Below are 55,459 nucleotides of genomic sequence, written 5' to 3'. Positions count from 1 at the left end.
CTGGGCGACGTCGGCGGTGCCGCACACGTCGCGGGCGGCGATGGACAGCAGACAGCGCCGGTATGCGACGCGCAGGGACACCGGGTCGGTGGCATCGGCGAGGCCGCGCTCGAACTCCTCCACCTCGGGGTGCAGGTCCCTCGGCTCGTACATGACCAGCGCCTGCCAGTCACCGGCGTGCTTGGCGAGGTGGTCGGCGAGCGCGGAGGAGGCGCCGAGCACGCCGAGCAGCCGGTCGCGCAGGGGCTTGGCCGCTATCACCGTGTCCAGCAGTTCCTGCTGGGCGGAGGGGCCGGGCTGCGCTTCGAGCAGCCGGACGAGGCCGTGCAGGGCGAGATCGGGGTCGGCGGTGGCGCCCAGGGCCTCCAGCAGCACCGGGTCGTTCTTGATCGGCGCGAGTTCGGGCGTCTCCAGCAGCCGGTCGGCGGCCGACGGGTCGGTGAATCCGTGCCGCAGCAGCCGCGTGAAGGTACTGCTCCTGCGCCCCGGCGCCGTCATGCTCGGTCTCCCGTCCGATCGGGGTCGTACGCGCCCGATCAAGGTCGTACGCGGTCGAGCCTAACCGCAGTGTCCGACAGCGGCGCCGATGAGTTCCGAAGGCCCGCACGGTCAGCCTTGTGAAGCGACATGTCAGGAGGACGTCCGATGACCGCCAAGCAACCACAGACCCTGCTGGACGCGCGCTACAGCGACGAGACGGCGACGGCGATCCCGTGGACGGAGGCCGAGAAGCTGCTGACCGAGGCCGAACTGTTCTGGATCTCGACGGTACGGCCGGACGGGCGGCCGCACGTCACCCCGCTGCCGACGGTCTGGTCGGACGGCGCGCTGCACTTCTGCACCGGCCCCGAGGAGCGCAAGGCGAGGAACCTGGCCGGCAACCCGAACGTCGTCCTGACGACCGGCACGAACATCTGGAACCAGGGCTACGACCTGGTGGTCGAGGGCGAGGCGGCGCGGATCACGGACGACGCCCGGCTACGCGAACTGGCCGCCGGGTGGGAGGCGAAGTACGGCAGTTTCTGGCACTTCGAGGTGGCCGACGGCTGCTTCCGGCACGGCGCGGGAGCCGCCTATGTCTTTTCGGTGGCGCCGCGCACGGTTTTCGGCTTCGGTAAGGGAGAGCCGTTCAGCCAGACCCGCTGGCGATTCACCATGGAGGACTAGCGATGGACTTCACCCTCGAAGTGATCCCGCTGCCCGTGAGCGACATCGACCGGGCCCGCGACTTCTACCGGGACAAGGTCGGTTTCCACGTCGACATCGACCAGGAGGTCATGCCGGGCATGCGCATCGTCCAGCTGACGCCCCCGGGCTCCGGCTGCTCGATCGCCCTGGGCGACAGCATCTGGGACATGACCAAGGGCGAAACCGTACCCAAGCCCGGCTCCTATCAGGGCCTGCAACTCTGCGTGGCAGACATCAAGGCGGCGAGGGCGGAACTGCTGGAACGAGGCCTGGAGGTCTCGGAACCGGTCCAGTACGCCCCCGACGACGGCGCCACGTTCATGTACTTCAAGGACCCGGACGGCAACGGTTGGTCGATCCAGGAGTACAGGCGCAGGGTGACAGAACCCCTCCACGAGCTCCTGTCGAAACAGGCGGCAAGCTAGCCGACCTGAAGGGGCGCGGGGAACTGCGCGACCAGCCCCCACCGGGCTGCACCCGCGTACACACCCCGCGCCCCACGGCGACTAGGCGCGCTAAAGAACCGGCAGATTCTTCCGCAACTCGAACGCGGTCACCTCGGACCGGTACTCGTGCCACTCATGCCGCTTGTTCCGCAGGAAGAAGTCGAACACGTGCTCGCCGAGCGTCTCGGCGACCAGGTCGCTGCGCTCCATCAGCGTCAGCGCCTCGCCCAGGTTCTGCGGCAGCGGCTCGATGCCCATCGCGCGGCGCTCGGCGTCCGACAGTGCCCACACATCGTCCTCGGCCCCCGGAGGGAGCTCGTAGCCCTCCTCGATGCCCTTGAGGCCGGCGGCCAGCAGCATCGCGTACGCGAGGTACGGGTTCGCGCCCGAGTCCAGTGAGCGGACCTCGACCCGTGCGGAGCCCGTCTTGCCGGGCTTGTACATCGGGACGCGGACCAGGGCCGAGCGGTTGTTGTGGCCCCAGCAGATGTACGAGGGGGCCTCGCCGCCGGCGCCCGCGGTGCGCTCGGAGCCGCCCCAGATGCGCTTGTAGGAGTTGACCCACTGGTTGGTCACCGCGGCGATCTCCGCGGCGTGCTTCAGCAGGCCCGCGATGAAGGAGCGGCCGACCTTGGAGAGCTGGTACTCCGAGCCCGACTCGTAGAAGGCGTTCCTGTCGCCCTCGAACAACGACAGGTGCGTGTGCATGCCGCTGCCCGGGTGCTCGGAGAACGGCTTCGGCATGAAGGTCGCCTGGACCCCCTGCTCCAGCGCCACCTGCTTCATGACCAGGCGGAACGTCATGATGTTGTCCGCCGTGGACAGCGCGTCGGCGTAGCGCAGGTCGATCTCCTGCTGGCCCGGCGCGCCCTCGTGGTGGGAGAACTCGACCGAGATGCCCATCGACTCCAGCATGGTGATCGCCTGGCGGCGGAAGTCCATGCCGATGTTCTGCGGGGTGTGGTCGAAGTAGCCGGAGTTGTCGGCGGGGGTCGGCACGGAGCCGTCGACGGGCTTGTCCTTCAGCAGGAAGAACTCGATCTCGGGGTGGGTGTAGAAGGTGAAGCCGAGGTCGGAGGCGCGGGCCAGGGCGCGCTTGAGGACATAGCGCGGGTCCGCGAAGGACGGGGAGCCGTCCGGCATGAGGATGTCGCAGAACATCCGGGCCGTGCCGGGGGCCTCGGCGCGCCACGGCAGGATCTGGAACGTCGACGGGTCCGGCTTGGCGATCATGTCGGACTCGTATACGCGGGCGAAGCCCTCGATGGCCGAGCCGTCGAAGCCGATGCCCTCGTCGAAGGCCTGCTCCAGCTCGGCGGGGGCCACGGCCACGGACTTGAGGAAGCCCAGAACGTCCGTGAACCACAGCCGTACGAACCGGATGTCGCGCTCCTCCAACGTCCGGAGCACGAACTCCTGCTGCTTGTCCATCTTCCGCTTCCCCATCCTTGCTGGTCAGGCCGCCTGTCTCCGGTACCGCGAGAGGCGGTCGGGCACCCGAGCATCACACCACAGCCGCATTTCATGCGCGTTGCCGACCTTGATCGCCGGGGCGACCCGGGCCTGAACGCCTCGCATACGGCCGGTGTACTGCTCCTGTGCCCATCTTGCCTGCTCGGACCGACATCCGTAATGGCCGGATCGTCTCTCTCGCAGGGTAGTGGTCATCCGTTCGAGCCGGAAACTCCTGGCCATTCCTGTGACCGCCCTACGAGTGGCCCCGTCTCCCCCATTACGATCAGCGGACCCGACCGTCCCACGCTTCCCAGAAGGGCACACCGCATGGGCTCCGCCAAGAACAAGAGCAGCGCCGCGCGCAAAGCGCGAATAGAGGAGATGCGGCGCGCCGAGCAGGCCCGTGAGCGGCGCAACCGCATCCTCACGATCGGGGCGAGTGTGGTGGTCGTCGTCGGCCTCGTCGTCGGTGGTGTCGTCCTCATCCAGTCGCAGGCCGACAAGAAGGACGAGGCGCAGTCCGACAAGACTCCGGGGAAGTTCGTCACCGGCAAGGACGGCGTGAAGACCTGGAACAAGAAGCTGTCGAGCACCCACGTCACGGAGAGCGTGTCGTACCCGATGGAGCCCCCGGTCGGCGGCAACCACCACAAGGCCTGGATGAACTGCAACGGCGACGTCTACACCAAGGAACTCGCGAACGAGAACGCCGTGCACTCGCTGGAGCACGGCGCGGTGTGGGTGACGTACAACAGCAAGGCCTCCAAGGCCGATGTCGCGGCGCTGGCGACGAAGGTCAAGCAGACCCCGTTCACGCTGATGAGCCCGGACGACGAGCAGCAGGACCCGATCATGCTCAGCGCGTGGGGGCACCAGCGCACGGTGACGAGCGCGAGTGACCCGAACGTCGGCAAGTTCTTCGAGAAGTACGTCCAGGGCGAGCAGACGCCCGAGCCGGGCGCGCCGTGCACGGGTGGTCTGTCGGAGTGAGGCAGCACGTCGGTTGGGTTGCGGGGACCGCGGCGGCCGTGCTCGTCGCGGCCGGCGCGATCACCTACGCCGTCGCCGAGGACGGGGGCACGGGCGACACCCCTGTCGCCGACTCGGCGGACGCCGGGTTCGCGCGGGACATGGCCGTGCACCATCAGCAGGCCGTGGAGATGTCGTACATCGTGCGCGACCGCACGAAGGACGAGGACGTGCGGCGCCTCGCGTACGACATCGCCCAGACGCAGGCCAACCAGCGCGGCATGCTGCTGGGCTGGCTGGATCTGTGGCAGCTGCCGAAGGTGTCGTCCAAGGCCCCGATGACCTGGATGGGCATGGGTGACATGCCCGCCGGCGAGGACGGCGCGCTGATGCCGGGCATGGCGACCAACACGGAGATGAAGAAGCTTGAGGGCCTCAGCGGCAAGCAGGCGGAGATCTTCTTTCTGCAGTTGATGACGGCCCATCACAAGGGCGGCATCCACATGGCCGAGGGCTGCCTCGACAAGTGCGCGGTCGGCGTGGAGAAGCGGCTCGCGCAGACCATGGTGAACGGGCAGGAAACGGAGATCGACCTGATGGCGGACATGCTGAAGGAGCGGGGCGCGAAGGCGCGGTCGTAGCCCCCCGGACCCCACGGCCCGCGGTCGTGGCTCTCCGCCCCGCCCTAACCTCAAATGGCCTTGTCATTAGGTTAATTGGGCGCTTCTTGGCCGTCGCATTCCCCTGGCATGAACGGTTCATCGCGAGAGTGGCCACCGTCGAGTGATCCACTCGCGCACACGAACCGCACAGGGGGTTCCATGAGATCTCACCGCGCCACGCTGCGCGCCGGAGTGAGCCTGGCGGCGACACTGCCTCTGCTCACCGGCGCGCTGGCGTTCGGCATACCCGCGCACGCCGCGGACAACCCGGGCCGGGACGGGCTCGCCGGCACCAAGCCCGCGTGGGCCACGGCCAAGGCGGACCGGGGGGCGGCCTCGGACGGTGCCCAGGTCGCCGTACGCGTCTACCTCGCGGGCCGGGACGCGACCGGCCTCGCCGCCTACGCGAAGGCCGTGTCCGACCCGGGCTCGGCGTCGTACGGCAAGTACCTGAGCGCCAAGCAGACGCAGGCCCGCTTCGGCGCGACCAAGGCCCAAGTGGCCGCCGTCAAGAGCTGGTTGACGTCGGCGGGCCTGAAGGTCACGGACGTGACGAAGCACTATGTCGCCGTCACCGGCGATGTGGCCGCCGCGGAGAAGGCGTTCGGCACCCAGCTGCACAACTACACCAAGGGCGCGAAGACCTACCGCGCGCCCACGACGACCGCCTCGGTGCCGGCCGCCGTCAAGGACGCCGTGCTGACCGTCACGGGCCTGGACGACGCCCCGCACCTGGCGAGCCACCAGGACCAACTCCCGCCGCCGGAGACGGTGTTCCGCAACGCCGGGCCGTTCTCGACGTACCACGGCTCGAACGTGGCGAGCACGCTGCCGGACGCGTACGGCACGAAGATCCCGTACGCCGTCAAGGGCTACACCGGCAAGCAGCTGCGCGCCGCGTACGGCGCCGGCAAGCGCACCGGCAAGGGGGTGCGCATCGCCATCACCGACGCGTACGCCTCCCCGACGATCGCCTTCGACGCGGCCATGTACGCGAAGAGGAACGGCGACGCGGCCTACACCAGCGGCCAGTTGCGCCAGGTCCTGCCCAAGAACTACACCCACACCAAGGACTGCTCGGCGGCCGGCTGGTACGGCGAGGAGACCCTGGACGTCGAGGCCGTGCACGCGGTCGCGCCGGGCGCGCAGATCACTTACGTGGGCGCCGCCTCCTGCACCGACGAGGACCTGCTCGACTCCCTCGGCAAGATCGTCGACAACCATCTGGCCGACCTCGTCTCCAACTCCTGGGGCGAGACCGAGGCCGCCCAGACGCCGGACCTCGCGGCCGCCTACGACCAGGTCTTCCAGTTCGGCGCGGTCGAGGGCATCGGCTTCTACTACTCCTCCGGCGACGACGGCGACGAGGTCGCGAGCAGCGGCACCAAGCAGGTGGACATCCCGGCGAGTTCGGCCTGGGTGACGGCGGTCGGTGGTACGTCGCTGGCGGTCGGCAAGGGCGACACGTACCTGTGGGAGACCGGCTGGGGTACGGAGAAGGCGGTGCTGTCGGCCGACGGCAAGAGCTGGACCGGCTTCCCCGGCGCGTTCACCTCGGGCGCGGGCGGCGGCACCAGCAAGACGGTCGCCGAGCCCTACTGGCAGAAGGGCGTCGTACCGGACGCGCTGGCCAAGGCCAACAGCGCCGACGGCAACCGCGTCGTCCCGGACATCGCGGCGATCGCCGACCCGAACACCGGGTTCCTGGTGGGCCAGACGCAGACCCTGCCGGACGGCACCACGCAGGCCTACGACGAGTACCGCATCGGCGGCACCTCGCTCGCCGCGCCGGTGATCGCGGCCGTCCAGGCGCTGGCCCAGGAGGCGCGGGGCGGGAAGCCGCTCGGCTTCGCCAACCCGGCGATCTACGCGCGGTACGGCTCGAAGGCGTACCACGACGTCACCGACAACCCGACGGGCTCCGGCCTCGCGGTCGCCCGCGTCGACTTCGTCAACGGCTACGACGCGACGGGCGGACTGACCCCGTCCGTACGGACCCTCGGCAAGGACAGCTCGCTGAGCGCGGTGAAGGGCTACGACGACGTGACCGGCGTGGGCACACCTGCGGGCGGTTACGTGGAGTCGTACCGCCGCTGACCGGCACCTTCGAAAAACGGAGCGCCCCGCCGACGGGGGAAGATCGGCGGGGCGCTTTGGTGCCGCAGTGGTTCAGGGTGTGAGCCCGGGAGGGCTCAGTGGACGGAGTGCTCCTCCAGCGGGAACGTTCCGCCGACGACGTCCTCCGCGAACGCCTTCGCCGCGTTGCCCATGACCTCGCGGAGGTTCGCGTACTGCTTGACGAACTTGGGGACGCGGCCGCCGGTCAGGCCCAGCATGTCCGTCCAGACCAGGACCTGCGCGTCGGTGTCGGCACCGGCGCCGATGCCGACGGTCGGGATGTGCAGCGTGCGCGTCACCTCGGCCGCCAGCTCCGCCGGCACCAGCTCCAGGACGACCGCGAACGCGCCCGCGTCCTGGACCGCCTTGGCGTCCCGCAGCAGCTGCGCGGCCGCCTCCTCGCCGCGGCCCTGGACGCGGTAGCCCATGGCGTTGACGGACTGCGGGGTGAGGCCGATGTGGGCCATCACCGGGATGCCGGACTCCACCAGCAGCCGGATCTGGTCGTACGACCGCTCGCCGCCCTCCAGCTTGACGGCGCCGACCCCGGCCTCCTTGACCATCCGGGTCGCCGAGCGCAGCGCCTGCACCGGGCCCTCCTGGTACGAGCCGAACGGCAGGTCGCCGACGATCATGGCGCGGGACGTGCCGCGTACGACGGCCGCCGACAGCATGGTCATCTCGTCGAGCGTGACGGGCACGGTGGTGTCGTACCCGAGGTGACAGTTGCCCGCGGAGTCGCCGACGAGCATGACCGGGATGCCGGCCTGGTCGAAGACGGACGCGGTCATCGCGTCGTAGGCGGTGAGCATGGGCCACTTCTCGCCCCGCTCCTTGGCGAGCGCGATGTCGCGGACGGTGATGCGGCGGGTGCCCTTCCCCCCGTACAGCGCCTTGCTGCCGTCGGAGGTCTTCGCCTGAGGCGTCTGGGCAGCCGAAAGCTGCGTCATGGCAACGGCTCCTTCATGTCATCTCGAGGCGCCCTGACGGCGTCCCCGGATCCCCTCCATGGTGGCACTTCGTGTCAGGGAGAACCAGGCCCCCCTGTGTGAGTTCCGCCCCGCGCCCGCCCCGCCTCCGCGCCGCCCCTGCCGCACGTAAGGTCTCGGTAAGAATTTACGATACGAGACGGTGCCGTATCGAAAAGCCCCTACGCTCGACGGCATGACTTCTCCCGTCCCTGACACCGGCACCCGGATACCGGAAGCCGTGCACCGGCGCCGCTGGGCGATCCTCGGTGTGCTGATGCTCAGCCTGCTGATCGTCGTCCTCGACAACTCGATCCTGAACGTCGCCATCAAGACGATCTCGACCCCGGCGCCGACGGGCCTCGGCGCCACCCAGAGCGAGCTGGAGTGGGCGATCAACTCCTACACGCTCGTCTTCGCAGGTCTGCTGTTCAGCGCCGGCCTCCTCGGCGACCGGCTCGGCCGCAAGAAGGTGCTGCTCGGCGGGCTCGCGGTGTTCGGCATCGGCTCCGCGCTCGCGGCGTTCTCGGGGTCGCCCGGCGAGCTCATCGCCTTCCGCGCGGTGATGGGCCTCGGGGCGGCCTTCGTCATGCCGGCCACGCTCGCCGTCCTGATGAACGTCTTCGAGCGCGACGAGCAGCCCAAGGCCATCGGCATCTGGGCGGGCGGCGTCGGGCTCGCCATCGCGATCGGGCCCATCACCGGCGGCCTCCTCCTCGACCACTTCTGGTGGGGCTCGGTCTTCCTCATCAACGTGCCGATCGTGCTGATCGCGGTCGCGCTGATGGTGTGGCTGGTCCCGGACTCGCGTGACCCGAATCCCGGGCGCATCGATCCGGTCGGGGTCGTGCTGTCCGTGGTCGGCCTGGTCCTGCTGGTCTACGGCATCATCAAGGGCGGCCAGCTCGCCGACTTCACGGATCCGACGGTGCTCGCGACGATCGGGGCCGGGCTCGCCGTCCTCGTCGGATTCGTCGTGTTCGAGAAGCGCAGCGACCATCCGTCCATCGACGTCACGTACTTCAGGAACAAGGTCTTCTCGGCCGCGATCGGCGTCATCGCGCTGGTCTTCTTCGCCCTGATGGGCGTGACCTTCTTCTCGGTCTTCTACACCCAGAGCGTGCGCGGCTACTCGCCCCTTCAGACCGGTCTGCTGATGCTGCCGCTCGCCGCCGCCCAGATGATCTTCGCGCCGCGCGCCCGGCTCCTGGTCGACCGGTTCGGCATCCGGGCCACGACGACGGGCGCCATGCTGCTCATCGCCGCCACCCTGACCGCCTTCGCGACCTTCGAGGCGGACACGCCGATCTGGGTCCTGGAGGTCGTGTTCTTCCTGATGGGCGCCGCGATGGCGCACATCATGACCCCGCTCAGCGTCGTCATCATGCAGGCCCTGCCCCGCGAGAAGGCCGGCTCCGCCTCCGCCCTCAGCAACACCTTCCGGCAGGTCGGCGGCGCCCTCGGCATCGCCGTCCTTGGCTCGGTCATGTCGGCCACCTACCGGGGCGGCATCGAGGACAAACTCACGGTGCTGCCGGAGGGCCTGCGGCACACGGCGGGCGAGTCCATCGAGGCCACGCTCGGCGTCGCCGACCGGCTCGGGCAGCGCGGCGAGGCCCTCGTCGGTCCGGCCCACGACGCCTTCCTGCACTCCATGCACGTCACGGCGTTGTGGGGAGCGGGCGTCGCGGTGCTCGGCGCGGTGGTCGTGGCGGTGTTCCTGCCGGGGCGGCCGACGGCGCCTCAGGAGGGCGAGGCGCCGCGGGAGTTGGCGACGGCGGAGTAGGAGACGCGCCGGGCCGGCGGGACACACGCCGGGCCGCGCCTCGTGCCCGCGGCCGCCGTGCACCAGGGAGAATCAGCACAGCCCACGGAAAGGACCGAGTTCGAGTGAGCCTCGCCGACAGCCACCCCCGGCAGGACGGCCCCGCGAGGGGTCGCCCCCGCAGCGAGGCCGTGGAGCGGTCCATCATGGAGGGCATCCTCAAGCTGCTGGAGGACGGCGTGCCGCTCGCGGAGCTGTCCATCGAGCGGATCGCCCGTACGGCCGGTGTCGGCAAGGCCACCATCTACCGCCGCTGGAGCGGCAAGGAGGAGCTCTTCGTCGACCTCGTGCGCGCCGCCGAACCCCCGGACCCCGAACTGCCCGGCACCTCGGTGCGCGAGGATCTCGTGGCGCTCATGGAGCAGTTGCGCCGGCGCGGCCTGATGACCCGTTCGTCGGTGCTGCTGCACAACGTCATCGCCCAGATGAAGAGCAGCCCGAAGATCTGGGACGCCTATCACGCCACCGTCGTCGAGCCGCGGCGCAGGAAGCAGCACGCGATCCTGCGCCGGGCGCAGCAGAACGGCGAACTGCGCACGGACATCGACGTCGACGTGATGAACGACATGATCTTCGGCCCGATGCTGGTACGTGCCGTCATGCGCCCGGACGCCGACCTTCCGGAAGGGCTCGCGGAGCAGATGGTCGACGCCGTGCTGGAAGGTCTACGGCCCGTCAGTTCGCGGACTGCGTAAGTTCGCGGACTCCGCCAGTCCGCCGACTCCGTCAGTTCGCCGACTCCGTAGATCGCATGTGCGCGTTACGTCACAGAGCGCGCTTTCTCCCGCCGCGACCGGAACTCGGGAAGGCGACTTGTACGTCCTCGCCCCCGTACGGCCGCCATGAGTGCGGCAGAACGGGGCCGATCATCCCCTAGGGTTTCTTGTGGGCGCGTGGGGACGACGGTGTGCACGGCAGGTAGTGAGGCGACGGTATGGCGCAGCAGGCGTACATGACGGAGACGGACAACGGCGGCTCGGGGCCCGAGCGCCGGGAATCCGGGCTACGGCGCCTGTTGAACCGCCTGACAAAGAGCCGTTTCGTGGCGGGCTGGCGCGGCGACCGGCGCATCTGGCGGCGCGGCATCGTGCTGGCCGCCCTCGCGGTGATCCTCGCCCTGGTGATGCTGCTGCACGCGCAGATCCCGAACGCCGTGGGCAACCTCGGCAGCCTCACCGAGACGTTCCTGCCCTGGCTGGGGCTGATCGTCCCGGTGCTGGTCCTGCTGGCCCTGGTGCGGAAGTCCGCGACCGCGCTGATCGCCGTGCTGCTCCCGGCGATCGTGTGGCTGAACCTCTTCGGCGGCCTCCTCGTGGACCGGACCGGCCCCGGCGGCGACCTCACGGTGGCCACGCACAACGTCAACGCCGACAACCCCGATCCGGCCGGCACCGCCCGGGCCGTGGCCGCGTCCGGCGCGGACGTGGTGGCCCTGGAGGAGCTGACGGCGACTGCGGTACCGACGTACCAGAAGGCGCTGACGTCGACGTACAAGTACCACTCGGTGCAGGGCACCGTCGGGCTCTGGAGCAAGTACCCGGTGAGCGGCGTCAAGCCCGTCGACATCAAGCTGGGCTGGACCCGGGCCATGCGGGCCGTGGTGAGCGCGCCGTCCGGGCAGGTCGCGGTGTACGTCGCCCACCTGCCGTCGGTGCGGGTGAAGATGGAGGCCGGGTTCACCGCCCGGCAGCGCGACAAGAGCGCCAACGCGCTGGGCGAGGCCATCGCCGACGAGCCGCTGGAGAGGGTGGTCCTGCTCGGCGACCTGAACGGCACGATGAACGACCGCGCGCTGCGGGCCGTCACCGCCCAGATGCGCTCCACGCAGGGCGCCTCGGGCAGCGGGTTCGGGTTCAGCTGGCCGGCGTCGTTCCCGATGGCGCGGATCGACCAGATCATGGTGAAGGGCGTCGAGCCTGAGAGCTCGTGGACGCTGCCGGAGACGGGCAGCGACCACCTTCCGGTGGCCGCTCGTGTGAAGGTCGACACGTCCTCGTAACCAGAGGGAATACCGGGCCTGAGAGTCTTTGTTCCGAAGCTGAACATAAACTTCGTACGGAACTCCGCTCTCTCCCCGGAAAGGCACGGCTGCTTTCATGCCCCTGGCCCTGCTCGCCCTCGCCGTCGGCGCCTTCGGCATCGGTACCACCGAGTTCGTGATGATGGGCCTCCTGCCCGAAGTCGCAGGCGACCTGCACATATCCATCCCCAGCGCCGGACATCTGGTCTCGGCCTACGCCCTCGGCGTCGTCATCGGCGCCCCGCTGCTGGCGGCCGTGACGGCGCGGATGCCCCGCCGTACGGTCCTGATCGCGCTGATGGCGCTGTTCGTGGCGGGCAACGCGGCCTCGGCCTTCGCGCCGGACAACTCCTGGCTGCTGGTGGCCCGCTTCGTGAGCGGCCTGCCGCACGGTGCCTTCTTCGGCGTCGGCGCGGTGGTCGCCACGAGCATGGTCGCGCCGGAGCGCAAGGCCCGGTCGGTGTCCCTGATGTTCCTCGGACTGACCGTCGCGAACGTCGCCGGCGTGCCGGTCGCCACGCTCATGGGCCAGCACCTGGGATGGCGGGCGACCTTCCTGGGCGTCAGCGCGATCGGCCTGGCCGCGATCGCCTCGCTCGCGCTGCTCATCCCGCGCGACCGGGTGCCGGCGCCGTCCGCCGGGCTGCGCGGCGAACTGGCCGCGCTGAAGTCCCTGCCGGTGTGGCTGGCCCTCGGCACGACCGTCGCGGGCTTCGGCGCGCTCTTCGCCGCGTACAGCTACGTCACGCCGATGCTGACCGACGCCGCCGGGTACGCCGACGCCAGCGTGACACTGCTGCTGGCGCTGTTCGGCGTGGGCGCCACCATCGGCAACCTGCTGGGCGGCCGGCTGGCGGACCACGCGATGCGCAAGACGCTGTTCGGTGGCCTGCTCTCCCTTGCCGCCGTCCTGGCGCTGTTCCCGCTTCTGATGTCCACCGCGTGGAGCGCGGCCCTGGCGGTCACCCTGCTCGGCATGGCGGCGTTCGTCACCGGCTCCCCGCTCAACCTGATGGTGATGGAGAAGGCCTCCTCGGCCCCGTCCCTGGCCTCCTCCGCCAACCAGGCCGCCTTCAACCTCGCCAACGCGGGCGGCGCCTGGATCGGCGGCCTGGCCCTCGCCGCCGGCTTCGGCGTGACGTCTCCGGCGCTCGCCGGGGCGGCGCTGGCCGTGCTCGGGCTGGCGGTCGCCGGTGCCGCGTACGCGGTAGACCGGCGCCGGGTCGCCGCTCCGCGGGCCGGGCGGGAGCGAGTGGTCGCGGGACATGTTCCGCAGCAGGCGGAGACGGTCCAGTACTGAGCTCTGTTCGTCCTACGACGACCAAGACGACCAAAGGGGCCGTCCGGTGATCACCGGACGGCCCCTTTGTCGGTGGGCTGTAGGCCATGTCGGTGATCTGTCGGTCGTTTGTCGGTGGTCCCTGAGACCGTCGTCGACATGACGCGAATCGACAAGAACCCCGGCGGCGTGAGCAGCGCCGTGTCCGTGCGGGGGTTGGTCAAGCACTACGGCGAGACCAAGGCTCTGGACGGTGTTGACCTCACGGTGCGCGAGGGCACCGTCATGGGCGTGCTCGGGCCGAACGGCGCCGGGAAGACCACCCTCGTGCGGATCCTCTCCACGCTGCTGGCGCCGGACTCCGGGCAGGCCACCGTCGCCGGCTACGACGTCGTGCGACAGCCCCGGCAGCTGCGCCGGGTGATCGGGCTGACCGGGCAGTACGCCTCGGTCGACGAGAAGCTCCCCGGGTGGGAGAACCTGTATCTCATCGGGCGGCTGCTGGACCTGCCCCGCAAGGACGCACGCGCGCGTGCCGACGAGCTGCTGGAGCGGTTCTCGCTGACCGAGGCGGCCAAGCGGCCGGCCAGCACCTACTCCGGCGGTATGCGGCGCCGGCTCGACCTGGCGGCCTCCATGATCGGGCGGCCCTCGGTGCTGTTCCTCGACGAGCCGACCACAGGGCTCGACCCCCGCACCCGCAACGAGGTGTGGGCCGAGGTCAAGGCCATGGTCGGGGACGGGGTGACGGTGCTGCTGACCACCCAGTACATGGAGGAGGCCGAGCAGCTCGCCACCGAGCTGACGGTCGTCGACCGGGGCAAGGTCATCGCGGGCGGCGGGATCGAGGAGCTCAAGGCCAAGGTCGGCGGGCGGACCCTGCGGGTCCGGCCGACCGACGCCCTGCAGCTGCGGCCCCTCGCCGGATACCTGGACGAGCTCGGCATCACCGGGCTCGCCACCACCACCGTGGACACCGAGACCGGCACCCTGCTCGTCCCGGTCCTCAGCGACGAGCAGCTCACCGCGATCGTCGGCGCCATCACCGCGCGCGGCGTCACGCTCGCCTCCATCACCACCGAACTGCCCAGCCTGGACGAGGTGTTCCTGTCCCTCACCGGCCACCGCGCCAGTGCACCGCAGGACGCCGTGCCCGCCGACGACCGCGAGGAGGTCGCCGTATGAGCGCCACCACCACCGCCGCAGCCGCGACTCCCGTGGCCACCACCGACGACGCCCGTATTCCGCTGCGCGGGCATCTGCGGCACACCGGCGCCCTCGTCCGCCGCAACCTGCTGTGGATCCGCCAGGACCCGGAGTCGATGGCCGACGCGCTGCTGATGCCGGTCATCTTCACGCTGCTGTTCGTGTTCGTCTTCGGCGGCTCGATCGGGCAGGCGCTGGGCGGCGGGCAGGACCAGTATGTGCAGTACGTCATCCCGGGCATGATCGCGATGATGAGCATGACGCTCTCGCAGGGCGTCGGCACCGGGTTCAGCCAGGACTTCAACTCCGGTGTCATGGACCGGTTCCGGTCCCTGCCGATCGGGCGCGGCTCGGTGCTCTTCGCGAAGATCTCCGTCGAGCTGCTGCGGATGCTGTTCGCGACCGCCGTGCTGATGATCGTCGCCGTCCTCGTCGGGTTCGAGATCACCAACTGGCCCGGGCTGTTCGCGACCGTGGCCCTGTCCACGGCGTTCGCCTCGTCGATCATGTGGGTGTTCCTCACCCTGGGCGTGATCCTGAAGAACGCGCAGTCCGTGCAGGCCATGGGCTTCCTGGTGCTGTTCCCGCTCCAGTTCGGCTCGTCGATCTTCGCGCCGACGACGTCGATGCCGGGCTGGCTGCAGGCCTTCACCGACTACAACCCGCTGTCCACGCTCGCGGACGCCGCGCGTGGGTTGATGGTGGGCGGGCCCGTCGCGCACGACCTGTGGGTGACGCTCGGCTGGTCGGTGGCGATCACGGCGGTGATGGCGCCGGTCGCGATCCACAAGTTCCGCACGAAGAGCTGACGTACACGGTCCGTACGTCACACGAGGGCGGCGGCCTCCCGGGAGGAGAGGCCGCCGCCCTCCGCGTACGCCGCCTCGTACGCCGCGTCGCCGAGCGCCGCGCGTGCGCCCCGCACCGCCCGGGCGTACACCTCGCGCTCCTGGGACGACGCGATGTGCCGGGGCGGCAGCAGGGCGTCCGCGGCGCCCAGGCAGCGGGCGGCGTCGCGGGCCCGGCGGCCGCCGTCGACGCGGGCCAGGGCGTACGCGGCGGTGACCAGATACGCCGAGCGCATCTGCGGGGCGATGGCCTCGGCCAGCGGGTCCTCGGCGTGTTCCAGCGCCCCCCTGACCCGGTCCAGGGACTCCGGGTAGCGGCCGTCGGCCGCGTCCAGCCAGGCCTCCGCGCCGAGGATGAAGGCGTCGAAGATGATGAAGTGGGCGATCTTGAACTGCTCGCGCAGCAGCCGGAGTTGCTCACGCCCCTCGGGGATCCGGTCGGTCATGCCGAGCCGGCCCGCCAGGATCAGCCGGGCGAAGGGCATCGAGTGGTCGTTCGGTCCGGTCGCCTGGTCGATGACCTCGCGCAGCATGCGCTCGCCCCGCTCGGCCTCGCCCGACTCGATGAGGACGCTGCCGAGCCTGGCCGTGAGCACGCCCACCTGGGCGCGGGCGCCGAGGACCTCGGCGCGTTCGATGGCCACCTCGTAGTCGGCGGCGGCCTCGCGGTAGTCGCCCCTGCGCTCGTGCGCCTCGGCGCGTGCGGCGAGCGCCTCAGCGGTGCCCCACAGATCGCCGAGGCCGCGGTAGATCGCCAGCGCCTCGTCGGCGTCGGCGGTGGCGTCGCCCGCCCACTCGGTGCGGTTGGCGAGCAGATTGGCCCGCATCTGCAGATTGGCGGCCAGGTCCCATTCGTATCCGGGCACGCCCCGGCAGGTGTCGACGGCAGAGTCGATGATCGTCCGCACCCGTGCCATGTCCCCGGTAAGCAGGACGGCGTAGAACCACAGGGAGCCGGGGAACCGGCAGCCCTGCGGAAGTCCGGGCCGGTACGCCTCGCCGATGGCGCGCAGCTTGCGCCCGCCCTCGGGGCTCTGCCAGCGGTCCAACTCGGTGTCCATACAGGCGAGATGAACGAGATGGAGGCTGCGCCGGGCCTCCATGAGGAGCTCGCCGCTCCAGGGCGGCGGGGTCGCCGTGCAGCGCTCCCACAGCGGGGCGGCGGGCCGGACGGGCTCGGCGAAGGGGTCGGGGCCGAGGTCCTGGACCTCCCGGCACCAGTTGCGGGCGAGGATGCGCTGGTCGCGCATCTGCCAGTACCAGGCCATCGACAGCACCAGGCACATCGCCTCCTGCTCGTCGCGTACGGCGATGGCGTGGTGCAGGGCGGCGCGGATGTTCTCGCTCTCGCGCTCCAGCCGCTGGATGGCGGCGCGTTGCCGGGAGCCGCGCAGCGACGGTTCGGTGGTGCGGGCGAGTTCGCGGTAGTACGTCAGATGCGCGCGTTCGGCCTCCGCCCGCCGGCCGGCCTCGTCGAGCCGTTCGGACGCGTACTCGGCGACGGTCTCCAGGAGCCGGTAGCGCATCTCACCCTCCCCCGAAGGAGCCGCCACCACCAGGGACTTGTCGACGAGCGAGCCGAGCGCCTGAAGCGCGCCGGGTCCGCACACGGCCTCGGCGGCGGCGAGATCACAGCCGCCGGCGAACACGGACAGCCCGCGCAGCGCGTCCCGTTCGTCGTCGTCCAACAGCTCCCAGGACCAGTCGACGACCGCGCGCAGGGTCTGCTGGCGGGGCAGGACGGTACGGCTGCCGGAGGTGAGCAGGCGGAAGCGGTCGTCGAGCCGGTCGGCGATCTGGCGTGGCGTCAGCATGCGCAGCCGGGCGGCCGCGAGCTCGATGGCGAGGGGCAGGCCGTCGAGGCGCCGGCAGATCTCGGCGCACGCCGCTGCGGTCCCTTCGTCGGCGTCGATCCGGAACCCCGGTCTGGCGGCGGCTCCACGGTCGGCGAGCAGCCGCAGCGCGAACGGCTCGGGCAGCGGGTCGACCGGGCGCAGCAACTCCCCCGGTACGCCGAGGGGTTCACGGCTCGTGGCGAGCACCGTCAGCGCCGGGCAGCGCTCCAGCAGCTCCTCCACGAGGCGGGCGGCGGCCTCGACGACGTGCTCGCAGTTGTCGAGGATCAGCAGCATACGGCGCCTGCCGCAGTGCTCGGCCAGCCGCTCGACGGGGTCGTCGTGCCGGTCGGACGCGGCCCGCATGGCCTCGGCCCCGGCGCCGTACAGCACGGTCTCCCGGGCGCCGACGGCGGTGAGCACGGCCTCCGGCACGGCCTGCGGATCGTCGACCGGCGCGAGCTCGGCCAGCCACACCCCGTCCGGGGCGGCGCCCCGCACCCGCTCGGCGGCCTCCTGCGAGAGCCGTGTCTTACCGGCACCGCCGGGGCCCAGCAGCGTCACCAGGCGGGCGGTGGCCAGGTCGCCCCGGATGGCGTCGATGTCCGCTTCCCGGCCGACGAAGGAGGTGAGGCGGGCCCGGAGGTTGCCGGGCAGGCCGGCGGAGGGGGTCGTGCGGGCGCCGAGGTCAGGGGCGGGGGCCAGGGGAACGGCGGCGTCGGTCGGCCTGTGGGACGTGCCCGCACCCGCCCCGGGCCGAAGCAACTCCCCGTGCAGCGCCCGCAGTTCAGGCCCCGGGTCGGATCCCAGCCGGTCCGCCAGCAGTCGTCGTACGTCCTCGTAGGCGGCCAGCGCCTCAGCCGTGCGGCCCGCGTCGCGCAGGGCGCGCAGGCGCAGGGACTGGAGGGGCTCGTCGAGGGGGTGGGTGTCGCACAGGGCGGTCAGCTCGGGCAGGGACTGCTCGGCGTGGCCGAGGGCCAGGGCGGCGGTGTGGCGGGCGCGCAGGGCGTCGAGGCGCAGGGTCTCCTGGCGGGCCGCGTCGGCGATGCGGTCGGGGAGGTCGGCGAGGGCCGGGCCGTGCCACAGGGCGAGGGCGTCGTCGAGGACGACGACGGCCTTGGCGGGGTCGCCGTCGGCCAGCGCGCGCGTGCCCTCGCCGGCGAGGCGCTCGAAGCGGTGCAGGTCGATGTCGTCGGGCGCGGCGGCGAGACGGTACCCGCCCTCGGTCGAGAGCACCGCGTCCGCGCCCAGCGCCCGCCGCAGCCGGCCGACGAGCGCCTGCAGCGCGCCCGGCGCGTCGGCGGGCGGATCGCCGTCCCACACCTCGTCGACCAGCAGCGTCGCGGCCACGGTGCGCCCGCCCCGCAACGCCAGCACGGTCAGCAGGGCACGCAGCCGCGCACCGCCCACCGGAACAGGGGTGCCGTCGGGGCGGAGTGCCTGGGTGGTGCCGAGGATGCGATAGCGCACGGGGTCCATTGTCTCTGGTCGGGTCGGGGACGGTCACAGGGTTGTGTGGCGCGGCGCGCGGGTGTGTACGGCGACTTGCGGGGCGGGTACGGCGACTTTCAGTCCGGTTCCCGGACGGTGCTCAGGGTCTCCAGCAGCTCCGCGAGGGCGGCCGGCGGCAGGCCGGTGACGTCCCTGCCCGGTGTGCTGTGCGCGATGCCCCGGGCCTCGCGCACCGCATGCGACAGCCGGGAGTCCGTGCCCGGTACCTCCAAGGGTCACGATCACGCCCGCGTCGGCGTCCGCGAACCACTTCGGGCACTCCCACACCGAGCGCAGCGACCGATCGCCGGCGACCGGCTCGCGTGTGTGCGAACCCGGCGCCGTCTCGGCCCAGCCCTGCCTCAGCACCTGGATCGCCCGCACCCGGCCCCGTGTCTCGGGCAGGTCGGGGTCCCCGTGGAACTCGGCGGTGAGGAGGCCGACGTGTCGGAGCCGGTCCCCTGGCCCCACCTCGCCCACCTCGCCCACCTCCTCATCGGCGATGACGTCGACCGGATGTTGGTGCAGCGCGACCACGAGCCCGTCCTCCTCCCGCAGGACCCGCACCGCGCCCTCGTCCCCCGGCAGGTCCTCCACCGCACCGGCGATCTCGGTGAGCTGGTCGTGCCAGCCGCCGCCCAGTTCGCCGTCGGCGTCGCTCAGGAGCAGCGGCCAGCTCACCTCGTCGCCCACCTTGAACGGCGTACCGCAGCACCCCATCTGCCAGTCCTCGTAGAACACATGCCAAAGCCCCATGCCCCCACCCTCCCTGGAACCAACGCCCCACCGCGAGACGTTTTCCCCCTGCGCCCGGTACGGTCGGGCAGTCCCCAAGCGGTCCCCGCCCATGTACGAGAGTCCCAGGGAGCCCCATGACCACCGCCCTCACCCGCCGCAGCGACCGGCGGATCAGCCCCGTCTTCGTGGGCATCCTGGCCATCACGGCGGTGACCGGCTGGGCCACCTGGACCGGGTTCGCCGAGCAGCCCGGGCTGGCCGTGTTCCTGTTCGTGACCGCCGCCTGGATCGTGTCCCTGTGCCTGCACGAGTACGCACACGCGCGTACCGCCCTGCACAGCGGCGACATCTCGGTCGGCGCGAAGGGCTACCTCACGCTCAACCCGCTGAAGTACACCCACGCGCTGCTCAGCATCGTGCTGCCGGTCGTCTTCGTGATCATGGGCGGTATCGGACTTCCCGGCGGTGCCGTCTTCATCGAGCGCGGGCGGATCCGGGGCCGGTGGCGGCACAGCCTGATCTCGGCGGCGGGCCCGCTGACCAACGTCCTCTTCGCCGTGGTCTGCACCGCGCCGTTCTGGCTGGACGCACTGGACGGCGTCCCGGCACACTTCCGCTTCGCGCTCGCCTTCCTCGCCCTGCTCCAGGTCACGGCCGCGATCCTGAACTTCCTGCCGGTCCCGGGTCTGGACGGCTACGGCGTGATCGAGCCCTGGCTGTCGCAGAGCATCAAGCGGCAGGTGGAGCCGTTCGCCCCGTTCGGCCTGCTGTTCGTGTTCGCGCTGCTGTGGGTGCCGTCGATCAACGGCGCGTTCTTCGACATGGTCGACGCCGCGCTGCGCGGCCTGGGGATCAGCGACCTGGAGACGTACTGCGGCTACGACCTGTTCCGCTTCTGGCGGGACACGAACGAGTTCTGCACGGTCAGCTCGTGACGGAGTCCCGCCGGGCGTCCCTGCCGGTCTTGACGTAGTACCAGGTCATGTTGGACGACAGCCCCGCCAGCAGGACCCACACGACGCCGAGCCAGCTGCCCTGCATGAAGGAGACCACGGCCGCGGCCACGGCCAGTACACAGACGATCAGGGCATAGACACCAAGGCGGGGCATGTCGGTCGGCTCCTTCGGGGGACACTGCTACGCGACCAGTGTCCCCCATCGCCTCAGACGTCCGTGACGCGGAGCCCGGCGTGTGCCTTGTACCGCCGGTTCACCGAGATCAGGTTCGCGACCAGCGACTCCACCTGGTGGGCGTTGCGCAGCCGCCCCGAGAAGATGCCGCGCATGCCCGGGATACGTCCGGCCAGCGCCTGGACGATCTCGACGTCCGCCCGCTCCTCGCCGAGGACCATCACATCGGTGTCGATCTCGGCGATCTCCGGGTCCTGGAGCAGCACCGCCGACAGATGGTGGAAGGCGGCCGTCACCCGCGAGTCCGGCAGCAGGGCGGCGGCCTGCTCGGCGGCGCTGCCCTCCTCCGGCTTGAGCGCGTAGGCGCCCTTCTTGTCGAAGCCGAGCGGGTTGACGCAGTCGACGACCAGCTTGCCGGCCAGCTCCTCGCGCAGGGACTCCAGCGTCTTGCCGTGGCCCTCCCACGGCACGGCGACGATCACGATGTCGCTGCGCCGCGCGCACTCGGCGTTGTCGGCGCCCTCGACACCGTGCCCGAGCTCGTCGGCGGCGGACTGGGCACGCTCGGCGGCCCGCGAGCCGATGATCACCTTCTGGCCCGCCCTGCCGAGCCGGTAGGCGAGGCCCTTGCCCTGCGGCCCGGTCCCGCCGAGCACGCCGACGACGAGCCCGGAGACGTCGGGGAGGTCCCAGGGGTCCTTGGCCGGGGCCTTCGCGGGGGCGTCGGTGGGCTGCTGTGCACTGTCGGTAGAGGTCATGGGCCGACTTTACGTCCGCCCCGCCCGCACCGTCGGGTCAGGTGAGGCTGCTCACGGGCACCCGGCGGAAGGTGATGGTCTCGTACGGGCCGAAGTCGCCGGTCTCGTACAGGAGTCCGACCGTGCCGGCGTCGATCCGTACGAGATCCGAGTACGCGGCGGGCAGCCCGTCCGCCGTGTAGACGGGCCGCCAGGTGACGCCGCCGTCGGTGGAGGCGCGGATCGTCATCAGGGCGCGGGCGGCGGTGGGGTCGGCGGGACCGGAGAAGAGCAGGACGTCGGGGTCGCGGAGCTGGAGCACGCTGCCCTCGCAGATGGGGGCGACGAGACCGGCCTGCGGGCGGAAGGGCTTGACCAGCGTCTGGCCGCCGTCCGCGGAGTACGCGTCGGCGCGGTTGCCCGGGGACGGGGAGTCGTTGCGGGTGTTGAAGTAGACGCGGCCGTCCGGGAGTTCGGCGGCCGTGGACTCGTTGACGTTGACGTAGCCGTCGGTGTTCTCGTCGACGTAGCCGATGCGCCAGGTGGCGCCCCTGTCGTCGCTGAGCAGACAGTGGCCGCTGTTGTACCTGGCCTCCGTGCCGATGTCGTCGCCGGTGGGCGGGATCGTGTGGTTGGCCGCGACGACGACCCGGCCGGTGCTCAGCTGGATCGCGTGGCCGGGCGTGGTGGCGTACCACCGCCACCCCGCCCGCTTGACCTGCGCGGTGATCTCCTTCGAGCTGGACCAGGTGACGCCGTCGTCGTCGCTGTACCGCACCCAGACCCGGCGTCCGTCGGCGTCGCTCACCTCGCCGCGCAGGATGGCGGCCTCGGTGGCGGTGGCGTGGTTGCGGATGTAGACGAGCAGGATGCGGCCGGTGTCGAGGACGACGGGGGCGGGATTGCCGGCGAGGTGCCAGTTGTTGTCGGCGGCCACCGTGAGGGGACCCCAGGTGCGGCCGCCGTCCGTCGACCGCTTCAGCACGATGTCGATCTGTCCGTGGTCGGCGGCGGACTCGACCCGGCCCTCGCAGAAGGCGAGGAGCGTGCCCTCATGGCTGACGACGACTGCCGGGATCCGGAAGGAAGCATATCCCCCCTGGCCCGCACGGAAGGGAATGCTGGTCTCGGACATCGGTTCGTACTCCTCCACATGGCCACCGGGCCCTCTGCCTCCCCATGCCGGGCGAATTCGTGGTGAACTCGCGGTCACGAGTGGTCGGTTGCGGCAGGATGCGGTCGCATGGACGCCGTACGGGTCGCATTGCTGCGCGAAGTGCTCGCCGGGACCGAGTGGCTGGGGCAGACGCGGCGGTTCGCGGGCGCGCTGCGGGCGTCGGCGGTGGCGCACGGAGGCGGGCTGCTGCTGGTCGGCACGCCGGAGTACGAGCCGTGGCATCTGGCGGCCCATCTGGTGGACGAGGCCGCGTGGTCGGGGACGCCGGAGCTGACCCCGACTCTCGTACGGCATGACGCGCGCGCCTCGGATCCGGCGCATCTGGCGGTCGGCCTCGGGCGGTTGGCGGCGGCGCGGCGCGGGGAGACGCTGCTGGTGGTGTCGCCGTGGGAGTCCCCCGGGTCGATCGAATCCGAGGGTGGGGGAGGTCCGGGGGCGCCGCTCCTGGAACGGGTGCACGACGCCCGACGGGCCGGGGCGACGGTGCTGACGCTCGGTGCCGGCGAGGGGGAGCTGAGGGCCATGGCGCACGAGACGCTGGCCGTGCCCGAGGGTTGCGAGCTGGACCTGGACACCGTGCAGCACCTGGTGAGCGCGGCGGCCGGCGAGAACGCGGTGCCCTCCGGGCGGAGGCGCCGCCGCTTCCGCGACCGCCTCTCCCGCCTGGCGGAGTCACTGACGGCACCGCCGCCCGCACGCTGGTGACCGGCCCACCCCTCCTCTCCTCGCCGCAAAACCGGTTGCCTACGGCACCGCACCACCCGAGCATGGCCCCTCGTGGCCTCCGTACTCCCCGACCTCGCCCCCTGGCGGGCCTCCGCCGACTTCCGGAAGCTGTGGCTGGCCGGGCTGATCTCCTCCTTCGGCAGCTTTCTGACCTTCGTCGCGCTGCCCGTGCAGATCAAGGAACTCACCGGGTCCGCGGCGGCGGTCGGGGCGATCGGGGCCGTGGAGCTGGTGCCGTTGATCGCGTTCGGGCTGTACGGGGGCGCGCTCGCCGACGCGCTCGACAAGCGGAAGCTCATCCTGTGGACGGAGGCCGGGCAGGCGGTGCTGAGCGCGGCGCTGCTGGTCAACGCGTTGCTGCCGCGCCCAGCCATCTGGCCGCTGTACGCCGTCGCCGCCCTGTCCTCCGCGCTCGTCTCGGTCCAGCGCCCCGCCCTGGACGCCCTGTGGCCCCGGATCGTGGCCCACGAACACCTCCCGGCCGCCGCCTCGCTCAACGCGCTGCGCTGGCAGGTCGGCGGCGTCGCGGGCCCGGCCCTGGCCGGCGTGGTCGTCGCGTACGCGGGGCTGGGTTGGGCGTACGGCGCCGACCTGCTGACGTTCGTGGCCTCGGTCCTCCTCGCCCTCGGCATCGCGCCCTCCCCCGCCTCCCACGCCGCCGCGAAGCCGTCCCTCAAGGCCATCGCCGAGGGCGCCCGCTACGCCTGGAGCCGCAAGGAACTCCTCGGCACGTACGTCATCGACATCGCGGCGATGCTGTTCGCGATGCCGCTCGCCGTACTGCCGTTCCTCGCGGACGAGTTGGACGCCGCCTGGTCGCTCGGCCTCATGTACGCGGCCATCCCGGCCGGCGCGATGCTGGTGAGCCTGACCAGCGGCTGGACGTCACGGGTGCACCGGCACGGGCGGCTCGTCGTCCTGTCGGCGGCGCTGTGGGGCACGGCGATCGCGGCCGCCGGCATCTCACGTGACGTATGGCTGGCGCTGCTGTTCCTGACCCTGGGCGGCGCGGCCGACATGGTGAGCGGCATCTTCCGCGGGGTGATGTGGAACCAGACGATCCCGGACGAGCTGCGCGGGCGACTCGCCGGGATCGAGCTGCTGTCGTACTCGGTCGGCCCGCAGCTCGGCCAGACCTATGTGGGCGGGATGGCCGCCTGGAGGGGCGTGCGCACGTCCATCTGGTCGGGCGGACTGCTGTGCGTGGGCGCTGTGGGGCTGCTGGCACTGTGCCTGCCGAAGCTGATGTCGTACGACGCGCGCACGAACGAGCACGCGGTACGGCTGCGGGAGCAGCGGGCGGCGGCAGCGGCGGCGACGCCGGTGCCGTCGCCTACGGAGGGTTGATCAGGGTTGATCAGTCGTCGTCCGCCGGCCTCGTAGGGGCGTCGTGCCACCGCGGGTCGCCCTCCCACTCAAGGTTGCGCTCCCGCGCGAGGTCCATCGCGTGCTGGGCCTCTTCCTTGTTGCCGTACGGCCCGAAACGGTCCTTGGCCGGGCACTCCGGCCCCTCCTCGACCTTCTTGTGCACGAGGCAGTAGTACCACTCCCCCGGCTTCCCGACGGTGCGCTTCTTGAACAAGGCCATGACCGGCTCCTTCCGCCACCGTCATGTTCCCCCATGGCCGCTGGTTAGACTCGCCTGCATGTCTGGCCAGTCGCTGCTCGTCCCAGGGGAGCTGTCCCCCACCCGTTCCGTGCCCGGAAACATCCGCCGCCCCGAGTACGTCGGCAAGCCCGCACCGACGCCGTACAAGGGCCCCGAGGTGCAGACCCCGGAGACCGTCGAGGCGATGCGCGTCGCCGGCCGTATCGCCGCGCGGGCGATGGCCGAGGCGGCGAAGCTGATCGCGCCCGGCGTGACGACGGACGAGCTGGACAAGGTGGCGCACGACTACATGTGCGACCACGGCGCCTACCCCTCGACGCTCGGCTACCGCGGCTTCCCCAAGTCGCTGTGCACCAGCGTCAACGAGGTGATCTGCCACGGCATCCCGGACTCCACGGTGCTGCGCGACGGCGACATCATCAACCTCGACGTGACGGCGTACATCGGCGGGGTGCACGGCGACAACAACGCGACGTACCTGGTGGGCGACGTCGACGAGGAGAGCCGTCTGCTGGTGGAGCGGACGCGGGAGTCGCTGGCGCGCGCGATCAAGGCGGTGAAGCCGGGCCGCCAGATCAACGTCATCGGCCGGGTGATCGAGTCGTACGCCAAGCGCTTCGGCTACGGAGTGGTCCGCGACTTCACCGGCCACGGCATCAATTCGTCGTTCCACTCGGGCCTGATCATCCCGCACTACGACAGCCCGCACGCGACGACGGTCATCCAGCCCGGCATGACGTTCACGATCGAGCCGATGCTGACGCTCGGGACGCACGAGTACGACATGTGGGACGACAACTGGACGGTCGTCACGAAGGACCGCAAGCGGACGGCGCAGTTCGAGCACACGCTGGTGGTGACGGAGACGGGGACGGAGATCCTGACGCTCCCCTGATTATTGAGAATGCCCGCCCTGCCAGGGCGGGCTTTCTCTTGTACCCTTTTACCGACAGGGTGTCGGCAAACTATTGACTTAGGTAAGCCTTACCTTAGAGGATGTGCCCCATGGAGTCCTTCTCGACACTCATCCGCACCGCGTCCCATGAACAGCACGTGGAGGCCGAGACCTCGACGTTCATGAGCGACCTGCTCGGCGGACGGCTCGGCGTCGACGCCTACGCGCGCTACACCGAGCAGCTGTGGTTCGTGTACGAGGCGCTGGAGACCGGCACGGAGCGGCTGGCGTCGGACCCGGCGGCGGGTCCGTTCATCCAGCCGGAGCTGTTCCGACTGGCGTCGCTGGAGCGGGACCTGGCGCACCTGCGGGGCCCGAACTGGCGCTCAGCCCTGTCCGCCCTGCCCGCCACCCAGGCATACGCGGACCGGGTACAGGAGTGCGCCCGCGACTGGCCGGCCGGCTACATCGCCCACCACTACACCCGCTACCTCGGCGACCTCTCCGGCGGCCAGATCATCCGCGACAAGGCGGAGAAGACGTGGGGCTTCGCGCGCAAGGGCGACGGCGTCCGCTTCTACGTCTTCGAGGAGATCTCCAACCCGGCCGCCTTCAAGCGGAGTTACCGCGAACTGCTGGACGCGGTCCGCGTGGACGATCTGGAGAAGCAGCGGATCGTGACGGAGTGCAAGAAGGCGTTCGCCCTGAACACGGCGGTGTTCAGGGCGTTGGGCGAGGAGTTTCCCCTGAGCGCGTGAGGTTCAGCGCTCCAGGACCACCCGGCCTCCGAGTTCGACCCAGTCGCCGGGCTGGGGCGCGGTGAGCAGCTGGGAACCGGCGCCCTGGGTGATGTTGAGCGCCCGGCCCAGTCGGTGGCTGAGCTGGATGGCCGCGGCGCCGGTCGCCTCGTCCTCGTCGATGCCGTCGCCGCGGCCTGGGAAGCCGCGGGCTCGGACACGTCCGGCAGCCTCGTCCTCCCAGGCCCAGGCGTAGATCCACTCACCGCCCGGGGGCACCTCGAGATCATCGACCTCGGCGGCCGTCGCGTACTGCCGCAGGGTGCGCGGCGAGGCCCACTCCGCCCGTGCCTCGATCCAGCTGAACTCCCCGTCCAGCCGGGTGCCCACCACGCCGGCCGGCGTGACCAGCTCGGGCACGTCGAGGAGCCAGGCCGTGCCGACGCAGGGGTATCCGGCGAAGGGGAGTCGCACGGAGGGCGTGTAGATGTCGATGACCCCGCGTTCGGGGTCGTCCACGAACACGGTCTCGCTGAAGCCGAGCTTCCCGGCGAACGCCTGCCGATCAGCCCGGTCGGGCATCACGGAGCCCTCCCGGACGACGCCGAGTTCGTTGCCGTATCCGCCCTTGGGGCCGCAGAAGACGCGGAGGACGTCGTAGTCAGTCACGGGGGAATTGAAACATCGCTTGGGCAGCGAGGTCGTCCCAAGCGGCGGCTCCGCCGGGGAGGGGCAGGAGGCGGGTGGGTGGCGGTACGCCATAGGGCAGCGAGGCGATCGCGTCGGCGTACGCCTGTTCCATCCTGGCCCGCTCGCGTTCCATGCCCGGATCGTCGGCACGCACCGCCAGCCCTCGCATGCGGTGCTCGTGCCCCTCGGTCACTTCTTCGGCCGCCTTCCGCCAGCTCTCCTCGTCGGGCACCTGTCTCAGTTCCACGCACTCCGGCGTCCGCTCCTCCGCCAGCGCCGCCACCGCCCGGTCGTGGCCGTCGAGGATCACCCAGCCGTCAAGGAAGGTCACCCACCACAGCAGGACGGGCGCGAGCGTGCCTTCGCGGGCGTGCTTGCGGTACGCCTTCACTCGCCCGGCATCCGGTGGCGAGAGCGGGCGCAGGGGGAGGACTCCGTGCCAGCCGCCCCCGCAGTACAGCTCCAGTCGGCCGCCCGGCCAGTCCCGTACGAAGTCCTCGGTCCAGATGCCGGGCGGAAAGCCGGTCCGGCGGGCCAGCTCCCAACGTCCGTCCCGCAGCGGGATCCCTTCGGCGTCCTCCAGCCAACGCGCGTACTGGTGCGGCCAGTTGAGCGTTGAACGCATCGCCGAGGAGCGCAGCGGCGGAAGCGGCGAGCGGTAGCCGGACAGGCGGTGCAGATACAACTCCGGGCAGCAGCCCTCCCCCACCGACCGGCCCAGCAGCAGGGGCCGTTCCCCCTGCCGCAGCAGCAGCCGCCCCTGCTCCGCCGTCTCGAAGCGCAACGCCGGCGGACCGGGACGGTCCCGTACGTTCAGTACCAGCCGTCCCTGCCCGAGAAGTTCCCTGTGCCCCCTGCCCATGGGGACATTCTTACGCCTCGGTACGCCGCCTCCGCATCGCGAACACCACGCCCGCCCCCGCCGCCACCGTCACCGCGGCCGCAGTCCCCAGCGCCAGGGACTGCTTGTCCGACGACTTCTCCGACGTCGTACTCGGCGTCGGGGTGCTGCCCAGGTCGGGCAGCGCGGGCAGCGCGGCATCCTTCGTCAGGGCCACGGCGACCGACACCGGGTCCATCTCCGTGCCGGCCCGGTACATCCCGCCGAACGCCTTCGCACCGTCGGCGGTGAGCTTCGCGGGCGCCTCGGTGACCCGCGCCAGGCCGTCCTTCGACGCCAGTCCCTTCGCGGCGAAGGTGACCAACGGGAGCTTCTTGCCGGTGAAGTCGGGGCTCTTCACGTCGGCGGACAGCGTGCCCTTGCCGTCCGCGACCGTGACCCGTACGCCGCTCAGCGCCAGGTCGAGGCCGTGCGCCCCGGTGAAGCGGACCGTGCCCCGGAACGACGCCCGAAGGTCGCCGTCCTCGAACGTCCCCTCCCCGTCGGGGAAGCGGAACAGCGCACCGCCGTCCTCGGCGCCGGACGACAGGGTCCACTCACCCTTGGCGATGTCCCCGGTGACGTACTCCCGGAAGGTGCGGCGCACACCCCAGTCGACGGCGCCGTCCACGAGCTTGCCGCCCGAAGTCTCCTTCTCCGCAGGGGGCTTGGTGGCACTGGACGAGGGCGAGGGCGTCGGCTTCACGGTCGTAGCCGCCTGCACGTCCGCCGACAGGCTCACCGGATCCAGCGCGGTCCCGGCGGTGTAGTACCCGGCGAAGGACTTCGCGCCCTCGGCGGTGAGCGTGGCGGGCAGGTTGTTCAAGACGACCGCGTTCCCGCCGCCCCTCATGTCGATCCCGCCGAGGGAGAGGGAGGCGAAGGGCACCTGCGAGGACGTCGTGACCGTCCCGGTGCCCTTCGCCTTGCTGGTGACGTCCACGTAGAGCGTTCCGGTGGAGCCGGAGATGCGCACGGTGGGCCGGCTGATGGTGAGGTCGAGCTGGTAGGTGCCGGCGTTGGTCCTGTGGCCGACGAAGTGGACCCCGCCGGAGAAGGACGCGGCGAAGGCGCCGGTGTCGCCGTCGTACGTCCCCGTCGCCGAGTGGAAGCGGAAGCTGCCCGTGCCGACGGTGGCCGCGCCGCCCGTCAGGGAGTAACTCCCCTTCGCGATGGGCCCCGTGACGTAGCTCTGGAAGGAGGACTTGAGGCCCCAGTCGAGCCGGCCGCCCTGCACGGTCCGGCTCGCGGCCTGCGCGGCGGTCGCCGGGAGCACGGCCCCCAGGACAAGGTAAGGCTAACCTAAGGTACGACTGGTTCCGGCGGTAGGCCGGGAAACGGCCACAGTTGACCGACAACCAAAGAGCGCACGTCAGACGGGCGCGGAGAGGACGGCCCACCGTGCGACCCAGACCCATGCGCGCACGCCTGACGGGTGCGTTGCTGGCGGTGCTCGCCCTCACGGCGGCGACGGCCTGCGGGGGCTCCACGGCGGCGGCCCCCGCGAAGAAGACGTCCGCCACGGCGGCGACCGCCAACCGGGTCGAGCCCCTCGGCGGCACGCCGACCCCGAAGCTCCCCGTCACCGTCCCCTCGGCCGACGGGACCGAGGTGACCGTCGAGAAGGCCGAACACCTCGTCCCCCTCTCCGGCAGCCTCAGCGAGATCGTGTTCACGCTCGGGCTCGGCGACCGCGTCGTCGCCCGCGACACCACCGCCACCTTCGAGCAGGCGGCGAAGCTGCCCGTGGTCACCCGCGGCCATGACGTCTCCGCCGAGAGCGTGTTGTCGCTCAGGCCCGACCTGGTGCTCGCCGAGCAGTCGACCGGCCCCGCGGAGGCCATCGACCAGATCCGCGCCGCCGGCATCCCGGTCCTCGTGCTCGACCCCGCGCAGGGCCTCGACGACGTCGGCCCGCGCATCCAGACCGTCGCCGACGCGCTCGGCATACCGAGTGCGGGGAAGCGGCTGACCGAGCGGTCGCAGGCCCGAATCGCCGCCGTACGCAAGGAAGTTCCGCCCCACGACGACCGACCGCGGGTCGCCTTCCTCTATCTGCGCGGCTCCGCCTCCGTCTATCTCATCGGCGGCAAGGGCTCCGGCGCCACCCCCCTCATCGAGGCGGCCGGAGGGATCGACGCCGGGGCCGAGTCGGGGCTGGAGAAGGACTTCACCGCCATCACCAGCGAGGCCCTGGTGAAGGCGGCGCCGGACGCGATTCTCGTGATGAGCAAGGGACTTGAGTCCGTCGGCGGCGTGGATGGACTGGTGAAGATCCCGGGGGTCGCCCAGACCCCCGCCGGGGCGGACCGCCGCGTCGTCTCGATCGAGGACGGCGCGCTGCTGAGCTACGGGCCGCGCACCGACCAGGTGCTGAGGTCGGTCGTGGCGCAGCTGTACAAGCAGCTGGACGAGAAGGGCGACGCGGCATGACCGTACTGGAGAAGGCCGCGCCCGAGGCCGTGGCCGAAACCCCGGCCCGCAGCCGGCACACCGCCGCCTGGCTGCTGACCGTCGGCATGAGTGTCGCTCTCCTCGTCCTGGTGCCGGTGGCCGCCGGGATCGGCGCCTATCCGATCCCGGTCGGGGACGTGCTCGCCTCCGTGACGCACAAAGTCGGGCTCGGCGGCGGCGAGTTGGACCGGGTCGCCGAGTCGGTGCTGTGGAACGTCCGCTTCCCGCGGATCGTGCTCGCGCTGCTCATCGGGGCGTCGCTGGGGTGTGCCGGCGCGCTGATGCAGGGCGTGTTCGGCAATCCGCTGGCCGAGCCGAGCACCATCGGCGTCTCCCTGGGCGCGGCGGTCGGCGCGGTCGCCGCCATCTCGCTCGGGCTGACCTTCCTCGGCAACTGGACGCTGCCCGCGATGGCGTTCGTCGCCGGGCTCGGCACCGTGCTGCTGGTGTACGCGATGTCGCGCTCGGGCGGCCGTACGGAGGTCGTGACGCTGATCCTCATGGGCATCGCGGTCAACGCCTTCGCCGGGGCGCTCATCGGCCTGTTCATCTTCCTCGCGGACACCGCCGCGGTGAACCAGATCACCTTCTGGCAGCTCGGCTCCCTCGCCCAGTCCACCTGGCCCAAGGTGACGGCGGTTCTGCCGTGTGCGGTCCTGGGGCTGGTGGTGGCTCCGCTGTACGCGCGCCGCCTGGATCTGCTCGCGCTGGGCGATCGGCCCGCGCGGCATCTGGGGGTGGACGTGGAGCGGATGCGCGTTGCGTTGATCCTGGTCGTGGCGCTGCTCACGGCGGCCGCGGTGAGTGTCTCCGGGGTCATCGGGTTCATCGGGCTTGTGGTGCCGCATCTGCTGCGCATGGCCGCGGGGCCGGGGCATCGGTTTCTGATTCCGGGGAGTGCGCTGGGTGGGGCGGTGGTGTTGTTGGCGGCGGATCTCGCTGCGCGGACCATTGCGGCGCCGGCGGAGTTGCCGCTCGGCGTCTTGACCGCGCTTCTTGGCAGTCCGTTCTTCTTCTGGTTGTTGCGTCGGACTCGGCGGCGACAAGGGGGTTGGGCCTAGAGGTCGTATGTCGACTGCGGGTGCGTGGGGGCTTGTCGCGCAGTTCCCCGCGCCCCTTAGGTTCTCCAGTCCCCTTCTCGACAAGGAACCCTCCGTGAGACTGCTCCGCCCTCGCCCCACTCCCCCAGCCCCCGCCGAACCCGGCGACATCCTCGCCGCCGCTGAGTCGCTCCACGTTCGTCTCGGTGTGCGTGAGGTGCTGACCGGTGTCTCCGTGACCGTTCGGGCCGGCGAAGTGCTCGCTCTCGTCGGGCCCAACGGGGCCGGGAAATCGACCCTGTTGAGCGCGCTGGCCGCCGATCTTCCAGCCGCCGAAGGTGTCGTACGGATCCACGGTCGGCCGGCGACCGAGTGGTCCGCGCCCGAGCTTGCGCTCCGTCGCGCCGTGCTGCCGCAGTCGGCAGCCCTCTCCTTCCCCTTCACGGTCGAGGAGGTCGTCCGGATGGGCCGTGCGCCCTGGGCCTCCCTCGGTATGGAGGACGACGACGCGGCCGTCGCCGAGGCGATGGCACTCACCGAGGTAGCCGAATTCGCCGTACGGCCCTTCTCCGCGCTCAGCGGCGGTGAGCGGGCCCGGGTCGCGCTCGCCCGGGTGCTGGCCCAACGCGCCCCGCTGCTGCTGCTCGACGAACCGACCGCCGCCCTGGACCTCCGGCACCAGGAGCTGGTGCTGCGGCTGTGCCGGGAGCGGGCGCGGGCCGGGGACGCGGTGGTCGTCGTACTCCACGACCTGGGGCTCGCTGCGGCCTACGCGCACCGGGTGGCGATCCTGCGCGCGGGGCGGGTCGCGGCGGACGGGCCCCCCGCCGAGGTGTTCTCCGAGCGGCTGCTGTCGGAGGTCTACGACCAGTCGGTGGAGGTGCTTCCACATCCGCGGACCGGGGCGTTGCTGGTGACCCCGCGCCGCTGACGCCCATGACGCCGCCTGCCACAAGCTTTGACTTTCCTTTGACTTCCCTATGGGGTCATTTTTGGCCACTTAGGTAATCCTTAGCTGCGTTAGGCGAGCCTCACCTTCCTGGAGCCCTCATGCGTGCCGTCAGACGTCCCGTCACCACCGCCCTCGCCGCCGTGGCGGCCCTGACCGCCGTCACGGGCTGCACCGAGAAGGGCAGTTCGGCGGGCGGTGACCGGGTCGTCAGCGTGACGGCGACGGACGACAAGTGCGAGGTGTCGAAGAAGGAGTTCCCGGCCGGGCACGTCGAACTCGCCATCGAGAACAAGGGGTCCAAGGTCACCGAGGTCTACATCCTGTTCCCGGACGACCGCATCGTCACCGAGCGCGAGAACATAGGCCCCGGCACCAAGCAGACCGTCACCGCCGAGGTGAAGGCGGGCGACTACACCATCGCCTGCAAGCCCGGCATGAAGGGCGACGGCATCCGGCAGACCGTCAAGGCCACCGGCAAGGGCGCGGTCGCCAAGCGGGACCCGCGGCTGGACAAGGCCGTCGCCGCCTACCGCGAGTACGCGCAGGCGCAGGCCGACGAGACGCTGCCGAAGGCGGAGGCGTTCGCCAAGGCCGTCAAGGACGGCGACATCGAGGCCGCGAAGAAGGCCTACGCCCCCTCCCGCATCGGCTGGGAGCGCACCGAGCCGGTCGCCGAGTCCTTCGGCGACATCGACCCCAAGGTCGACGTCCGCGAGGACGGACTGGAGGCCGGTCAGGACCCGGAGAAGGACTGGACCGGCTGGCACCGTCTGGAGCGCTCGCTCTGGCAGGACAAGAAGCTCACCGACCGCGACTCGGAACTCGCCGACCAGCTCATCACCGACCTGGAGGACTGGCAGAAGCGGGTCGGCAAGGCCGAGATCACCCCGACCTCCATGGCCAACGGCGCCAAGGAACTCCTCGACGAGGTCGCCACCGGCAAGGTCACCGGCGAGGAGGAGCGCTACTCGCACACCGACCTGGTCGACTTCAAGGCCAACGTCGAGGGCGCGCAGAAGGCGTACGAGCTGCTGAAGGCGGTCGCGAAGGAGAACGAGCCGGCGCTGGTCACCGAGCTCGACAAGCAGTTCGGCGCGCTGAACACGCTGCTCGACAAGTACCGGGCGGACAAGGCGTCGTACGACTTCACCTCGTACGACAAGGTCGGCGAGGCCGACCGCAAGGAGCTGTCGGACGGCGTCAACGCGCTCGCGGAGCCGCTGTCCAAGCTGGCCGCCTCCGTCGTCGTGAAGTAGGGCGGGCTCCCTCATGACCGAGACCTCCGATACCCCCGATACCCCCGAGATCTCCGATATCTCCGAGACCTCCGAGACCTCCCCGTCTCCGTCCCGGCGGGCGCTGATCGGCTGGGGCGGTGCCGGGCTCGCGCTCGGTGCCGTCGCGGCCGGCGGTGCCGTGGCGATGAGCCGCACGGGCGATGACGTGGCTCCGGCGGGCGCCGACACGGGCGCCGCGATCGACTTCCACGGCGCCCGGCAGGCGGGCATCGCCACCCCGGTGCAGGACCGGCTGCACTTCGCCGCGTTCGACGTGAAGACCGACGACCGCGCCGAGTTCGTACGGATGCTGAAGGACTGGACGGCGGCCGCGCGCCGGATGACCGCCGGGCAGGCGGTCGGCGAGGGCGCGTTCGGCGGGCTGGCCGAGGCGCCGCCGGACGACACCGGTGAGGCGCTGGGGCTGAAGCCGTCGCGGCTGACGCTGACGATCGGCTTCGGGCCGTCGCTCTTCGAGAAGTACGGCGAGGCGTTCGGCATCGCGGACGCCCGCCCCGAAGCCCTCGCCGAGCTGCCGAAGTTCGCCGGGGACAACCTCGACAAGAACCGCAGCGGAGGCGACCTGTGCGTCCAGGCCTGCGCGGACGACCCGCAGGTCGCCGTGCACGCGATCCGCAACCTGGCCCGCATCGGCTTCGGCAAGGTCGTCATCAAGTGGTCCCAGCTCGGCTTCGGGAAGACCTCGTCGACGACGCCGGACGAGCAGACCCCACGCAACCTCATGGGGTTCAAGGACGGCACCCGCAACATCGCGGGCACGGAGACGGACCGGCTGAAGAAGTTCGTGTGGGTCGACTCCTCCGACGGTCCCTCGTGGATGGCCGGCGGCTCCTACCTCGTCGCCCGCCGCATCCGGATGCACATCGAGACCTGGGACCGCACCTCCTTGCAGGAGCAGGAGGACATCTTCGGCCGCGACAAGGGCGAGGGCGCCCCGGTCGGCAAGGCCAAGGAGCGCGACGAGCCGTTCCTGAAGGCGATGCTGCCCGACGCGCACGTCCGGCTCGCGCACCCCGACTCCAACGACGGGGCGACGATCCTGCGCCGCGGCTACTCCTTCACCGACGGCACGGACGGCCTGGGCCGGCTGGACGCGGGCCTGTTCTTCCTGGCCTACCAACGCGACCCGCGCACCGGGTTCATCCGCGTCCAGCGCAATCTGGCGCTCGACTCGCTCAACGAGTACATCCAGCACGTGGGTTCGGCGCTGTTCGCGATCCCGCCCGGCGTCCGCGACAAGGACGACTGGTGGGGCAGCACGCTGTTCTCCGAGGAGGCGTGAGGGCCCGTGTTCTCCAACTATCTGATCGGCCTGCGCGAAGGGCTTGAGGCCAGCCTCGTCGTCTGCATCCTCATCGCCTACCTGGTGAAGACGGACCGCCGGGACGCCCTCAAGCCCATCTGGATCGGCATCGGCGCCGCGGTCGCCCTCGCGCTCGGCTTCGGCTGCGCGCTCGAATTCGGCTCGCAGGAGCTGACGTTCGAGGCGCAGGAGGCGCTCGGCGGCTCCCTGTCGCTGCTCGCGGTGGGCCTGGTGACGTGGATGGTCTTCTGGATGCGGCGCACCGCCCGGCATCTGAAGGCCGAGCTGCACGGCAAGCTGGACGCGGCCCTGCAGATGGGCACGGGCGCGCTGGTCGCGACCGCGTTCCTGGCGGTCGGCCGGGAGGGCCTGGAGACGGCCCTGTTCGTCTGGGCGTCGGTGCGCGCGGCCGGCGACGGCAGCCCGCGCCCACTGATCGGCGTGGCCCTCGGCATCGCCACGGCGATCGTCCTGGGCTGGCTGTTCTACCGCGGCGCCGTACGTATCAACCTCGCCAAGTTCTTCACCTGGACCGGCGGCATGCTGGTGGTCGTGGCGGCGGGCGTGCTGGCGTACGGCTTCCACGATCTGCAGGAGGCGCGCTGGCTGCCGGGCCTGAGCGACAAGGCGTTCGACATCAGCGACACCGTCGATCCGTCGAGTTGGTACGGCACCCTGCTGAAGGGAATCTTCAACTTCCAGCCCGATCCGACCGTCCTCCAGGTCACGGTGTGGCTGCTGTACCTGGTCCCGACACTCATGCTGTTCCTGGCACCGGTAGGGTTCGCCTCCGGGAAGGGGAAGGTGAAGGGACCTGATGAGCAGGGAACGCGGCCCTCGAAGGCTCCGCAAGCTTGACCGGAGCGCACTGATAGCAGCCTCGCTGACCGCTTTGTCGTTGACGGCGAGCGGATGCGTGGTCGTCCACGGGGAGCGGGAGATCCTCCCCTCGGCCACCAAGGCGGAGGCCACCAAGGCGCTCGAAGAGTTCACTTCCGCGTACAACAAGGCGGACAAGGCATACGACAGCTCCCTCGACGCCGACTACGTCACCGGCGCCCTGGGCGACATCGACCAGGCCCGGCTGACGGCGGGCAAAGCGGTCAGCCCCGGCGGCAACGCGGCGCACACCCCGCTGAAGCTGTCGGACGTCAACATCACGATCCCGAAGAAGGCGGGCTGGCCCCGCTGGTTCGTGGCCGACGCGGCCGGCAGCAAGTTCGGCAACGCGCGCTGGCTGTTCGTGTTCACCCGGGGCGGTCTGGACGAGCCCTGGGAGGCGGCGTATCTGACGCTGGTGGCCCCCGGCGACCTGCCGAAGTTCAAGACGGACAAGGACGGCTGGGCCGAGGCCGTACCCGCGAACTCGACCGAACTGGCCCTGCCGCCCGCAGAGTTGAGCAAGGAGTACGCGAGCTACCTCAAGGACGGCGGGGACGTCTTCGCGGAGGGCCGCCACACCAGCGAGTGGCGTGCCGACCGGGAGAAGGACGCCAAGCGTCCGGGCCTGGTCAGCCAGTTCATCGACGAGCCGCTCACCAGCGGCGACTACGCCCCACTGGCGCTGCGCACCTCGGACGGCGGCGCGCTGGTGTTCTTCACCACGCGCTACTACGAGAAGCGGACGGCCTACGCGGGTACCTCGGTCCCCTCGCCGGGCAAGGCCGTGGAGGCCCTGACGAAGGGCGAGATCAAGCAGTCGCTCACGATGGAGATCGTCTCCAACGAGGTGGCCCTGGACCCGAAGGGTTCCGGGAAGGTCGAGGTCATCGGCCGGACCCAGGGTCTGACGTCGGCGAAGGGCGAGTAGCGGCGCCGCCGCGACAAGCCCTGGGGCTCATCGGCGATGGGGCCAGGCCGCGGAGACGTGGTCGGGCTCCTCGCCGACGTAGCGGGAGCAGGCGTCGGTGAGGACTTCCAGCAGGCTCAGCGGGTCGGGCAGCGGGTGTTCGAGGCCGCGCACCCAGTGCACGGTCTGGTCCTCGCCGGGCAGCTGGGCGGGCGGTACGAGGACGTAGGACCCGCGGCAGTGCCAGCGCAGTCCCGGGTGTTCGTCCATGGTCTCGGGGTGGCAGTCCAGTTCGCAGGGCCACCACTCGTCCTCGTCCTCGGGGGTACCGCGGGTGAGGGTGAACAGGAGCATGCGGCCGTCGTCGCTCTCGGCGACCGGGCCGACCTCGATACCGGAGGCGAGCAACCGCTCCAGCGCCTCGCGCCCGGCCTCGATCGGCACGTCCAGGACGTCGTGCACCATGCCGGTCGCGGTGATGAAGTTGGCCTGCGGCTGATGCCGGGCCCACCGCTCGATCTGCCCTCGATCGGTGGTGGACTGCGTCTGCCAGGCGAAGGACACCGGGTGCCGGGCAGGAGTGGGACAGCCGATCCGGTCACAGGAACATCGGTAGCCGGCCGGGTGGGCGGCGGGCGCGAGGGGCAGTCCCACCGCGGCGGCGGCCAGCAGCAGGGTCTCCCTGCCACCGTCGTCGGCGGCGTCCTTCGGGCGGCGTCCGCGCAGCCACTGGGAGAGTTTGCCCTGCAGGCCGGCCAAGCCGCCCAACTCCGCGCTCATCTATCGCCTCGCCTCGCTGTCGTGCGGAACAGCATGCCCTATGGTCCCATCATCGTGAGCTTCGGGGGGCCGTAGCGGACAACCGGGCCAGGTGGGGCGAGGTGTGCGCTCCACTGTGATCAGGGGCAATGGGCCGCTTTGGCGGGATTTACGGCCCCTGCCGTGTGCGCCCTGCCTTGCGGCCCTACCGCGTGCGCGGTGCGAGGCCGTGGAGGGCGTAGTCGACGAGGGTGTCCGTGTACTCGTAGGAGATCGGGCCCGTGTACTGGAGCCAGCGCTGGGCGAGCGGCGAGACGAAGAGTTCGAGGGCGATGCGCGGGTCGATATCGGGTCGCACCTCGCCGGCGTCCTGGGCGGCGCGCAGCCGGTCGACGTAGAGCTGGAACGAGGGTTCCATGAGCTTGGCGACGTACTCCCGACTGAGCGGTTCGTTGACCAGGCCCTCGGCAGCGAGGGCGCGGGCCGGAGCGGCGAAGCGGGGGTCTGTCATCTGGTCGATGGTGGCGCGCAGCACGCCCTTCAGATCAGCCGCGAGGTCCCCGGTGTCCGGGATGACGTACGGCTCCTCCCCGGCGGCCTGCGCGGCCTGCTCCCCGAGGTCCAGGAACGCCTCCATCAGCACCTCGGCCTTCGACGACCACCACCGGTAGATCGTCTGCTTGCCGACACCGGCGCGGGCGGCGATGCCCTCGATGGTCGTCCTGGGGTAGCCGACCTCGACGACGAGGGCGAGGGCGGCGTCATAGATGGCGCGGCGGGACTTCTCGCTGCGGCGGGTGGCGTTGGGGGCGGGGGGATCGATTTTCCCGGGGGGATTCTGCGCGGACTTCTGGGCTGCCATGGCTTGAATTTATCAGGTTGACAAGACGGAACGTCTCGCCGCAGGGAGGGGATTCGCCCCCGCCGCCCCTACCCGTCCCATCCTTCTGGGGCTCCGCCCCAGACCCCGCTCCTCAAACGCCGGAGGGGCTGGATTCAGACCCCTTCAGGGCTAAGGCGCCGCCGGCGGCCAGGCGTCGCCCCAGTCCGCGTCGCGGGCCGCCTTGTAGAGGTCGCCGTGGCGTTTGGTGATCGTCGTGCGGCGCAGGGCGGGTTCGGTTTCGCACAGGTCGAGGAGGACCTGGCCCTTGCGGATCTGGGGTTTGCGTACGACGCGGGCGGGGGCCGGGGTGACCGGGAGGCGGGTGGCGGCGACGTAGGCGAACTTCTCGTCCTCGTAGGCGAGGGAGCCGCCCTTGATCTGGCGGTGCAGCGAGGAGCGGCTGACCCTCGCCGAGAAGTGGCACCAGTCCGTGCCGGGGACGATGGGGCAGGCGGCGCTGTGCGGACAGGGGGCGGCGATGTGGAAACCGGCGGTGATGAGGCGGTCGCGGGCCTCGATGACGCGGGTGTAGCCGTCCGGGGTGCCGGGTTCGACGATCACGACCGTCTGGGCGGCGGAGGCGACCGTGTCGAGGAGGGCGGTGCGGTCGGGGGCGGTGAGTTCGTTGAGGACGTAGGAGACCGTGACGAGGTCGGTGGGGTCCAGGGTGAGGGCCGAGCCGATGCGGGCGCGATGCCAACGGGCGTTCTTCAGCGCAGGGTTGGCGGCGGCGATCTCCCGGCCGATCGCGAGGGCGGGCTCGGCCCAGTCCAGCACGGTGACGCTGCGCTCGCCGGGCCAGGTGGCGGTGACGGCCCAGGTCGCCGCGCCGGTTCCGCCGCCGACGTCGGTGTGGCTGCCAGGGGTCCAGCCGGGTACTGCCTCTGCGAACGCCTCCAGTGCGGCGTGGACCGCCTCGAAGGTGGCGGGCATGCGGTAGGCGGCGTAGGCGGCCACGTCGGCGCGGTCGCGGAGGATGGGGGCGTGGGTGGGGGTGGCACCCCGGTAGGTGGCGATCAGCCGGTCGACGGCCTGGGTGGCCTGGCGGGGCGGGAGGCCGTCGAGGAGGGTGGCGAGGCTGTGGCGCAGGGTCTCGGCCGGGTATACGGGGGCGTTCACTCAACGATTCTATTCTCGCCCCCGCCGCCCCTGCCCTTCCCGTCCTTCTGGGGCTCCGCCCCAGACCCCGCTCCTCAAACGCCGGAGGGGCTGAATCTTGGGGTCGGCGGGGGCGAGAACCAGGCGCTCACAACCCCCGAACCGCCCGAGCCACCCGCGTCCCCACCGCCGCCCTCGGCCTGCTCTCGGCCGCCCGCCTCCGCGGATGCACCGTATTCGCCAGAAGCACCACAAACGTGTCCGTCGCCGGATCCACCACCAACGACGTCCCCGTGAACCCGGTGTGCCCCGCCGCCCCCCGCCCCGCCAACTCCCCCATGAACCACGGCTGATCGACCCCGAACCCCAACCCCGGCGCGGTCAGCAGCAGCTCCACGAAGTCCGGGCCGAGGATGCGGGCGGGCCCGTACGCGCCGCCCGACAGCAGCGCGCGGCAGAAGACCGCCAGGTCCCGGGCCGTCGAGAACAGCCCCGCGTGCCCCGCCACCCCACCCAGCGCCCACGCGTTCTCGTCGTGCACGACCCCCCGCAGCATCCCCCGCTCCGCCTTGGCCCACGGCCGCCGCTGGTCCTCGGTCGCCGCCGCCCCGGGGCACGGGCCGAAGCGGGTCGCGGTCATGCCGAGGGGGCGGGTGATGCCGTCGCGGACGAGGACGTCGAGCGGGCGGCTCGTGATGCGTTCCAGTACGTGCTGGAGCAGGAGGAAGTTGAGGTCCGAGTAGCAGTACGTGCCGGGCACCCCGATCGGCGGTTCCGCGCGCAGCAGCTCCAACCGCTCCGCGTCGTCCGCACAGTCGTACAGCGGCAGTTCGGGCCGCAGCCCCGAGGTGTGCGTGAGCAACTGCCGCACCGTGACGTCGTGCCGGGCCGCCGCACGGAAGTCCGGCAGATACGCCCCGACCCGCGCGTCGATACCGAGCGTGCCCCGCTCGATCTGCTGCACCGCGGCCACGGAGGTGAGGAGTTTCGTGAGGGAGGCCAGGTCGAAGGGGGTGTCCGTGGTCATCGGGACGCGGGAGCCGGGCGGCAGTTCCACCCCGGCGTCCTTCTCCTCGTCGTAGGAGGCGTACCGCACCGCCCAGCCCGCCGCCTCCTCGACGGCGAGGTAGGGCCCTCTCCCGACAGCCAGCACCAGGCCGGCCGCCCAGGGGCGGGAGCCGGTGGTGAGGTCGTGGACCTCGCGGACGAGATGACGGATCTCCTCGGGGTCGAGTCCGGCCCTTTCCGGCGTGTCCTCGCGCAGTCTCGGCGCGCTCAGCTTTCCGCTCCCTCCGCACCCGTATGCCCATCCGCACGTCTGTTCCAAGGACGGCACATTCCCATGAAGCAGGCCAGCGCCACCAGTGCTGCGGCCAGTTGGACGACGGCCATGGGGACGGCGGTGTCCTCCCCGGCGACGCCCACGAGGGGCGAGGCGATCGCGCCGATGAGGAAGGAGGACGTGCCGAGCAGCGCGGACGCGGAGCCCGCGTTGTGCTTGGTGCGCAGGAGGGCGAGGGCCTGGGTGTTGGGGAGGGTGATGCCCATCGCGGACATCAGGACGAACAGGGCTGCGGCCACCGGCAGCAGTCCGACCTCGCCGAACACGCCCAGGGACATCAGCAGCAGCGCCGTCGCGGCGAGGATGACGATCGCCAGGCCGGCCCCGAGCACCCGGTCCAGGCTGACCCGCCCCACCAGCACCTTGCCGTTGATCTGCCCGACGACCACCAGCCCGACCGAGTTGATCCCGAACAGCAGGCTGAAGGTCTGCGGTGAGGCCCCGTAGATCTCCTGGATCACGAACGGCGACGCCGATATGTAAGCGAACAGCGCGGCGAAGGCGAACCCGCCGGCCAGGGTGTACCCGGCGAAGGCGCCGTCGGCGAGCAGGCCGCGCATCGCGCGCAGCGCCTCGCCGACCCCGCCACGCTGCCGCTCGGCCTCCGGCAGCGTCTCGGGGAGCTTCCACCAGACCAGCCCGGCCAGCAGCGCCCCGACGACCGTGAGCACGACGAACACGCCCCGCCAGTCCGTCACCCGCAGGATCTGACCGCCGATGAGCGGCGCCACGATCGGGGCGACGCCGCCGATCAGCATGAGAGTGGAGAAGAAGCGGGCCATGGCGACGCCGTCGTACAGGTCGCGGACGACCGCCCGTGCGATCACGATCGCCGCCGCACCCGCGAGGCCCTGCGTCAGCCGGAAGGCGACCAGCATCTCCACGGTGGGCGCGAGCGCGCAGAGCACGGTGGCGACCACGTACACGACCAGGCCCGCGAGCAGCGGGCGCCTGCGGCCCCAGCGGTCGCTCATCGGTCCGACCACCAGCTGCCCGAGCGCCATGCCGGCCAGGCAGGCGGTGAGCGTGAGTTGGACGGTCGCGGCGGGCGCGTGCAGGGAGCGGGTGACCTCCGGGAGGGCGGGGAGGTACATGTCCATCGCCAGCGGGGGCGTGGCGGTCAGGCCGCCGAGGATGAGGGTGACCAGGAGGCCGGTCCGGCGTAGGGAGCGGGCGGGCGGTTGCTTCGCCGTTGGTGTCGCTGACTGCGATACGTCCCGTATCGGCCCCCCACCGTCGCCCACGCGCCGCCCCTCCCTCTCCGAGTGATCCGCCCTCTATGCTCTCAGCTCGTACAGAGTGCCGATGGTCACATGAGCGAGGGGCGGGGCCGCGATGGCCGAGCAGAGCGTGCGGTGGGGGATCCTGGCGACCGGTGGGATCGCGGCCGCGTTCACGGCCGATCTGGTCGACCTGCCCGATGCCGACGTGGTCGCGGTGGCCTCGCGGAGCCAGGCCTCGGCGGACGCGTTCGCCGAGCGTTTCGGGATTCCGCGGGCGTACGGCGACTGGAACGCGCTCGCCGAGGACGGCGACATCGATGTCGTGTACGTCGCCACCCCGCACTCGGCACACCGCACGGCCGCGGGGCTGTGTCTGGAGGCCGGGCGGAACGTGCTGTGCGAGAAGGCGTTCACGATCAACGCGCGGGAGGCCGAGGAACTCGTCGCGCTGGCCCGCGCACACGGCGGCTTCCTCATGGAGGCCATGTGGATGTACTGCAACCCGCTGATCCGGCGGCTCAAGGCGCTCGTGGACGACGGCGCGATCGGCGAAGTGCGCCATGTCCAGGCCGACTTCGGGCTGGCCGGCCCCTTCCCGCCCGCGCACCGGCTGCGTGACCCGGCGCAGGGCGGCGGCGCGCTGCTGGACCTCGGTGTGTACCCGGTCTCCTTCGCACAGCTGCTGCTCGGGGAGCCGTCGGACGTCACGGCGCGCGCGACGCTGTCCGCGGAGGGCGTCGACCTCCAGACGGGCGCCCTGCTGTCCTGGGAGAGCGGCGCGCTCGCCTCGCTGCACTGCTCCATCGCCGGCGGTACGGCCACCTCGGCGTCCGTGACCGGCTCGGGCGGCCGTATCGACGTGCCGAACGGCTTCTTCTTCCCGGACCGTTTCGTGCTGCACCGCGACGGCCGTGACCCCGAGGAGTTCACGGCCGACCCGGCGGACGGGCCCCGGAACAGCCTGCGGCACGAGGCCGCCGAGGTGATGCGGGCCCTGCGCGCCGGGGAGACGGAGTCCCCGCTGGTGCCGCTCGACGGCACGCTGGCCGTGATGCGGACGCTCGACGCGATCCGGGACCGCGTCGGCGTCCGCTACCCGGGCGAGGCCCCCGAAGAGGACCGCGCGCCCGCGCTCACACCGGCGTGAGCCCCGGCTCCCCCGCCTCCGTGACGAAGGACGCGGCCGTCGTGATCGGCGCCCCGGGCGTGGTCACGTACGGCACCGTCTTGAAGTCGGCCCGCGCCCGCTCCTGGCCCAGCGCGACGGTCACGTAGCCGCGCCGCCCGTTGTAGAACTTCATGTGCGGGTTGGCCTGCATGTACGTGTCCCAGTTGGCGGGCTTGTCGACGCCGTCCCGGCCGCTGGCGATCGACGTGGCCACGATCTCGGTGCCGAGCGTGTCGGAGTCGGGGTCGTCGAAGTCGTCCTTGATGTCGAAGCCGTAGCCGACATGGACGTCACCGGTGAGCACCATCAGGTTCTCGATCCCGGCTGACTTGGCGCCGTCCAGGATCCGGCGCCGGGAGGCGCGGTAGCCGTCCCAGGCGTCCATCGACACCCGCGAGGGCGAGGTGAGGTCGAAGTTGCGCTGGGCGAAGGTGACCTGCTGCGGGACGACGTTCCACAGCGCGCTCGACGAGCGCCATCCGTCGAGCAGCCACCGCTCCTGCGTGGCGCCGGTCATCGTGCGCGCCGGGTCGTCGACGTCCGGGCCGGGGATCTGGGCGCCGTCGCCGTACGCCTGGTTGGAGCGGTACTGCCGGGTGTCCAGCACGTCGAACTGGGCGAGCCGGCCCCATCCCAGGCGCCGGTAGAGCCGCATGTCGGGGCCCGTGGGCTGCTGGGGGCTGCGCAGGGGCTGGTTCTCCCAGTAGGCACGGTAGGCGGAGGCGCGGCGCAGCAGGAACTCCTCCGGCGGGACGCTGTTCTCCGGGATGTCGTCGGCGTAGTTGTTCTCGGTCTCGTGGTCGTCCCAGGTGACGACGAAGGGGTGCGCGGCGTGCGCGGCCCTGAGGTCGGGGTCGGTCTTGAAGAGGGCGTAGCGCAGGCGGTAGTCCTCCAGCGTCATCGTCTCGCGGTTGAAGAGCGCGGGGAGCGTGCGGTCGGTGTAGTTGCGGTAGCCGCCGACGGAGTTGACCGCGTACTCGTACAGGTAGTCGCCGAGGTGGAAGACGATGTCCACGTCGTCCTGCGCGAGATGGCGGTACGGCGTGTAGTAGCCGTCGGTGTACGCCTGGCAGGAGACGGCGGCGAGGGTGAGGGAACCCACCTCGCTGGTGGCGAGGGGCGCGGTGCGGGTGCGGCCGGTCTCGCTGATCCAGGTGCCGGTGCGGAAGCGGTAGTAGTAGACGCGGTCCGCGTCGAGCTGGTCGACCTCGACGTGGACCGTGTGGTGGAACTCGGGGTGCGCGGTGGCGGTGCCGCGTCTGGCGATGCGGCTGAACTGCTCGTCGTGCGCCAGCTCCCAGTCGACGGTGACGCGTTCGGCGGGCAGTCCGCCGTCCGGCTGGTAGGGGACGGGCGCGAGCCGGGTCCACAGGACGACGGAGCCGGGCAGTGGGTCGCCGGAGGCGACGCCGAGGGTGAAGGGGTTGGCGGTGATCTTGCGGGCGTCGAGCCGGGCGGCGCTCGCCGCGCCCGCGGCCGGCAGGTTCACGGCGAAGGCGAGCGCCGCTGCCGCGCCGGTGAGGGTCAGGAAGCGGCGGCGTCCGATGTGCCGGGCGGCGGCGCGCAGTTCGGGGGCGTGCTGGGGCAGGTCTGTCGTGATGGTCATCCGGTCCTCCCCTGGCTGATGGATGCATGACGCATTGGAGTGGCCGGGGACGACACTCGCTTGGCGCGTACACAACACCCGGATGGCAGACAGATGAGTTCCGAATGGCGGACCCTCCCGTACGCTGCGGGCCCATGAACGAGAGGCAAACGGACACGAGGATCACGGACCCGAAGGTCGCCGTGGTGACCGGCGCGGGCTCCGGCATCGGACGCGCGGTCGCGGTGGAACTGCTGCGCGCGGGCTGGTCGGTGGCGCTGGCCGGGCGGCGCGTCGAGACGCTGGAGGAGACGGCGGGCCTGGTGCCCGACAGCGCATCGCTCGCCGTACGGACGGACGTGTCACGACAGGAGGACGCGGCCGCGCTGTTCGCGGCCACCGTGGCGCGGTTCGGGCGGGTGGACCTGCTGTTCAACAACGCGGGGACGTTCGGTCCCGGCGGGGTACCGGTGGAGGAGCTGTCGTACGACGCCTGGCGGCACGTGGTGGACACCAACCTCAACGGGGCGTTCCTGTGCGCGCAGGCGGCGTACCGGCAGATGAAGGAGCAGGACCCGCGGGGCGGCCGCATCATCAACAACGGCTCGATCTCCGCGCACACGCCCCGCCCGCACTCGGTGGCCTACACGGCGACCAAGCACGCGCTGACCGGCCTGACCAAGTCGCTGTCGCTGGACGGGCGGCCGTACGACATCGCCGTCGGCCAGATCGACATCGGCAACGCGGCGACCGAGATGACCGCGCGCATGGAGGCGGGCGCCCTGCAGGCCAACGGCTCCGTGGTGCCCGAGCCCGTGATGGACGTGGCCGACGTGGCGCGGACCGTGCGGCACATGGCGGAGCTGCCGCTGGCGGCGAACGTGCAGTTCGCGACGGTGCTGGCGACGGCGATGCCGTACGTGGGACGCGGCTGAAATTCCTGAGCCCCGCTCACCACCTCCACAACTTGCACAAGCGGAGTGTGAAGTTCCGCTGCATCGCAGCCGGTGAGCGGCATATGCTCAACGCGTCCTGCACAAGAGCTTCACATTTGGAGCGCAGGGCTTCCGCAGGCCACTCCGAGGGGGGAGGCGGCAGCCGTTCCACGATCACCGGGTGGGGGTGCACTTCGCGTGGGACCGCGAGGTGCGCACCGGTGCGCGGAACGGCTGCCGCGTAAGTCGTAGGCTGCGGGTGGCGGGTGGCGGTGCTCAGCGACCGAGGATCCGATCCACCTCGCCCATCTGCTCGCCGGTGAGCGGTCCCTTCGCCAGCGCTCCCGCGTTCTGCTCGGCCTGGGCGACGGAACGGAACCCCGGGATCGGCACGGCGCGCGGGCTGCGGGCCCACAGCCAGGCGAGGGCGCCCTGGCCGAGCGTACGGCCGTCGCTGGTGAGGACGTCCTTCAGCGCATCGACGCGGGACACCCAATCCGGGTCGGCGCCGGCCCCGTCCGCGAACCCCTGAAGCCACTGCGGCGGCCGGTTGCGGATGTCCCCGGCCTCCAGGGCCTCACCACTCCTGCGCCTGCCGGTCAGCAGACCCATAGCCAGCGGGCTGCGGTTGATGCTCGCCAGCTCCAGTTCCTCGCACAACACGAACATCTCCGGTGCGTCCTGAAGCACATTCGCCATGTGCTGTACGGCCGCACAGTGCTCCCCTCGCGCGAAGACGGCGGCGCGGGCCGGGTCGTCGGTGCTCCACGCGTAGGCGCGGACGAGCCCCTCGCGCACGAACTCCTCGCAGGCGTCCCGGAGTTCGGCCGCGCGCTCCGGGTCGGCGTCGGAGAGGTGCAGTTGGTAGAGGTCGATGTAGTCGGTGTCCAGCCTCTTCAGCGAGGCGCTCAGCGCGCGGCGGGCGTACTCCACGGTGTCATCGGCACCGGTGAGGGTGCGGGTCTCCTCGTCGAAGACGTTGCCCCACTTGGTGGCGACGACGACGTCGGCGCGACGCTTGCCGAGGGCGCGGCCGAGGACCCGCTCGCTGTGGCCGGCGCCGTAGGTGTCCGCGGTGTCGAAGAAGGTGACGCCCAGGTCGAGGGCGCGCCGGACGGCCCGCACCGACTCCTCGTCGTCCACCTTGCCCCACCCCAGGGGCTGCCCGTCGACAGCCTGCCACTCACCGCCGATGGCCCAGCACCCGAAGCCGAGAGCGCTTACCTCGATGCCGGTCCGTCCCAAAGTCCTCTTGGTCTCCATGAGGGGGGACGTTAGGGGTTGGAGCGCACACTAAGGCAAGCCCCTGAGAGGGGTTACGCCTGCCCGGTCTCGAAGCGGGAGATCCTGCCGTCGTCCTCGACCTCGAAGTGCCACCGGGTGCGCATCTCGCCCCAGGTGTCGTTGCTGTAGGAGGCGATGAGGTCGCGGCCTTGGTTCGACTCGTTGTCGACCTCCAGGTGACCGTGGGAGGTGAAGATCTCCCGGTCGATCCAGTCGGCGAGGTCGCGGTCGGTGCCGTCGTCCGCCATGGTCGCGCCGGGCGCGAGGATGCTCAGGAAGCCCTCGCGGTCATGGGCGTTGACGGCGGTGACGAAGGCGCGGACGGCCGGGTCGCTGAGTTTGGACGTCTGAATCGTCATACGGGTCAGCCTCACATCGCCCCCGCCGACCCGCCACCCGAACGGCGGCGAGGGCGGGCCGGGTGGGTGTCGTCGGTGCGACGGTGGATATGCGGGAGGGGATCCGTTCCCGCTGTTTGTCCCCGCTGTTTGTCCCTGCTGTTTGTCCCTGCTGCTTGTCCCTGCTGACTGTTCCGGGAGTCGCTGTGAGTGCTGTTGGTGCTGTGCGTGCTTTCGACCGACGTGATCTGGGTCTGCTGTTGCTCCGGCTGGGTGCCGGCGGGGTACTGGCCGCGCACGGCACGCAGAAGTTGTTCGGCTGGTTCGGCGGGCACGGCATCGAAGGGACCGGGCAGTTCATGGAGTCGGTCGGCTACCGGCCGGGCAAGGTGAGCGCGACGGCGGCGGGCCTCGCGGAGGCCGGCGGCGGCACACTCCTGGCGCTGGGGCTCGCGACGCCCGCGGCGGGTGCGGCGGCGGCCGGTGGGATGGCGGGCGCGGCCACGGTGCACGCCCCGAACGGCTTCTTCAACCAGGGCGGCGGCTACGAGTACGCGGCCACCCTCGGCCTCGCCGCGACCGGCCTCGCGATCGCGGGCCCGGGCCGCCTCTCCCTCGACCATGCCCTCGGCCACGTCCTCGACCGCGGCTGGATGGTCCCCACGGCACTCGCGGCGACGGCCGCGGTGACGGCGCTGGTGGTGGGGGCGCGGAACCGGAGGCTGGACAGGCCGGAGAAGGAGGAGGGAGCGGACGGGTTCGAGGGGCAGGAGGCCTTGTTCGGGGAGTAGAGGTCTTCCGCGAGGGTGGGCGGCGCTGTGCCAAGCTGCCCGCATGACTGATCAGGCCACCCCTCCCGAGACCTCGACCGACCTCTGGGCAGCCATCGACGACCTGTGGACCTGGCTCGACACGGACCAGCCGATCGGCGGCAAGGAGGCCATGCTGCTGCGCATGCTGAAGCTGTCGGAGGAGGTCGGCGAGGTCGCCGAGGCGGTGATCGGGGCGACGGGTCAGAACCCCCGCAAGGGGATCACCCACACCTGGGACGACGTGCAGGGCGAGCTGTGCGATGTCGTCATCACCGCACTGGTCGCCCTGCGCACGCTGACGCCCGACGCCCGGGAGGTCTTCGACCACCATCTGACCCGGGTGACAGAACGGTCCTTGGGCTCGCCCTCCTAGGCGGATCTTGCAAGGGACGGTGCGGTCGCGCCCCTTAAGGGGCGCGGGGCTGTGTCGATATGCGGCTCCGCCGCGTGGGCGCGACCAGCCACGGCACCGCCGCAGACTCCCGACGGCAAATCGCGGCACTCACAGCGGAGCGCTTGGCGTAAGCCGCAACACCGTCCCCTCCCCATTCGCCGACAACAACAACGACCCGTCGGCCCCCACCGCCAACCCGGCAAACCGCCGCGCCATCCCCGGCATCCCGTTGGCGAAGAGAGCCGGTTCCGCCCGCGGAACCACCCCCGGCGGCGCCCCGACCGGCAGGTCCTCCGCGTCGGTGCGCGTCTCCCCCGTCCTCAGGGACACCGCGCGCAGCCGACGCAACCCCGTCTCCACCGTGAACAGCTCGTCGCCGAGGACCGCGAGCCCCTGGGGCGCGTCGAGTCCGTCCACGACGACCGTCGTCGACCCGTCCGCCGAGATCCGGAGGACCGCGCCGGCCCCCTCGTCGCTGACGTAACAACGCCCCTCCGCGTCGAAGGCCACGTCCACAGGCCGATCGAGCCCCTCCGCGAGGACGCTGACGGCGTCGTTCTCGTCGACGGCCACCACCCGCCCCGCGTCCGACTCGGCGACGACGAGCGTGCCGTCCGGTGCGACCGTGATGCCGAGAGGTCGCCGCAGCCCGCCGGCCCGGTCCCGCGTGGTCCCGGACTCGGGGTCGTACGTCTGGACCTGTCCGAACTGCGAGGTGATGTGGAGGAGTTCGCAGTCGGCCACGATGCCGTGCGAGAAGTGCAGCAGGGAGTGGGTGGTGACGCCGCCCTCCGGCGAGGGGTCGGGGCGCGCGAGACGGTAGTGGTCGGCGGCGTACACCTGGCCGCCGAGGTCGATGGTCACGCCGTACGGCCCGTCGAGTCCGCGCGGCACGATCTCGCGGGTGCGCCCGTCGGGGTGCATCTCGGTGACGCCGCCGCTGGAGTAGCTGGAGACGAACATGCGGTTCTCGGCGTCGAAGGCCGCGTTGTCCAGCCCGACGACCCCGCTGGTGACCAGGGTCCGTGAGCCGCTGCCGTGCAGGTCGACGCGGGTGACGATGCCCTCGGGGCCGCGGGAGAGCACATGCAGCACCCCGCCCTGGTCGAACCGCACGGCGACCGGCTGATGGACGTCGTCCGCGACCACCTCGGGCGCGCCCCCGTCCGGCGGGATCCGCCAGACCTGGCCGGTGAGCAGGGGGTTGGCGCCGCTCATCATGTGCGGGTAGTACAGGTGGCCGTCCGGCCCGAGCTGCATCGCGTTGCCGAGGGCGAGCCCCTGGGTGAGGACCACGGGCTCGCCGCCGTCGGGGAACAGCTCCATCAGCCGGCCGTCCGGCTTCATCTCGTTCACGAACAGCCGGTCGCCGACGCAGGTGATGCCGTTGGGGTTGTCGACGTCGCCGGAGACGAGTGTGTACGTCCCCTGCGGGCTGCGCCGCCACACCCGCCCCGGCACCAGGTCGGCGATGTACATGGAGCCGTCCGCGCCGAAGGCGAGGTCGTCCGGCGACTGAACGGGGCTGTCCATCGGTACGACCACCTCGACGTCCCCGGTGGCCGGGTCGACGGCGCTGATCTGCCCGGCGAGGAACTGGGCGACGTACAGCCGCCCGTCCGGCCCGAAGGCGACTCCGTTGGAACCCCACAGCCAGCTGGGCGGGTTGAGCCGCTCGACGGCCCAACGGGCGCTGGTGGCACGGCTGTTGCCGGTCGCGTCGTACCTGCTCGGTGCCCTGTCCGGTTCCGTGCCCCTCACGCCGCTCACCCTCGCCCCTCGCTCTCCGTCAGAACCTCACGCATGCCGCCCTCCGCACGCCAGCGCCGCAGCAGCTCGTGGAAGGCGACCGGTCCGTCGCCGTACGACTCGCTGCGCTCCCTCGGGCTGCCCTCGTTGTTGTAGTACCCGGGCGTGCACTCGGCCTGGAACTTGTAGAGGTCGGCCGACTTCTGACGGATCGTCGCCACCCAGGCGTCCTGCGCCTCGGCGGTCGGCTCGACGTACCGGGCCTCGCGCTTGCGGGCCTGAGCGACGACCTCGGCGACGTGTGTGGCCTGTTCGTCGAGGATGTGGACGTAGTTGACGGCGGAGGCGTTCTGCATCGGGCCGAGCTGGAAGAAGTTGGGGAAGCCGCGGGTGGTGAAGCCGTGCAGCGTCTTGGGGCCCTCGGTCATCCAGGTCTCCAGCAGTCCGGCGCCGCCCCGCCCGTACACGGGGAGCTTGCCGGACAGGACACCCGACCGGCCGACGTCGAAGCCGGTGGCGAAGATGATGCAGTCGACCTCGTACTCCGTCCCGCCCACCACGACGGCGTTCTCGGTGATCCGCTCGACGCCGTGCGTGTCGGCGGTGTCGACGAGGGTGACATTGGGCCGGTTGAAGGTCTGGAGGTAGTGGTCGCTGAACGTGGGCCGCTTGCACATGTAGCGGTACCAGGGCTTGAGCTTCTCGGCGGTCTCCGGGTCCTCGACGACCGTCTCGACGCGGGAGCGCAGCTCGTTCATCTTCTGGAAGTCGGCGATTTCGTAGGCGAGTTCGCGCTCCTCGGCCGGCACGTCCGCGTAGGCGTTGGTCGGGATGAGCTTCTCCTGGAGCCGGGCGGTGGACGTCCAGGCATCGTTCACCTGGTCCGCCTCGTCCGCCCGGACGCCGGTGACGATCTTCAGGAAGTTCTCCATACGGCGCCGCTGCCAGCCCGGTTCCAGCGACTCGGCCCACTGCGGATCGGTGGGCCGGTTGCCGCGTACGTCGACGGAGGACGGGGTGCGCTGGAAGACGTACACCTGCGCCGCGTCGGCCCCGAGGTGCGGTACGACCTGGATGGCGGTGGCGCCGGTGCCGATGAGGGCGACCCGCTTGTCGGCGAGGCCGGTCAGGCCGCCGGTCGCGTCGCCGCCGGTGTAGTCGTAGTCCCAGCGGCTGGTGTGGAAGGTGTGCCCGCGGAAGGTCTCGATGCCGGGGATGCCGGGGAGTTTGGCCTGACTGAGGGTGCCGCTGGAGACGACGACGTAGCGGGCCCGGATGCGGTCGCCGCGGTCGGTGGCGACCTCCCACTCCGACTGCTCGTCGTCCCAGCGCAGTTCGGTGACCTGGGTCTGGAAGCAGGCCTGGTCGTAGAGGCCGAAGTGGCGGGCGATGGCCCGCGCGTGCTCGTGGATCTCCGCGCCGGGAGAGTACTTCCACTTGGGGACGTAGCCGAGCTCTTCGAGCAGCGGGAGGTAGATGTACGACTCGATGTCGCAGTGGATGCCCGGGTACCGGTTCCAGTACCAGGTGCCGCCGAAGTCCGCGCCCTTCTCGACGACCCGGATCTCCTGCACCCCCGCCTGCCGCAGCCGCGCCCCGGCGAGCAGCCCGCCGAACCCGCCGCCGACGACCACGGCCTCGACGCGGTCGTGCAGGGGCTCGCGGGTGAACTCCGGGTCGGCGTACGGGTCTTCGTCGTAGGCGCCGAACTCGCCTGTGGGGTGCCGGTACTGTGCGCCGCCGTCGGGGCGGATCCGGCGGTCGCGCTCGGCGCGGTATCTGGCGCGCAGGGCCTCGGGGTCGAAGTCCAGGTCCTGGTTCAGGGGCTGCGGCTCGGGCACGGGCGTGCTCTCCTCGGTCGTGGGGCCGGCCGCGGGGAGGGCCGGGACAGGGGAAGTCGAGACCAGTGAAGCGAAGCGGGCTGACAGCTCCCAGACATATCCCGGACACGCGATCAGTGTGAGCCAGGACACAAGTGGCTTACGGCCGGGCGACCCCGCCCAGCCAGTAGCCGAAGCCCCGCCGGGTGTGGATGAGAGCGGCCTGCTCCCCGTTCACCTTGCGCCGCAACCGCGAGACGAGCCGGTCGATCGCGCCGTCGGTCGGGGTGTCGTCCCAGACGTGCCGTCCGATCTGCTCCTTGGACAGCACGCGTTCGGCGTTGACCAGCAGGCAGCGCAGCAGGCGGTACTCGGCGGGCGTGAGCTCGATGGCGCGCTCGCCGCGGCGGGCCCGGCGGGTGGCGTCGTCCAGTACGAGGTCGCCGTAGCGCAGCGCGCCGTCCCAGCCGGCTGAGTCGAGGCCGCGCACCAACTGGCGTGCGCGGGCGAGGACTTCGGCCACTCTGACCGGCGCCCCGCCCGGCTGCCCGTCCACCACGGGGCCGCCGCCGGGGAGGCTGCCCAGGAACTCGCCGGTCCCGGTGAGCAGCAGGACGGCCGGGCGGTCGGGGGCGAGGAGACGGCGACTGTGCCTGAGCGCATCGGTGTCCGACAGCGTCACATCGAGGATGACCAGATCGAACCGGCGCTCGGTGAGCAGGACGTTGGCCTCGGTCGCGCGGTCCACCGTGGCGGTCCGGTAGCCGGCGAGCTCCAGCATCGCGGAGAGCGGCTCGGACGTACGGGGATCGCCGACGACGAGCAGGACATCCGGCACCGCGTCGGGAGACGGCGGCTTCGGCATACGGCCACCTTACCTGCGGGTTGCCTGAGGCAAGTAACCGCAGATGGGGTGCCTCACCGGGTCACGTCCAGGGCGTGGCGACGAGCCGGATCCGCGCGTCACCGCCGAGGAGCGGTGCGGCGGTGGCGGGCAGTGCGATGTGGGCGACCCAGCGGATGGGGGCGGGGTCCTCGTCGACGCGGGGCGTTCCGGCGACGTGGTGATCGCGGATGGCGCCCTCGATCTCCGAGTTCCAGGTGGCCCAGATGCCGGGGCCGGCCTGGGGTGTGCCGACGTCGATGACGAGGGTGTCGGCGAAGTCGGCGGTCTGCTCCAGATGGTCGCCGAGGCTGAGGATGCCGCGCCGCTCGCGCAGCGAGATGAGCCGCAGTTCGAGGATGAACCGCATGGGTTCGTCGGCCGCCTGCCGCAGTCCGCTGTTGAGGAAGGTGGTGGCCAGCGGGACCGGCGCCCCCTGCCGCTCCTCGGCGGACGCGCCGAGCTGGATCGGACACCAGTGGGCGGCGAGCCGCTCGTGCATCACCACGGGCAGCCCGCGCACCGACAGCCGCACATCGCCCTGCCACACGAGGTCGTCGTCGCCGGGCAGCCGGAAGTCGACCAGCGAGGCCTCGATCCGGGTGTCCCCGAAGAGGAACCGACGCAGGTTCTGGTAACCCTCCTCGGAGTTGACCATGCCGTAGCGCCCGCTGTGACTGCGGTGCACGAAGGCGCGCTGCGCCCCCGGCACATACGCCCGCTCGATCTGCACGAGCCCGTCGCTGTGCGGCCCGACGGCGGCCGAGGACAGCCCGAAGGCTACGTCGTAGTCGGTCGGGTCGGTGCCGACCAGGCAGAAGACCCGTTCGACGGGCAGCGTCCCCGGCCCCTGCGGCATCTCCCGGGCGTCCCAGCCCCGGGGCGGGCCCTCCGGGTCCTCCTCGGCCTGCGGAGTGAGGTACTCGTACATCCGCCGGGGCCCGAAGATGTCCGCGCCCGCGATGCCGAGCGTGTCCCGGACCCGCTCGAACAGCCCGCCCCCGAGGTCGAAGGTGATACCGCCGTGCGGGGTGCCGTACGTGAACAGCTTCGCGACACAGTCGGCGCCGCGCCCCCGGTCCGGCAGGACCTTCTGCAGCAGAGACCGGCAGATCAGGCCGCCCATGGAGTGGGCCACGAGGTTCACGGCGGGCGCGCCGGTCTTCTCGCGCAACCGGTCGACGAGGTCGAGCAGGTCGGCGGCGGCGTTCTCCAGCCGGTACTCCTGGGGGCTGCCGCCCCAGGTGGTCGCCGAGCGGTCGTAGAAGCGGTGGATCCAGACGGTGTTGGCGGGAATCTCGTCGTGCTCGGCGAGATAGGCCGCCTGGTCCCCCTTCACGAGCAGTTCGTAGCCCTCCTCCCTCAGCAGGCGCAGCAGCGGGCTCTCGAACTGGTGGAAGTACGGCTGGTTGCGGGCGCCGACGCGGATGTGGGTGGAGCCCTCGTTGAAGCCGTAGAAGGGGTCGTCGACGGCCTTGTCGATACCGCGGGTGCCGCCGGCGAAGCCGCGGACGTAGACGAGGGGGAGTCTGGGGGTGTCGTCCACGTCTTGCCTCCGAGTACCGGGGTCCGCATCTCCTGGACGGTCCACATCTCCTGGATAGAGGGAGCCCGGCTTTCCGGCCTCCGGGAAGGGTCCGAACGGGCGCCCCTGGGCGAACCGCCCCATCGGGTCTGCCGGGTCGAAGCGTCCGGCCTATCCTGGCAGGGAGGCCGGCGGGGGCGGCCGGGGGTGCCTCGGCGAGTCAGGGAGGTCCCCGTGTGAGTGGGTGTCGGGGTCGTACGGCGGTCGCCGCCGCCGCGTTGTCGCTGGCCGTGTGCCTGGCCGCCTGTGGCGGCTCCGGGGAGTCCGGCCCGGGTGGGGCCGACTCCGGTGAGGGTGGATTCGCGGTCGGGCTGCTGTTCAGCCAGGACATCCAGACGCGCTGGGAGACGTTCGACAAGCCCCTGATCGAGCGGAAGGTCAAGGAGCTGTGCGCGGGCTGCGTGCTGGAGTACGCCAACGCCCAGGGCGATGTGGCCGCCCAGAAGCAACAGGTGGAGACCCTGCTCAGCAAGGACATCGAGGTCCTGATCCTCAGCGCCATCAACTTCCGGTCGCTGCGCTCCTCGGTCGAGCGGGCGCACGACGCGGGCGTGCCGGTCATCGCCTACGACGGTCTCGTCGAGGGCCCGATCTCGGCCCACGTCTCCTTCGACAACGAACGGGTCGGCAGACTCCAGGGCGAGGCGCTCCTGAAGGCCATGGGCGACAGGACGGACGGCGGGCAGATCGTGATGATGAACGGTCCCCAGACCTCCCCGACCAATGTCGCCTTCAAGACAGGCGCGATGTCCGCCCTCCGGGGCAAGGTCGCGATCGGCAGGTCGTACGACGTCCCGGGCTGGAGCCAGGAGATCGCCCACGCCGACATGGTCCGAGCCATCGCCGCCCTGGGCACCGACGGCATCGACGGCGTCTACGCCGCGAACGACGGCCTCGCCGCCGGCGTGATCTCCGCCCTCAGGGCCGCCCGCATCGAGCCACTGCCACCCGTGACCGGCCAGGACGCCGACCTGGAGGCCGTGCAGCGCATCCTCCTGGGCGAGCAGTACATGAGCGTCTACAAGCCCTTCAAGGCCGAGGCCGACACGGCCGCGGAGATGGCCGTCGCCCTGGGTCGCGGCGAAAATATCGACACCGTCGCCGAGACCAGCGTCGACACGGCCACCACCAAGGA

The 55,459-nt window shown here is 71.2% G+C and carries 52 protein-coding genes (2 of these 52 only partly in view); 28 read left to right on the top strand and 24 right to left on the bottom strand.

All coding sequences use genetic code 11. The features are described from left to right. Window positions 1-498, bottom strand: partial view of a bifunctional [glutamine synthetase] adenylyltransferase/[glutamine synthetase]-adenylyl-L-tyrosine phosphorylase gene (locus ACIA8X_RS32835; RefSeq protein WP_393442162.1) — the 5' portion only. It extends 2,502 nt beyond the left edge of the window; only the first 498 of its 3,000 coding nucleotides appear in the window; it begins with the start codon at window positions 496-498; its stop codon lies off the left edge, out of view. A 147-nt stretch (window positions 499-645) separates the two neighbouring features. On the opposite strand from ACIA8X_RS32835, the gene ACIA8X_RS32830 reads away from it, so the two are divergent. Both ACIA8X_RS32830 and ACIA8X_RS32825 read left to right on the top strand, forming a co-directional pair. Then, complete coding sequence (locus ACIA8X_RS32830) at window positions 646-1,167, top strand: pyridoxamine 5'-phosphate oxidase family protein (RefSeq protein WP_393442160.1); 522 nt, start codon at window positions 646-648, stop codon at window positions 1,165-1,167. A 2-nt stretch (window positions 1,168-1,169) separates the two neighbouring features. Continuing rightward, window positions 1,170-1,613: a VOC family protein gene (locus tag ACIA8X_RS32825; protein ID WP_393442158.1), complete on the top strand. Its 444-nt coding sequence runs from the start codon at window positions 1,170-1,172 to the stop codon at window positions 1,611-1,613. A gap of 90 nt (window positions 1,614-1,703) precedes the next feature. Here ACIA8X_RS32825 and ACIA8X_RS32820 read toward each other — a convergent pair whose 3' ends face one another. Beyond that, the gene (locus ACIA8X_RS32820) at window positions 1,704-3,065 is read right to left on the bottom strand and encodes a glutamine synthetase family protein (protein ID WP_093908028.1); all 1,362 of its coding nucleotides are present in this window, start codon (window positions 3,063-3,065) and stop codon (window positions 1,704-1,706) included. Window positions 3,066-3,416: 351 nt separating this feature from the next. Between ACIA8X_RS32820 and ACIA8X_RS32815 the strand changes: the two genes are divergently transcribed. The 3 genes from ACIA8X_RS32815 (at window position 3,417) to ACIA8X_RS32805 (ending at window position 6,817) form a co-directional block, all read left to right on the top strand. Then, window positions 3,417-4,079 (top strand): DUF3105 domain-containing protein, encoded by a 663-nt coding sequence (locus ACIA8X_RS32815; protein WP_393442156.1) that lies wholly within the window; start codon window positions 3,417-3,419, stop codon window positions 4,077-4,079. Beyond that, on the top strand, window positions 4,076-4,699 hold the full coding sequence (locus ACIA8X_RS32810; RefSeq protein ID WP_393442154.1) for a DUF305 domain-containing protein: 624 nt from the start codon (window positions 4,076-4,078) through the stop codon (window positions 4,697-4,699). Before ACIA8X_RS32815 ends, ACIA8X_RS32810 begins: the two co-directional genes overlap by 4 nt. Window positions 4,700-4,879: 180 nt before the next feature. Beyond that, window positions 4,880-6,817, top strand: coding sequence for a protease pro-enzyme activation domain-containing protein (locus tag ACIA8X_RS32805; protein ID WP_399459809.1), 1,938 nt, complete (start codon window positions 4,880-4,882; stop codon window positions 6,815-6,817). A 95-nt stretch (window positions 6,818-6,912) separates the two neighbouring features. Here ACIA8X_RS32805 and panB read toward each other — a convergent pair whose 3' ends face one another. Further along, a complete protein-coding gene (gene panB, locus ACIA8X_RS32800) occupies window positions 6,913-7,788 on the bottom strand; it encodes a 3-methyl-2-oxobutanoate hydroxymethyltransferase (protein ID WP_399459808.1) in 876 nt (291 codons plus the stop codon). 214 nt (window positions 7,789-8,002) lie between these two features. On the opposite strand from panB, the gene ACIA8X_RS32795 reads away from it, so the two are divergent. The 6 genes from ACIA8X_RS32795 to ACIA8X_RS32770 all read left to right on the top strand — a co-directional run bounded on the left by ACIA8X_RS32795 (window position 8,003) and on the right by ACIA8X_RS32770 (window position 14,945). After that, on the top strand, window positions 8,003-9,592 hold the full coding sequence (locus ACIA8X_RS32795) for an MFS transporter (RefSeq protein ID WP_399459807.1): 1,590 nt from the start codon (window positions 8,003-8,005) through the stop codon (window positions 9,590-9,592). Between the two features lie 104 nt (window positions 9,593-9,696). Then, a complete protein-coding gene (locus tag ACIA8X_RS32790; protein WP_393442146.1) occupies window positions 9,697-10,326 on the top strand; it encodes a TetR/AcrR family transcriptional regulator in 630 nt (209 codons plus the stop codon). A gap of 239 nt (window positions 10,327-10,565) precedes the next feature. Continuing rightward, on the top strand, window positions 10,566-11,630 hold the full coding sequence (locus tag ACIA8X_RS32785; protein WP_393442144.1) for an endonuclease/exonuclease/phosphatase family protein: 1,065 nt from the start codon (window positions 10,566-10,568) through the stop codon (window positions 11,628-11,630). Window positions 11,631-11,727: 97 nt separating this feature from the next. Continuing rightward, window positions 11,728-12,951 carry an MFS transporter gene (locus ACIA8X_RS32780; RefSeq protein WP_399459806.1) on the top strand — a complete coding sequence of 408 codons (1,224 nt, stop codon included), beginning with the start codon at window positions 11,728-11,730 and terminating at the stop codon, window positions 12,949-12,951. Between the two features lie 138 nt (window positions 12,952-13,089). Then, entirely contained in the window at window positions 13,090-14,115 is a 1,026-nt protein-coding gene (locus ACIA8X_RS32775) for an ATP-binding cassette domain-containing protein (protein WP_399459805.1), read from the top strand. Next, window positions 14,112-14,945 (top strand): ABC transporter permease, encoded by an 834-nt coding sequence (locus ACIA8X_RS32770; RefSeq protein WP_393442138.1) that lies wholly within the window; start codon window positions 14,112-14,114, stop codon window positions 14,943-14,945. The genes ACIA8X_RS32775 and ACIA8X_RS32770 overlap by 4 nt, the downstream gene beginning before the upstream one ends. 17 nt (window positions 14,946-14,962) lie before the next feature. On the opposite strand, the gene ACIA8X_RS32765 is transcribed toward ACIA8X_RS32770, so the two are convergent. Both ACIA8X_RS32765 and ACIA8X_RS32760 read right to left on the bottom strand, forming a co-directional pair. Continuing rightward, window positions 14,963-18,298 carry an AfsR/SARP family transcriptional regulator gene (locus ACIA8X_RS32765; protein WP_399459804.1) on the bottom strand — a complete coding sequence of 1,112 codons (3,336 nt, stop codon included), beginning with the start codon at window positions 18,296-18,298 and terminating at the stop codon, window positions 14,963-14,965. 24 nt (window positions 18,299-18,322) lie between these two features. Then, a complete protein-coding gene (locus ACIA8X_RS32760) occupies window positions 18,323-19,066 on the bottom strand; it encodes a DUF6578 domain-containing protein (protein ID WP_399459803.1) in 744 nt (247 codons plus the stop codon). Window positions 19,067-19,182: 116 nt separating this feature from the next. On the opposite strand from ACIA8X_RS32760, the gene ACIA8X_RS32755 reads away from it, so the two are divergent. Beyond that, window positions 19,183-19,983: a site-2 protease family protein gene (locus ACIA8X_RS32755; RefSeq protein WP_399459802.1), complete on the top strand. Its 801-nt coding sequence runs from the start codon at window positions 19,183-19,185 to the stop codon at window positions 19,981-19,983. Here ACIA8X_RS32755 and ACIA8X_RS32750 read toward each other — a convergent pair. The 3 genes from ACIA8X_RS32750 to ACIA8X_RS32740 are packed head-to-tail and all read right to left on the bottom strand — an operon-like array spanning window position 19,973 to window position 22,051. Beyond that, entirely contained in the window at window positions 19,973-20,158 is a 186-nt protein-coding gene (locus tag ACIA8X_RS32750) for a hypothetical protein (RefSeq protein ID WP_399459801.1), read from the bottom strand. The two genes, ACIA8X_RS32755 and ACIA8X_RS32750, sit on opposite strands and share 11 nt — an antisense overlap. Before the next feature lie 53 nt (window positions 20,159-20,211). Further along, the gene (npdG, locus tag ACIA8X_RS32745; RefSeq protein ID WP_393442129.1) at window positions 20,212-20,937 is read right to left on the bottom strand and encodes an NADPH-dependent F420 reductase; all 726 of its coding nucleotides are present in this window, start codon (window positions 20,935-20,937) and stop codon (window positions 20,212-20,214) included. Window positions 20,938-20,974: 37 nt separating this feature from the next. Continuing rightward, the gene (locus tag ACIA8X_RS32740; protein WP_393442127.1) at window positions 20,975-22,051 is read right to left on the bottom strand and encodes an exo-alpha-sialidase; all 1,077 of its coding nucleotides are present in this window, start codon (window positions 22,049-22,051) and stop codon (window positions 20,975-20,977) included. Between the two features lie 108 nt (window positions 22,052-22,159). On the opposite strand from ACIA8X_RS32740, the gene ACIA8X_RS32735 reads away from it, so the two are divergent. Next, a complete protein-coding gene (locus ACIA8X_RS32735) occupies window positions 22,160-22,798 on the top strand; it encodes a hypothetical protein (RefSeq protein ID WP_399459800.1) in 639 nt (212 codons plus the stop codon). A gap of 72 nt (window positions 22,799-22,870) precedes the next feature. Then, a complete protein-coding gene (locus tag ACIA8X_RS32730) occupies window positions 22,871-24,166 on the top strand; it encodes an MFS transporter (protein ID WP_399459799.1) in 1,296 nt (431 codons plus the stop codon). A 10-nt stretch (window positions 24,167-24,176) separates the two neighbouring features. Here ACIA8X_RS32730 and ACIA8X_RS32725 read toward each other — a convergent pair whose 3' ends face one another. Next, window positions 24,177-24,407 carry a hypothetical protein gene (locus ACIA8X_RS32725; RefSeq protein ID WP_399459798.1) on the bottom strand — a complete coding sequence of 77 codons (231 nt, stop codon included), beginning with the start codon at window positions 24,405-24,407 and terminating at the stop codon, window positions 24,177-24,179. A 58-nt stretch (window positions 24,408-24,465) separates the two neighbouring features. On the opposite strand from ACIA8X_RS32725, the gene map reads away from it, so the two are divergent. Together map and ACIA8X_RS32715 are read left to right on the top strand one after the other, a co-directional pair. Then, window positions 24,466-25,323 (top strand): type I methionyl aminopeptidase, encoded by an 858-nt coding sequence (map, locus tag ACIA8X_RS32720; protein WP_393442119.1) that lies wholly within the window; start codon window positions 24,466-24,468, stop codon window positions 25,321-25,323. Window positions 25,324-25,433: 110 nt separating this feature from the next. Then, window positions 25,434-26,081 carry a heme oxygenase (biliverdin-producing) gene (locus tag ACIA8X_RS32715; protein ID WP_393442117.1) on the top strand — a complete coding sequence of 216 codons (648 nt, stop codon included), beginning with the start codon at window positions 25,434-25,436 and terminating at the stop codon, window positions 26,079-26,081. Window positions 26,082-26,084: 3 nt separating this feature from the next. Here the strand turns inward: ACIA8X_RS32715 and ACIA8X_RS32710 are convergent, their stop codons facing one another. Genes ACIA8X_RS32710 through ACIA8X_RS32700 form a run of 3 tightly spaced genes read right to left on the bottom strand, consistent with a single transcriptional unit; the run spans window position 26,085 to window position 28,915 of the window. After that, entirely contained in the window at window positions 26,085-26,729 is a 645-nt protein-coding gene (locus ACIA8X_RS32710; RefSeq protein ID WP_393442115.1) for a PhzF family phenazine biosynthesis protein, read from the bottom strand. After that, on the bottom strand, window positions 26,722-27,612 hold the full coding sequence (locus ACIA8X_RS32705; protein ID WP_393442113.1) for a hypothetical protein: 891 nt from the start codon (window positions 27,610-27,612) through the stop codon (window positions 26,722-26,724). Before ACIA8X_RS32705 ends, ACIA8X_RS32710 begins: the two co-directional genes overlap by 8 nt. 10 nt (window positions 27,613-27,622) lie before the next feature. Continuing rightward, a complete protein-coding gene (locus ACIA8X_RS32700) occupies window positions 27,623-28,915 on the bottom strand; it encodes an HtaA domain-containing protein (protein ID WP_393443223.1) in 1,293 nt (430 codons plus the stop codon). 131 nt (window positions 28,916-29,046) lie between these two features. On the opposite strand from ACIA8X_RS32700, the gene ACIA8X_RS32695 reads away from it, so the two are divergent. From ACIA8X_RS32695 to ACIA8X_RS32665, 7 genes are all read left to right on the top strand, one after another. After that, complete coding sequence (locus ACIA8X_RS32695) at window positions 29,047-30,063, top strand: hemin ABC transporter substrate-binding protein (RefSeq protein WP_393442111.1); 1,017 nt, start codon at window positions 29,047-29,049, stop codon at window positions 30,061-30,063. Then, window positions 30,060-31,145, top strand: a complete 1,086-nt coding sequence (locus ACIA8X_RS32690; RefSeq protein ID WP_393442109.1) for a FecCD family ABC transporter permease — start codon at window positions 30,060-30,062, stop codon at window positions 31,143-31,145. The genes ACIA8X_RS32695 and ACIA8X_RS32690 overlap by 4 nt, the downstream gene beginning before the upstream one ends. A gap of 94 nt (window positions 31,146-31,239) precedes the next feature. Next, a complete protein-coding gene (locus ACIA8X_RS32685) occupies window positions 31,240-32,055 on the top strand; it encodes a heme ABC transporter ATP-binding protein (RefSeq protein ID WP_393442107.1) in 816 nt (271 codons plus the stop codon). Between the two features lie 119 nt (window positions 32,056-32,174). Then, complete coding sequence (gene efeO / locus ACIA8X_RS32680; protein WP_393442105.1) at window positions 32,175-33,332, top strand: iron uptake system protein EfeO; 1,158 nt, start codon at window positions 32,175-32,177, stop codon at window positions 33,330-33,332. A gap of 13 nt (window positions 33,333-33,345) precedes the next feature. Then, window positions 33,346-34,656, top strand: coding sequence for an iron uptake transporter deferrochelatase/peroxidase subunit (gene efeB, locus ACIA8X_RS32675; protein ID WP_393442103.1), 1,311 nt, complete (start codon window positions 33,346-33,348; stop codon window positions 34,654-34,656). Between the two features lie 6 nt (window positions 34,657-34,662). Then, entirely contained in the window at window positions 34,663-35,535 is an 873-nt protein-coding gene (gene efeU / locus ACIA8X_RS32670; RefSeq protein ID WP_393442101.1) for an iron uptake transporter permease EfeU, read from the top strand. Beyond that, window positions 35,495-36,487, top strand: a complete 993-nt coding sequence (locus tag ACIA8X_RS32665) for a hypothetical protein (RefSeq protein WP_393442099.1) — start codon at window positions 35,495-35,497, stop codon at window positions 36,485-36,487. The genes efeU and ACIA8X_RS32665 overlap by 41 nt, the downstream gene beginning before the upstream one ends. Window positions 36,488-36,514: 27 nt before the next feature. Here the strand turns inward: ACIA8X_RS32665 and ACIA8X_RS32660 are convergent, their stop codons facing one another. The 5 genes from ACIA8X_RS32660 to ACIA8X_RS32640 all read right to left on the bottom strand — a co-directional run bounded on the left by ACIA8X_RS32660 (window position 36,515) and on the right by ACIA8X_RS32640 (window position 41,771). Further along, on the bottom strand, window positions 36,515-37,246 hold the full coding sequence (locus tag ACIA8X_RS32660) for a bifunctional DNA primase/polymerase (RefSeq protein WP_393442097.1): 732 nt from the start codon (window positions 37,244-37,246) through the stop codon (window positions 36,515-36,517). A 184-nt stretch (window positions 37,247-37,430) separates the two neighbouring features. Beyond that, entirely contained in the window at window positions 37,431-38,087 is a 657-nt protein-coding gene (locus ACIA8X_RS32655; protein ID WP_393442095.1) for a TetR/AcrR family transcriptional regulator, read from the bottom strand. Between the two features lie 150 nt (window positions 38,088-38,237). Beyond that, a complete protein-coding gene (locus tag ACIA8X_RS32650; RefSeq protein WP_399459797.1) occupies window positions 38,238-39,227 on the bottom strand; it encodes a small ribosomal subunit Rsm22 family protein in 990 nt (329 codons plus the stop codon). A 127-nt stretch (window positions 39,228-39,354) separates the two neighbouring features. Continuing rightward, a complete protein-coding gene (locus tag ACIA8X_RS32645; protein ID WP_393442089.1) occupies window positions 39,355-40,542 on the bottom strand; it encodes a serine hydrolase domain-containing protein in 1,188 nt (395 codons plus the stop codon). Next, a complete protein-coding gene (locus ACIA8X_RS32640) occupies window positions 40,482-41,771 on the bottom strand; it encodes a multidrug effflux MFS transporter (protein WP_399459852.1) in 1,290 nt (429 codons plus the stop codon). The genes ACIA8X_RS32645 and ACIA8X_RS32640 overlap by 61 nt, the downstream gene beginning before the upstream one ends. A 112-nt stretch (window positions 41,772-41,883) precedes the next feature. Here ACIA8X_RS32640 and ACIA8X_RS32635 point away from each other — a divergent pair, with 112 nt between their 5' ends. Beyond that, window positions 41,884-42,918, top strand: a complete 1,035-nt coding sequence (locus ACIA8X_RS32635; protein ID WP_393442087.1) for a Gfo/Idh/MocA family protein — start codon at window positions 41,884-41,886, stop codon at window positions 42,916-42,918. Here the strand turns inward: ACIA8X_RS32635 and ACIA8X_RS32630 are convergent. Then, window positions 42,905-44,545 carry an alkaline phosphatase D family protein gene (locus ACIA8X_RS32630; RefSeq protein ID WP_399459796.1) on the bottom strand — a complete coding sequence of 547 codons (1,641 nt, stop codon included), beginning with the start codon at window positions 44,543-44,545 and terminating at the stop codon, window positions 42,905-42,907. The genes ACIA8X_RS32635 and ACIA8X_RS32630 overlap by 14 nt on opposite strands. Window positions 44,546-44,679: 134 nt before the next feature. Between ACIA8X_RS32630 and ACIA8X_RS32625 the strand changes: the two genes are divergently transcribed. Then, window positions 44,680-45,459, top strand: a complete 780-nt coding sequence (locus ACIA8X_RS32625; protein WP_399459795.1) for an SDR family oxidoreductase — start codon at window positions 44,680-44,682, stop codon at window positions 45,457-45,459. Between the two features lie 276 nt (window positions 45,460-45,735). On the opposite strand, the gene ACIA8X_RS32620 is transcribed toward ACIA8X_RS32625, so the two are convergent. Beyond that, window positions 45,736-46,722 carry an aldo/keto reductase gene (locus tag ACIA8X_RS32620; RefSeq protein WP_399459794.1) on the bottom strand — a complete coding sequence of 329 codons (987 nt, stop codon included), beginning with the start codon at window positions 46,720-46,722 and terminating at the stop codon, window positions 45,736-45,738. A 53-nt stretch (window positions 46,723-46,775) separates the two neighbouring features. Further along, window positions 46,776-47,102, bottom strand: a complete 327-nt coding sequence (locus ACIA8X_RS32615) for a nuclear transport factor 2 family protein (protein WP_393442079.1) — start codon at window positions 47,100-47,102, stop codon at window positions 46,776-46,778. A 203-nt stretch (window positions 47,103-47,305) separates the two neighbouring features. On the opposite strand from ACIA8X_RS32615, the gene ACIA8X_RS32610 reads away from it, so the two are divergent. Further along, window positions 47,306-47,872: a DoxX family protein gene (locus ACIA8X_RS32610; protein WP_393442077.1), complete on the top strand. Its 567-nt coding sequence runs from the start codon at window positions 47,306-47,308 to the stop codon at window positions 47,870-47,872. 43 nt (window positions 47,873-47,915) lie between these two features. Continuing rightward, window positions 47,916-48,266, top strand: a complete 351-nt coding sequence (locus tag ACIA8X_RS32605; protein ID WP_399459793.1) for a MazG-like family protein — start codon at window positions 47,916-47,918, stop codon at window positions 48,264-48,266. Window positions 48,267-48,395: 129 nt separating this feature from the next. On the opposite strand, the gene ACIA8X_RS32600 is transcribed toward ACIA8X_RS32605, so the two are convergent. From ACIA8X_RS32600 to ACIA8X_RS32585, 4 genes are all read right to left on the bottom strand, one after another. Beyond that, window positions 48,396-50,048 carry an SMP-30/gluconolactonase/LRE family protein gene (locus ACIA8X_RS32600; protein WP_399459792.1) on the bottom strand — a complete coding sequence of 551 codons (1,653 nt, stop codon included), beginning with the start codon at window positions 50,046-50,048 and terminating at the stop codon, window positions 48,396-48,398. A 5-nt stretch (window positions 50,049-50,053) separates the two neighbouring features. Then, entirely contained in the window at window positions 50,054-51,877 is a 1,824-nt protein-coding gene (locus ACIA8X_RS32595; protein ID WP_399459791.1) for a flavin-containing monooxygenase, read from the bottom strand. 139 nt (window positions 51,878-52,016) lie between these two features. Beyond that, on the bottom strand, window positions 52,017-52,721 hold the full coding sequence (locus tag ACIA8X_RS32590; protein WP_393442068.1) for a response regulator transcription factor: 705 nt from the start codon (window positions 52,719-52,721) through the stop codon (window positions 52,017-52,019). Between the two features lie 61 nt (window positions 52,722-52,782). Continuing rightward, window positions 52,783-54,285: an esterase/lipase family protein gene (locus ACIA8X_RS32585; RefSeq protein WP_399459790.1), complete on the bottom strand. Its 1,503-nt coding sequence runs from the start codon at window positions 54,283-54,285 to the stop codon at window positions 52,783-52,785. Window positions 54,286-54,500: 215 nt separating this feature from the next. On the opposite strand from ACIA8X_RS32585, the gene ACIA8X_RS32580 reads away from it, so the two are divergent. Then, on the top strand, window positions 54,501-55,459 hold the 5' portion of the coding sequence (locus ACIA8X_RS32580; RefSeq protein WP_399459789.1) for a sugar ABC transporter substrate-binding protein. Its footprint extends 145 nt past the window's final position; only the first 959 of its 1,104 coding nucleotides appear in the window; its start codon is at window positions 54,501-54,503; its stop codon lies off the right edge, out of view.

Origin of the sequence: Streptomyces sp. NPDC051738 (assembly GCF_044453205.1) — a bacterium.
In the GTDB taxonomy this organism is placed as follows: Bacteria; Actinomycetota; Actinomycetes; order Streptomycetales; family Streptomycetaceae; genus Streptomyces.
The sequence above is the reverse complement of the archived record's forward strand: the minus strand, read 5'-3'. Positions and strand labels throughout refer to the sequence as shown.

What these genes read in the sequence shown, in the direction of transcription:
- ACIA8X_RS32830 (WP_393442160.1), top strand. Translation starts at nt 646, where the DNA reads ATGACCGCCAAGCAACCACAGACCCTGCTGGACGCGCGCTACAGCGAC.
- ACIA8X_RS32825 (WP_393442158.1), top strand. Translation starts at nt 1,170, where the DNA reads ATGGACTTCACCCTCGAAGTGATCCCGCTGCCCGTGAGCGACATCGAC.
- ACIA8X_RS32820 (WP_093908028.1), bottom strand. Translation starts at nt 3,065, where the DNA reads ATGGACAAGCAGCAGGAGTTCGTGCTCCGGACGTTGGAGGAGCGCGAC.
- ACIA8X_RS32815 (WP_393442156.1), top strand. Translation starts at nt 3,417, where the DNA reads ATGGGCTCCGCCAAGAACAAGAGCAGCGCCGCGCGCAAAGCGCGAATA.
- ACIA8X_RS32805 (WP_399459809.1), top strand. Translation starts at nt 4,880, where the DNA reads ATGAGATCTCACCGCGCCACGCTGCGCGCCGGAGTGAGCCTGGCGGCG.
- panB (WP_399459808.1), bottom strand. Translation starts at nt 7,788, where the DNA reads ATGACGCAGCTTTCGGCTGCCCAGACGCCTCAGGCGAAGACCTCCGAC.
- ACIA8X_RS32795 (WP_399459807.1), top strand. Translation starts at nt 8,003, where the DNA reads ATGACTTCTCCCGTCCCTGACACCGGCACCCGGATACCGGAAGCCGTG.
- ACIA8X_RS32785 (WP_393442144.1), top strand. Translation starts at nt 10,566, where the DNA reads ATGGCGCAGCAGGCGTACATGACGGAGACGGACAACGGCGGCTCGGGG.
- ACIA8X_RS32780 (WP_399459806.1), top strand. Translation starts at nt 11,728, where the DNA reads ATGCCCCTGGCCCTGCTCGCCCTCGCCGTCGGCGCCTTCGGCATCGGT.
- ACIA8X_RS32775 (WP_399459805.1), top strand. Translation starts at nt 13,090, where the DNA reads ATGACGCGAATCGACAAGAACCCCGGCGGCGTGAGCAGCGCCGTGTCC.
- ACIA8X_RS32770 (WP_393442138.1), top strand. Translation starts at nt 14,112, where the DNA reads ATGAGCGCCACCACCACCGCCGCAGCCGCGACTCCCGTGGCCACCACC.
- ACIA8X_RS32765 (WP_399459804.1), bottom strand. Translation starts at nt 18,298, where the DNA reads ATGGACCCCGTGCGCTATCGCATCCTCGGCACCACCCAGGCACTCCGC.
- ACIA8X_RS32760 (WP_399459803.1), bottom strand. Translation starts at nt 19,066, where the DNA reads ATGGGGCTTTGGCATGTGTTCTACGAGGACTGGCAGATGGGGTGCTGC.
- ACIA8X_RS32755 (WP_399459802.1), top strand. Translation starts at nt 19,183, where the DNA reads ATGACCACCGCCCTCACCCGCCGCAGCGACCGGCGGATCAGCCCCGTC.
- ACIA8X_RS32750 (WP_399459801.1), bottom strand. Translation starts at nt 20,158, where the DNA reads ATGCCCCGCCTTGGTGTCTATGCCCTGATCGTCTGTGTACTGGCCGTG.
- npdG (WP_393442129.1), bottom strand. Translation starts at nt 20,937, where the DNA reads ATGACCTCTACCGACAGTGCACAGCAGCCCACCGACGCCCCCGCGAAG.
- ACIA8X_RS32740 (WP_393442127.1), bottom strand. Translation starts at nt 22,051, where the DNA reads ATGTCCGAGACCAGCATTCCCTTCCGTGCGGGCCAGGGGGGATATGCT.
- ACIA8X_RS32735 (WP_399459800.1), top strand. Translation starts at nt 22,160, where the DNA reads ATGGACGCCGTACGGGTCGCATTGCTGCGCGAAGTGCTCGCCGGGACC.
- ACIA8X_RS32725 (WP_399459798.1), bottom strand. Translation starts at nt 24,407, where the DNA reads ATGGCCTTGTTCAAGAAGCGCACCGTCGGGAAGCCGGGGGAGTGGTAC.
- map (WP_393442119.1), top strand. Translation starts at nt 24,466, where the DNA reads ATGTCTGGCCAGTCGCTGCTCGTCCCAGGGGAGCTGTCCCCCACCCGT.
- ACIA8X_RS32715 (WP_393442117.1), top strand. Translation starts at nt 25,434, where the DNA reads ATGGAGTCCTTCTCGACACTCATCCGCACCGCGTCCCATGAACAGCAC.
- ACIA8X_RS32705 (WP_393442113.1), bottom strand. Translation starts at nt 27,612, where the DNA reads ATGGGCAGGGGGCACAGGGAACTTCTCGGGCAGGGACGGCTGGTACTG.
- ACIA8X_RS32695 (WP_393442111.1), top strand. Translation starts at nt 29,047, where the DNA reads ATGCGCGCACGCCTGACGGGTGCGTTGCTGGCGGTGCTCGCCCTCACG.
- ACIA8X_RS32690 (WP_393442109.1), top strand. Translation starts at nt 30,060, where the DNA reads ATGACCGTACTGGAGAAGGCCGCGCCCGAGGCCGTGGCCGAAACCCCG.
- efeO (WP_393442105.1), top strand. Translation starts at nt 32,175, where the DNA reads ATGCGTGCCGTCAGACGTCCCGTCACCACCGCCCTCGCCGCCGTGGCG.
- efeB (WP_393442103.1), top strand. Translation starts at nt 33,346, where the DNA reads ATGACCGAGACCTCCGATACCCCCGATACCCCCGAGATCTCCGATATC.
- ACIA8X_RS32665 (WP_393442099.1), top strand. Translation starts at nt 35,495, where the DNA reads ATGAGCAGGGAACGCGGCCCTCGAAGGCTCCGCAAGCTTGACCGGAGC.
- ACIA8X_RS32660 (WP_393442097.1), bottom strand. Translation starts at nt 37,246, where the DNA reads ATGAGCGCGGAGTTGGGCGGCTTGGCCGGCCTGCAGGGCAAACTCTCC.
- ACIA8X_RS32655 (WP_393442095.1), bottom strand. Translation starts at nt 38,087, where the DNA reads ATGGCAGCCCAGAAGTCCGCGCAGAATCCCCCCGGGAAAATCGATCCC.
- ACIA8X_RS32635 (WP_393442087.1), top strand. Translation starts at nt 41,884, where the DNA reads ATGGCCGAGCAGAGCGTGCGGTGGGGGATCCTGGCGACCGGTGGGATC.
- ACIA8X_RS32630 (WP_399459796.1), bottom strand. Translation starts at nt 44,545, where the DNA reads ATGACCATCACGACAGACCTGCCCCAGCACGCCCCCGAACTGCGCGCC.
- ACIA8X_RS32625 (WP_399459795.1), top strand. Translation starts at nt 44,680, where the DNA reads ATGAACGAGAGGCAAACGGACACGAGGATCACGGACCCGAAGGTCGCC.
- ACIA8X_RS32620 (WP_399459794.1), bottom strand. Translation starts at nt 46,722, where the DNA reads ATGGAGACCAAGAGGACTTTGGGACGGACCGGCATCGAGGTAAGCGCT.
- ACIA8X_RS32615 (WP_393442079.1), bottom strand. Translation starts at nt 47,102, where the DNA reads ATGACGATTCAGACGTCCAAACTCAGCGACCCGGCCGTCCGCGCCTTC.
- ACIA8X_RS32605 (WP_399459793.1), top strand. Translation starts at nt 47,916, where the DNA reads ATGACTGATCAGGCCACCCCTCCCGAGACCTCGACCGACCTCTGGGCA.
- ACIA8X_RS32590 (WP_393442068.1), bottom strand. Translation starts at nt 52,721, where the DNA reads ATGCCGAAGCCGCCGTCTCCCGACGCGGTGCCGGATGTCCTGCTCGTC.